We start from the raw sequence: 57,671 nt of genomic DNA, 5'->3' as shown, positions 1-57,671 counted from the left end.
TAAATACAAAACATGTAAACGAGGTAACTCCGGAACAGATTGCCCAGGCTAAAGTAAGTATGTTACAAACTAATTTCTACCGGGTAAACTATCAATTACTTCCTTCATTAGTGAAAAAAGCAGGAGTTGTTGATTCGAGATACAAATTCTATTAGTAAAACAAACAAACTCGCCATAAAAAAACCTGCCTGAATCCAGGCAGGTTTTTTTATGGCAAATTACATGATATGATTACTCACTATACGATTAATTTTTATTTGGAACTACTCTTTTATCGCTTTTAATCTATCATAATCAATCCGGCTCACCATTCGTTTTCTTTTCGAATTAAAGGCCGGATTAATTACACTTCTGGTACTGTCAAAATCTGCCGTCCTGATATTCGTCAAATCCAAAATCGTATGAATCAAATCATCCGTCATATAAGGCTTTTGAACCGAAGAAGCGATTTGTTTTACCTTTTGAGATTCCATCTCTTTAAAAAGAGGAGAGCACCAAATCAAAAAAGGGATCTCAGCCATATACTTACTGGGATCGGTCTCCGTATGACCCGAGAAATCACGACGTTCAAACAACTCCTCACCATGATCGGAAATATAGATGACCACGGCCTCCCTCTCCCTGAAACGTTCTAATATTTCATAAACGACATGGTCATTATACAGGATCGTATTCAAATAAGTCGCCATCACCTCTTTTTCCTCTTCCTCTTCCAGCCAAGTAACATCATCGGTCTTAAACCGATCGTACTCTTCCGGATAACGATGCCGGTAATTACCATGGGAACCCATCAGATGGATGACCCAAAAATTCCGATCCGGATTTCCCCTTAGCTGATGGTCTATAATAGGTAGAAGCTCCTCGTCAAAATCCCCGTAACAATGCTCGAACGAACTCCTCGTATGATTAAAAATAGTTATATCGCTACGCTTGGCTATTACCGCAGGTAAATTCCCATAAGCCCCAAAAGATTCCTGATTAGATATCCATAAGGTTTCATATCCCGCTTTTTTCATTACATCAACTAACAAATTATATTTATCCCATGCCTTAACAGATTCATAATGAAAGAAAGAGAATAAAGACTGAATACATAGAATTGTAGAAACATAAGGACTGACAACGTCTTGAAACAAATAAATCTCTCCCCGGTCTTTCAACTTCTGTAACAAAGGAGTAGTCGGATACACCGAATCATAAACCCCCATATATTTTCTTCCTAAAGATTCCCCCAAAATAAGGACGACATCTTCTATCCCGGATTCGTTCCGGGTAATTACCGGATTACTATTCACCTGCTTCATTATCTTTTCACAAGCCTTCATTTCATCACATACCATCTGCTTGGAAACCCATAAACGCTGAACCGGAATCATGGTCTTAAACAAAGGTGTTTTATGCTGACGATAGACAATAGCCAGAATCCCGGCCAATAAAAGCAAAGTAATTAACTTACCCATCCGGGATAAAGAGCGGGAAGAGACTCTTTTCAAGGAATATTTCGATATCCAATAGGCTATAACAAGAACAATTATCCCACCGATCAGCCACTTCACTCCCCCATACATCTGAAAAAACTCGTTTGCCTCTTCCGGATTAGTAGACAATAACGGCAAAACGACTGAAGGTACGAATCCGCTTTTATAATAATAAAGCGTAAAGCATTCGCACACGAAGAAAACACCGAAAAAAAGAATAACAATACCCGTATACACTCTCTTCACCCAAACAGGAGAGATCAATTCCCTAAAAACACCCAATAGATACGAAATAAGAAAGGCATTGATAAAACCATGTACCCATTTGGTATATATGGAAATCCCAATCTCCCGTTCTGCATTCATCCATGCCCCTGTGGCAAAATTAAACAACAGAAGTACTATTATAAAATAGAAATTACGAATAAAAATTCCCCCTATTGGTTTCCAAACAAAACCGAATTTTTTCATTATTTCCTGTTTTTCAAATTCCTATCGTCATCTTATCCACCTTATCTTCTCTCTAATTCTCTCTGTTTCCGAAAAAACACTACTTTTGTAAAAAAGTTCACGCAGACAATCATGACGCAACAAGGTACAAAAATAAAAAAAGTATTGATTATTACTTACTATTGGCCTCCTTCCGGTGGACCGGGTGTTCAGCGTTGGTTGAAATTCTCAAAATATCTGCCGGCATCGGAGGTTATACCTGTCGTCTTAACCGTTGATCCCGACAAAGCGGAATATCCCATACAAGACCCGACCCTATTGAAAGATGTCGCTTCTAATATATTGGTATACAACACGACGGCAAAAGGATTATATTCGCTATATAAAAAATTCACACGTACTAAAACAGCTCCTTATAGTGGTTTCGTTAACGAGGGGAAACCCAATTTTAAACAAAAAATAGCTCGTTTTATCAGAGGAAATTTTTTTTTACCCGATGCCCGAAAAGGATGGAATAAATACGCTTATGCTAAAGCCGTAGAGCTTATCGAGCAACACAACATCCGAACGGTCATCACGACCGGTCCTCCGATGTCGACACATCTGATCGGTCTGAAATTAAAGAAAAACAAAAACATAAAATGGATCGCCGATTTCAGGGATCCGTGGACGGATATCTACTATTACCATGACCTATACCCAACCCGGCTGGCTCAAGCTATTGACAAGGCCTACGAAAGGGAGGTCTTGGAAAAAAGCGATATCGTATTAACCGCTAACTTTATCAAAGAGAAAATCGTCCGTAAAAGTCCTAAAATCATACCGGACAAAATCCATGTATTAACCAACGGTTTTGACGAAGAAGACTTTAAAACAGAGGAAATAAATAAAAAAGAGGAGTTCACGATTACTTATGCCGGAACATTAGCCTCCTCTTACCCTATTCAATCTTTCATCGATGCGGTTGCCGAACTCTATCCCGAAAAAAAGATCGTTTTACAATTCGTGGGCAAGGTAAGCGAAGAACACAAAGCATATATTTCTTCAAAAAACAATATAAAAGCCGTATTCACCGGATTCATTTCCCATGAAAGAGCTGTAAAAGAGCTGATCGAATCCCAACTTTTATTGTTAATCTTTCATGATACGAATCAAAACGAGGGACATATGCCGGGGAAACTGTTTGAATACCTTGCCGCACAAACACCGATTCTCTGTTTAGAGGATCGGAAGAGTATGGCAGGGAAAATCATCCGGGAGTGTCGTTCCGGAACAACTCTCTCTTTCCATGATAAAGAGGGCATCAAGAAATTCATATCGATGGCATACCCACAACCGGAATTTCAGGGAGACTTGGAAAAGATTTCTCAATATTCAAGACAAACACTAACTGCTCGATTAAGCCAATTCATTGATTAATATGCAACTCAAGAAGATTATATTCATGTTTCGCAAATTCCTTCGGGATCTGAACGGTAATAAACACCTGAAGATAAACAAAGAGAATACAACTCCTCTGTTGTCCGGTTATTATTTCAAATTCGAAGAGAATCTTTCCAAACTGAACCGGCTCATTCACTCGTTTGATGAAAAAGGAGTACCTATCAATACCAGTTATATCGATGTCGAGCAACAACAGCTACATTATTACCCGATTACTATCGGGCAATACGGGTTAGCCGTCTTTCACTCCTGGCTCACGACCCGGCAAAAGGAGAAGAAACAACTTTTTCTGAATATTGCCGATTGGTTCCAAGCCCATGCCATAACGGACAATGAACTCGGAGTCTATTGGCTCACCGAGGTTCCTAAGCCTGAATTTCAGGTATTTGAACCTTGGAAATCGGCTTTTGCCCAAAGCCGGGGTATCTCGATTCTTCTAAGAGCATGGCAAATTACCGGAGAAGAAAAATACCTTACGACAGCCTCCAAAGCATTAATACCTTTCACGAAAGATATTTCAGAGGGAGGCGTTGCCGTAGACCGGAACATTCAGGAAACATTTTATGAAGAATACGTAGCAGCCCGTCCTACCCGGGTATTAGACGGACACGGCTTTTCATTATTCGGTTTATACGATTTTGTACGGGCGACGGGCGACGGGCGATTGATGGAATACAATCGTTTGGCTCTTCGCCTTTTTAACGAAGGAGTAGAGGGGTTAATTCGGCAGCTTCCTTTGTTTGACATGGGATTTTGGCTACGTTTCAATCGTTGTGAGATACCCGGTTACCCGAAAGACGATCCCTGCACCATCAGTTATCTTCGCTTGGTTCTTTTGCAATTGGAAGTTCTCTATCAAATCACGAAACGAAAAGAGCTACTGGAATACCGGAATAAATTCAGAAAGTACGACTCTTTCACCCACATCTTGAAAATGTATCGGTTTAAATTCAGAGCCTTAAAAAAATTAAATCGGCTCTAATCTTTGCGTTCACCGATATTTACCGCAAAAGAGATAAACTATTTGTACAAGCTCCCGAAAAATAGTAACTTTGTAGATGAAGACTACAAAATCGTTTTATCGGAATAAGGGTAATTATGTGCGGGATAGCCGGGATATTTGAAAAAGAAAAAGACAATCGACCGTTGATGTCGAAAATGCTGGATGCAATCGCTCATCGAGGTCCGGATGCCAAATCCATCTATACCCATCAAAATTTTACCTTAGGACATCGTCGCCTCTCTATCATCGATCTATGCACGGGAGATCAACCCGTCTTTAACGAAGATCAGTCCGTCTGCGTTATTTTCAACGGAGAGATATACAATTTCGAAGAATTAAAGGAGGAATTAAAATCCAAAGGACATCGGTTTCGTACCCATACGGATACGGAAGTATTGGTACACCTCTACGAAGAGTTCGGGACAGGTTTCTTTAATCGGTTAAACGGGATATTCGCTTTTGCTCTATTAGATAAGAACCACAATCGACTCCTCCTTGTCAGAGATCATTTTGGAGTAAAGCCTCTCCATTACTATCTGAAAGACGGAGTTTTGATATTCGGCTCGGAACAGAAATCCATTATTCTCCATCCGAAATACGAACGGGAACTCAATCTGAAGGCATTGCATATCCATTTGAATTTAAGATATACCCAAGGAGACGAAACTTTATTCAAAGGTATAAAACGGCTTCCGGCAGCCCATTTCGCCCTATTCGAGAACGGACTTTTTACGGTCAAACGATACTGGGAAATGCCAGTAGGAACAGATCGTTCCATCACGGAAGAAGAGGCCAAAGCACAAATCAATGTTTTAATCAAAGCTGCCGTAAAGCGACAACTGGTCAGTGACGTCCCCGTGGGAGTTTACTTATCCGGAGGACTGGATTCTTCTACAATCGTACAAAAAATGCATGAATTAGGAGTTCCGGAGATAAACACGTTCACCCTCGGCTTCAATGAACCCACGGATGAATTTCCGGACGCTCAACAGATAGCGGATTACTTTCACACGAAACACCATACCCTGAGTCTCTCCATGAATCCCATGCAACAGATGCCGAAAGTCATCTGGCATGCCGAGGAGCCTAAGATCAATTTGCTTCAAGGTTACAATATGTCGGCTTTTATACATCCGAAAGTAAAAGTTATTTTAGGAGGATTGGGTGGAGACGAACTTTTTGCCGGATACGATATTCATAAATTCATCTATCCGTTCAATCGCTGGCATCATTATACCCCGCATTGGATGCAACGCTTGTTACGATGGAAATCGGACTTTATCTTTAAACTTCAGAATAATGCTCACTCCTTACGTTACGACGAATACCGACGGGGAGTACAAATGCTGCTTGCCATTGGAAACATCGAGCGTTTTTATCTGATTATTCGAAATGTATGGGATTACGATACTCCTTTTTATAAAAACATTTACAACGAATCGTTCCTAAAGCAGCGACAAATGGAGAGTATTCGGGTTCATCAGGAGTTCGACAACCTATTCTATCGGGTTCGACACGAAAAAGCCCTGGACCAAGTTCTCTATGCCGAATTTCAAACCAAAATGGTCAATGACTATCTATTGACCGACGATCGAATGTCTATGGCTCATTCGGTAGAAGAGCGAGTTCCTTTGCTTGACAAAGAGCTGGTCGAATTCGCCTTCCGGTTGCCCGTAGAATTAAAAATAAAGAATAACCAGACAAAATATCTTTTCCGAAAAGCATTAGAGCCTTACCTGCCGCCCAAAATTATCACGAAGAAAAAATGGGGATTTACAGTCAATCCGTATCTCCAATTCAAAAAAGACTTAAAAGAGACCGCAGAAAAGATACTGACAAAAAAATACATCGATCAACAGGGAATATTTAATTACGATTACATCAAACGTATCTTGGACTATCCGGCCCATCCAAAACTTCGATGGCACTATAATTACATCTGGATTCTGGTCGGATTAGCCATATGGGAAGATCAATTCATACACCGTCGCACGGATGATCATATCGAATCTTATTACAAGTAAAAATACCGGAAACCTATAGATCAGGCATAAACATGGAAGAAAAAAGCGCCAATACGACATATTCCGTCATCATAGCCGTATATAACCGGCTGGATGAGGTCAAAGAATTGCTTGATAGTGCCGAAGCCTTAGAAGGAGACCGTTCTCTTTTCGAACTTCTGTTTGTAGACGACGGTTCAAAAGACGGCTTTAAAGATTTCATCCGGCAATATTCTTCTCCCAGCGGTTTACAGATACGAGCCATTTTCCAACAAAACCAAGGGCCCGGAGCTGCCCGTAATTTCGGCATGAGTCAGGCCAAAGGGGATTATTTCATTTTTGTAGATTCAGACTGTATGTTCCCCCCGCATTGGTTGACGGAAATCGAAAAAACACAACGAATACAATCCTACGATGCTTTCGGAGGACCGGATACTTGCCATCCTTCGTTTTCCCCCCTGTTGAAAGCCATCAACTATTCGATGACCTCATTTATCGGTACCGGAGGGACTCGCGGCAGTAAAAGGCATATCGGAAAATTCTACCCCCGCAGTTTCAACATGGGTATATCCCGGAAAATATACGAAACAATCGGAGGCATGGGAGGACTACGTCACGGACAGGACATGGACTACTCCATGAGGATATACAATGCGGGATTTAAAGTCGGGTTGATTCCCGGGGCTTTTGTCTATCATAAACGCCGTACCAGCATTCCTAAATTCTTCAGGCAGATATTCAACTGGGGTGTCGCCCGGATTAACCTGACCCGCAGGCATCCGCACACATTGAAAGCCGTACATCTATTGCCCACATTACTACTTGTCGGGCTGGTCCTTATCGGGATTCTTTCTTTTTTACTACCCGCACACGCTTCTCTGATTTGGGCCGTTATCGGATGCGGATTCATCGGTATCTGCCTGCTTGCCTTTTTACAATCTTATTGTAAATACAAGAGCTGTAAAACGGCTTTGCTCTCTATATTAACCCTGAACATTCAAGTGTTCGCTTACGGGGCAGGTCTAATTTGGGGGTTATGGAATACCCTGAAAGGAAAAGAAGTAAAAGGTTTCTCCAAAAATTATTACGGTAAAAATAAATAACCCATGAAACGACTATTATTTTTCACCCAAAGTTTCCCTTATAGTTACAAAGAACCTTTTATCGAGAATGAAATCGGTTACCTGTCAGAAGCTTTCGACGAGATTACAATCCTTCCTTGGATAGGCGAGGGAGAGATCACGCGTAAAGTTCCGTCCAATTGCAGGGTATTAAAACCCATGCTCAGGAACGACCGGGATACGATCTTGTCGGGCATCTTTTGTTGGGCCCCGGTTTTTTATTTTATTCGCCGATTCTTTTCGGACAAAGCCTATACCAGTCTAAGCAAAGCTATAAAATACATCTCGGTATCTATCTTTTGCCGAGCTATCCTCTCTAATAAAGATTTTAAAAAAGTTAACGACGAATTTAAAGACGAAACCGTTTATTTTTATTGGGGTATCGGTACGGCCTATGTGCTTCCCTTCATTAAAAATACCCGTAAAAAGATCGTCCGTTTTCACGGAGCGGATATATATTTAGAGAGAAGATCCAATCGATATCTTCCATTCCGCAAAGAAGTTTACACGCATCTGACACAAGCCGTCTATATCTCCAAACAAGGTTTGGATTACGCCTTGGAACGATACGGGAAATATCATTTTAATGCCTGTTATAGCTATTTAGGTACACTGGACCATGGGGTTAAAAAATCTTTCCCGCCAGATGCAACCATCCATCTTCTGAGCTGCTCCAACGTAATTCCTGTCAAACGGGTAGCGCTAATTCTGGAAGCCCTACAAACCATTCAGGAACAAAAAATCGAATGGACCCATATCGGAGACGGTAATCTATGGGAAGAATTAAAAGAAAAAAGCCGACATCTCCCTGAAAACATAAAGGTAAACTTCACCGGTAGATGGAGTAATAAGCAAGTCATCGAATATTATCAAACACGACCTATCGATATCTTTATCAACGTCAGTTCCAGCGAAGGATTACCCGTGGCAATCATGGAGGCCATCTCCTTTGATATTCCGATCATTGCAACAAATGTAGGAGGAACACGTGAAATCGTTACTTCGGAAACCGGTATGCTGATCGCTCCCGATTCTTCTCCCGAATTCATCGCTACCCAAATCCGTGAAGTATACAAGATCAAGGATACGTTTCACCCCCGCGAATTATGGTTGGAAAAATTCTCCGCAAAGAAGAACTATCCCGATTTCATTCAACACGTTTTATTACCGGTTCCTAATAAATAAGCATACCGTTTACTCAACTCCTCCATATGCTTTTCTATCCCGTATTTTTCCTTGATATGAAGAGCCGCTTTCTGCGCTTTTTCCCGGTATTCTTCGGGATGAGCATAGAAATCCAGAAAAAAGGACAACAACCGCTCTACCTCTTTTGTTTTATATAACACAGCTAATCTTCCCTCTTCCGTCACTTCCCGCATCACCTCCCAATCGTTTACAAAAACAGGGATTCCGGCAGCAATAGCCTCTATGACGGCAATACCGAAGGTATCGTGTTCCGTAGAGTAGATAAAAGCGTCCCATTGTGCCAAAAGAGAAGGGACATCCGACCTTGTCCCCAAAAAACAGACTTCTTCCTGTAGACCTTCGGTCTCACAGAAACGGACACATTCGTCATACAGATGAGGATAACGGGAATCTTTTCTACCTGCAAACAGAAATCGAAAAGGAATACCCGTTTTTTTCAACAAAACCAGAAACCGACAAATCGTTATCTGGTCTCTTCCGGGAACAAAATTACCGACACTCCCGATTAATAATCCGGGTGATTCAAAAGTTTCCCCTCTCCCCCGTTGTTCGAATTTAGCGAAATCGATCCCGTTGTAAACGACCTGACTCCGGTTCGGGGGAAAATGATATTTTTTTTCGTAATACGACTTTTGTACTTCACTCACGAAAATATTCAAATCCGCATGCCGGATCATCCATTTCATAAAAAAACGCCCCTTCGCCGTCTGATGATAATCATAACCGTGAAACGTTTGAATTATCTTTATCCCGCATCCTCTTGTGGCTAACCAAGCATAACAAGCTTCCAACGAATGTTGGGCATGAACAATATCTACTTTTTCCCGGCAAAGCAACCTTCTCAAACGAAGGATGTAAGATAAATCCATCCCTCTTCGGGGTGTCATCTTAAACAAGGGAACTCCCGTGGCTTTAAATGCATCCGAAATACCCCCCTCTTCCCGGTAAATACAGACGATTTGATAAGAAGCCGTGTTCGCCCGGGATAAAATATCCAACAAGAGAGTCTCCATACCTCCCCGATTTAACGCTCCAAGGAAATAAGCCACTTTCATACTTTCTTATTTTTATGTTTCCGCTTTAAAAACAAAAGATATCCTAAAGGATAACAACACAAGGTCCTTATTTTATTCGACGAATCTTCCAGAATACGCCTCTTTTTACCGGCCAGAGCGTAGCTGACATAATTGATCGTGTTTACCCACCTCTCTTTCAAGGTCTCGGCATACATTGCCTTCTGGTTACTATATAAAGCACACCCGATCGGATTATCCTTTCTTAACCTCGCGTGGTTACGAGTATAACCATCCTCCAGATAGTTACATACAATAATAATCTGAGGCAAAACCGACAGCTGAAATTGCCGGTCTATCTGATTATACACGTAGGCCTCAGAGATAAATTTCTCACCTTCGATTTCGGGAAACAAGAACGAACGAAGAATCTCCGTTCTATATACCAATGTCGAATCTCCCCGAAAACCGTATTTATACAAATCCTTCAATGTCGAATTTCGCTCATAAGGAAACCTTCCGTCCAACAGGGTCTCTTCGGTATTTTTCCCCCGGTAGCCCACGATCCCGGCAATCGTCGCCTCTCTCCCCTTCTCCTTCCAAAAGGATAAAATTTTCTCTACCCCGTCATCTACCAAATAATCATCTGAATCCACACACACAAATAATTCGGTCTCCGCACTCTTTACCCCCCTATTATGGGCCCTCATCTTTCCGCCGTTTTCCTGGTAAATATATTTTATGGAAATACTTCCTTCCGATTGCCAGGTTTTTATAAGCTCTTCCGTTTCGTCTTCCGACCCGTCGTCCACGACCAACCATTCAAAGTTTTTATTACTCTGACGGCATAAACTCTCGTATAATCGTCCTAAAGTATAAGCCCGGTTATAAGTTGGGGTAAAAACAGTCAATTTTTTCATCATCTCTTCCTCCATTTCAGCCATTTAAAAATTAGATCATCCGCTAACTGATTTACTTCGGGAGAAAGATGTAGAAAATAAATAAGCACACCTCCTGCGATACACATAACCGTACTCCGGAATATTCCGTCCGACCAAGGGTTGTCTATTTCCGGTAAGACGACATTCAACCCGAATAATAACAAGAAAACCCCTAATAATCTAAGCGTATTCCACGTATAAGGATTCCCCTTCACTTTCGCAAATACAAGCCATTGTTGAACCGTATGGGAAAGAACACAGGTCAATAATGTCGCTACGGCAGCCCCAGTCATTCCCAATATCGGTATCAGCCAACTGTTCGTGAGAATAGTGATAGCCGTAATAAAAAAAGTAAAATAAAGACCCCAATAATAGTATTTGGAGAAACTAATCAACGTATAGCCAAACCCTAAAAACATCACGATCAAACGAGAAAGACCGATAAAGAAAACGACCCATTTGCCGGCCCGATAATCCGCTCCGTTAGGAATAATATCGAATATATTGTCAATATTGATCCATAAAAGTAAAAAGAGAAATCCTCCGATTAATAACTGATGAAGCGAAACCTTTTTATACAGGGCATTCGCCTTTTCGAAATCACCGGCTCTCAACGCTTCCGCCGCTACCGGAGAAGAAATAGCCGTAATCGAACGGGAAGGAATATCGATAATGGCAACCATATAAAAGGCAATGGTATAGATCCCACCGTAATTCAACCCCATCTCCGCACTCACCATAAAAAGATCCAATTTACTGGTGATGCTTCCCCCGATAACCCCTACCATTAGAAAAGCGGTATACTTCAAAATATCTTTACGAAGATCTTTGTTTATAAAAGAAAAATCATGCTTTAAAGAGACGGAGCCTATTCGAGAAGCATACCATAGATTTAAAAACATTGCAATCCCATACACGGCAATATAGGTAACGACCAACCCGGTCATGCCCGTCACATGAATAGCATATAAGATGTAAACACCGATCAACAACAAGCGGATCACCACTTCCCGAATCAATTTGGGAACAGCGATTCTCATCAACAAATTAGAGTAGGTTTCGAATACCCCGAGGTAAACGATAAAAAACATCAAGGGAAACAACCAGTTATAGTAATCCACGAAAAGAGCCGAGTTCTGCTCAAAATAGGCAGAGACAGGCTGTTTCAGGAACCATGCCACAGGAACAAAAAGGCAACACCCGATTAAAGGCAGAATTACAAGATAGAAAAAGAAACCGTTATTCCGCCCGTCTTTACTTTTAAAAGAAGGAAAAAAGCGAATAGCGGAAGAGGTTGTCCCCAACTGAACGAAAGTTCCCAATAAGGTTGCAGCTTCAAATAATACCCGGGTTAAACCGATCTCTTCAGAAGTTAAAAAACGAGTCACGATAAACATCGTGGAAAGGAAACCGATAAAAGCCCCCACGTAATTTACAACTGTGCCTTTTATGCTTTGCCGGATAATAACCCCCATGAACCTTTGTACTTATAGATTTATCGCGCAAATAGTAAACAAAAATAGGAATTATTTATCGATAATGGGGGTTTGACGATTATATTTTTTATTTTTGTCCCTGTTTCATCATAAGTTAAAGAATTTATCCATGAAAAAAATCAACTTCAAACCGCTATACCCGCATTTCATTGCCTTAATTCTTTTTATCATCATTTCTTATGCCTATTTTCCTGCTCTCTTTGAAGGTAAAATCGTGCATCAATCGGATATCTCTTCCTGGAGAGGTGCCGCCAACGAAATTTTGGAATTCCAAAAAAAGACCGGGGAGGAGACGTTATGGACCAACTCCATGTTCAGCGGTATGCCCACGACGATGATCCTGACTAAATATAAAGGGAACTACCTCGAATACATATACAAACAATTGTTTATCGGTGCACGTCCGGCAAGTTACCTCATCATCGCACTCTTTAGTTTTTATTTGCTGATGTTGGCCTTTGGCGTAAACGCTTGGTTAGCGATTGCAGGCGCTCTGGCTTTCGGCTTTTGTTCCTACAATTTCCAGATCCTGCTGGTAGGACATAATGCTAAAATGATGGCCATCGCTTTTATGCCGCTCGTCCTGGCGGGAGTCGTCTACGCTTTCCGAAAGAAACGATTATTAGGCGCCCTCTTATTCGGTTTGGCCCTCTCGTTCGAAATCACGGCAAACCATCCTCAAATTACCTTCTATCTGGCATTCGTCATTATCGCCTATGGCATCGGACAACTCTATATCGCTATCAAAAACAAAACATTACCTGCTTTCCTTAAAACAGCCCTCCTATTGGTGGTAGCGGCCGGTTTGGCCGCAGGGACCAATGTCAATCACCTATGGCCTACCTGGGAATATGGAAAATATACCATGCGAGGAGGCTCTGAGTTAACCTCCGACAATCCGTCCGACAAAACAAAGGGTTTGGATAAAGAGTACGCCACGGCCTGGAGTTACGGGATAGACGAAACATTAAATTTACTGATTCCCAACTTTAAAGGAGGCAGTTCACAGGGAGGATTAGGAACCAATTCGGAAACCTACAAATACTTAAAACAACAGGGAGTAAAGGAAGTCGATCAAGTTATTCGGCAATTAGGAACTTACTGGGGACAACAACCCTTCACGGCCGGTCCGATGTACATGGGAGCCATCGCTGTCTTTCTTTTCGTGCTGGGAATCGTTTTGATCAAAGGTCCGATGAAATGGTGGATCGTAGGAGTTACTTTATTGGCCCTGTTTTTGGGCTGGGGACGAAATTTTATGTTCTTCTCCAATATCTTCTACGATTATGTACCTCTATACAATAAATTCAGGGTACCGTCCATGATCCTGATCATTTTACAACTTACGATCCCCTTGTTGGGCATTTATACCCTAAACCAAATATTTAATCAAAAGTTTGACAAGAAAACTTTGGTCAAAGGATTAAAAATTGCTATCGGTATTACCGGAGGTATTTGTGCCGTTTTTGCCCTGATTCCCGGCTTGGCCGGTAATTTTACGGCACCCGTAGACCAACAGTATTATGACTGGCTACGGGCATTGGTGATTCAAGACAGAATATCCATGCTGCGGGCCGACGCTTTCCGCTCTTTAATCTTTATTCTCTTGGCAGGAGCCGTGATCTGGGCGGGAGTTATCCAAAAATTAAAATTTTCTCAAATGGCCATCATCCTCAGTCTTTTGATACTGACGGATATGTGGACCATCGACAAACGTTACCTGAACAATAACCATTTTGTTACTCAAAAAGAATTTAATAATCAATTCCGGGCTCGTCCGGTCGATTTGGAAATCTTAAAAGATAAAAATCCGAATTATCGGGTATTGGATCTGGCTGTAAACGTGTTCAATGATTCCCACTCCAGCTATTTTCACAAAACCATCGGCGGCTATAGTGCGGCAAAATTACAACGCTATCAGGATATAATCGATTATTTCATTATTCCCGAGATTCAATCTTTCCAAAAAGATGTAAATGCGACACAGACTCTTGCGGGAATGGAAGAGAGTCTGAAAAAGCAAAAGGTGTTGAATATGCTTAACACGAAATACATTATCCTGAACGCCAACACCTCTATTGAAAATCGATCTGCCCTCGGGAATGCTTGGTTTGTACAGGATTATAAACTGGTAAACACGCCAAAAGAGGAATTGGTTACGTTACAGGCAATAGATCCGGCTGAAGTAGCTGTTATCAACGAAGAATTTAAATCGATTATTCAAGATAAAGGCTTCAACTACGACGAAAACGGAGAGATCGTATTAACACAATATGCTCCCAACCGACTGGAATACAAGAGCAAAGCCGCCAATGAACAACTAACATTATTTAGTGAGGTCTATTACCCCAAAGGTTGGAAAGCTTATATCGACGGACAAGAAACCGACCTTTTCAGAGCCAATTACATTCTGAGAGGCATGATTATCCCGGCAGGGGAACATACTATTGTACTCGAATATAAACCGGAATCTTATTATATGGGAGCTAAAATTTCAGCTATATGTTCCGGCATATTATTACTATTATTGCTCGCGTATATTGCCGTGGGTATAAAAAAGATCCTAATATCTCCTAAAACCACCATGAATTAAAAAGACAAAACATAAATAAGAATATTCTGGTACGTTTTTTGCTCAAAAATGTCCCATAATGTTAATACATCTATAAATAATTCACTTTATAATCTCAAATACGTAAAGTATTGCTTAACCAGAAAAATAAATTATGAGAAATTACTTTATCCTTCTTTTTTTTACAGGTATACTGATATTAAATGCCTGTACGAAAGTAGATAAACTTAGTGATGAAGCCAATATTACTTCACTTGCCGTTACCGGAATAAGCCCTCAAGGCATCCAAATCGATCAGAACAATATAACCATCGAGAATAATATTGTTTCCATACCTTTGAAGTACGGAAGAAAATTATTCCCGTTAACTTTATCTACTGAAATAAAATTTTCATCAACAACCGACGGAACGATGAGCACCAACGCTCAACCGTTGAATTTGAAAGAATTTACGTTCAACGATGTGTATACACCACAAACTTTTTATCTGATTTCAGAAAGTGGTGTTCCTCATTTAGCCCAGATCATACTTATAGATCAACCGAACGCCGAAATTTCCGATTTTAAAATCACCAATTTCCCGGAAGATAAAGTGAGTGCAAGAATCCGAAATAATTACGTACGAATCGTCTTTAAGGACGCCATTGAAGAGTGGCCAATCGATATCGAGGCACAAATCTCCCATATCGGAGAGTGGAAGGAGGGTTCCGATATTACTTCTTTCCATTTCGAAAAACCGGGAGATGTAAAACATTTGACACTAATAGCCGACAATGGAGACGAAAGAGTATGGAATATCCAGATTGTACCGCCTATTGAAAATTCAGATTTCGAATTATGGATCAACGAGGGAACCATAGATGTAAATATCGATCCGATCCCGGGGAAGGGTTTCGGTTGGGCTACCGCCAATAACATGTTTGTACAAGGGACTTTACCCGTTTCGAATAACGGGGGAAAAGCCGCCCAAATCTCCACCGATATCCAAAGTATAGGTTTTATCGGAGACCTCGTTACAGCCGGAACTCTGTTTACCGGTTATTTTAAGATGAATATATCCAAACTGGACGATCCGAGAGCAATGACCTACTTCGGTATCCCGTTTATTAATCGACCGGCCTCTCTCTCCATAGATGCAAAATATAAACCGGGAAACACGTTACAGCAATCCGTTAAAAATAAAGACGGCAAATATGTTTTGACAGAAGCAAAAGGAGTCGACGAAGGGCGTATCTGGGTCAAATTATTACATTGGAACGGAAAAGGGGAATTAGAGTATCACGATAGAGATATACCGGACCTGACCGTCATAGGAGAAGGAGATTTTGTCCTTAAGGGATCGGATCTCTCCTTACGCGATTGGAAGAACATAGTCATACCTATCAAATATACTTCCGACCTGGAACCTACCCACATCAGTATCGTCATGACTTCCAGTAACAAAGGGGACTTTTTCCTCGGAGCCAAAGGAAGTACATTAACTGTTGATAACCTCACGTTCAAATACTAATCTACCATGATGAAATATATTTTTTTACCCGTCTTGATTATTCTTTGTTCCCTGACTCTTTTTGCACGAAAAACGGAACAAACGCTTCCATCCGCTCAACAGGATAGTATCGATCGTAAAAATGTTGAATACCGGTTCGCCTTAGGAGTTCAATTGGGAACCGATATCGGGGGAGCTATTCCTTTTCCTTTCAGTAATGTCCCTGATCCGTTTAATCCCTATCCGAAACTTTCCCCTTCTTTAGGTGCAAAATTCACCTTCCCGGTAGATCGTTACTGGACCATCGGAGCCGAAATCACCTATAAAAAGGTTGCCATCGATGCCGATGCCAGGATAGAAAATCAACGTTTCAACGATGCCAAAAACGATGTCATTGCCCGTTTTACAGGATCGGCTGAAATGAATATGGACTTCACCATGATGGAAGTACCCCTCTATTTTAAATACACGTTCCGGAACCAAAAAGACCGAATTCTTGCAGGAGGCTATTTTGCCTGGATCATTAAAGGAAAGTTCAACGTTACCGTAAATAAAGGTTTTATGATGGACGATAACGGAGTCTACACGGGAGCCATCGATGACGAACCGTTAAAAATTAACTTTAGCGATATCTTGGATACATGGGATGCGGGACTGATCGCAGGATACGAACGCAAATTATTCTCCAGGGTAGAAATCGGATTACGAGTATCATGGGGGTTTAAAGATATCTTCAAGCCAAGTAATCAATATTTCGATTACAAAATGCTCCAGATACGAGGAACCCTGGTCGTAAGTTATAACTTGTTTGATATAAAACCGCCCCGCTTGAATCCTTTCCGGCATAAAAACATATAATAAATTATAGATTTAGAGATTCTGTGATTAAGTGATTGAAAATAACCCACGGGGACGGGTGCAATGTGCTATTCTAATTGTAGATTAAAAGGATTCTGGGATTAAGAGATTTGGTGATTCCGGGATTGGAGAGAAATTTACGATTTCGGATTTTAGATTGATGATTTAAAAATGGCAAAATCAGGAACTCTATCTAATCTGTAAACTATAAATAAAAAAGGGAAAAGATAAAACGAAAGGGCATAAATAGTGAGCGGCGAGTGTACGTGTTCGATTTTCGGAACGACCGGACGACGGATTGTCCGAGCGTAGCGAGTCCCGGAGGGCAGTGAATGAAAAGCATTACACGACCGACGGAAACGTCCCCGCCCCGGAGGGTTAGCCCGTAACGATTGTAGATTAAAAAACAAAGAAATTTGGAGATTAGGGGATTAAAAGATTCTATGATTTTGGATTTAGAGATTAAGTGTGATTAAAAGAATTTGCGATTTATGATTTAAAGACAGCAAAATTGGAATTGAAGCAAATATCAATTTACAATCTACAATTTAAAATTTACAATCAGACGGATTTAGTCATTGGGATTTCGAATTATAGATTGACAATTCAAAGAGGGTGGGAGCAGAAGTTCAATCGCAAATCAAAATTAATTTCAGGCTCTTACTCTCTCCAATTAATTTACAATTGTCAATTAATCAGCTTCTATCAGTTTATACAACTTATCTCCTCTACGCAGAAACGATTCGACAGGCATAGAAAAAAGAGTACCTTTATCGACTTGTTGAATCGGTTGCAAATCAACCCGAAGTTCGGGAACATGCATTTGCACGACCCCGGTTGTCGGTCCCATAATTAAAACCTCGTCTCCGACTTGCAAATCATAGGATTCCAACTTAAATTCACCCACGTGCAGTTTTGTAAAATAATTGGTCACTTTCCCAATGCAAACCTTTTTTTTCGTGGCTTTTGAACCGTATACCTCACTCCACTCTCCCAGGCGTTGTCCCAAATAATAACCATCCCAGAACCCCCTGTTAAACACGGTGGAGAGCCGTTTTTTCCAATACCCGATTTTTTCAACGGAATAACTTCCATCCACATAAGCATCCAACGCTTCATTGTAACACTCGCATACCGTTTTCACGTATTCGGCAGAGCGTGCCCGTCCCTCAATTTTAAACACCCGCACCCCGGCATCTATCAGTTTATTAATAAAACCTATCGTACACAAATCTTTGGGCGACATAATATATTTCCCGTCCACTTCCAACTCGACCTCGCTATCCGTATCTTTCACGGTATACGAACGACGGCATATCTGGTAACAAGCTCCCCGGTTGGCAGAAGCGTTCATCTCGTGCAAGCTCAAATAACACTTACCGGAAACAGCCATACACAATGCCCCATGGGCAAACATTTCGATTTGCATGAGCTCTCCCTTGGGGCCTCTTAAATCCTGTGCTACAATTTGGCGATGAATGGTCATAACCTGATCCAGATCCAATTCCCGGGCCAACACGACCACATCGGCAAATTGAGAATAAAATTTTACCGCCTCAAAATTAGTAATATTACATTGAGTACTGATATGCACCTCTACACCGATAGAACGGGCATAAAGAATAGCAGCCATATCCGAAGCAATGATAGCCGTCAGACCGGACGATTTCACACAATCGATAATCTGGCGCATCTTCTCCAATTCGTTATTATAAATAATCGTATTGACGGTTAAATAAGTCTTTACCTCCCTTTCCCTGCACTTTTCAACGATATACTTTAAATCCTCCAGCGTGAAATTGGCCGAAGAACGGGAACGCATATTTAATCCTTCCACGCCGAAATAAACGGAATTCGCTCCTGCCTGCAAGGCTGCTTCCAAAGACTCATAAGAACCCACGGGAGCCATTATTTCAAAATCTGTTCTTTTCATACGATACATTTAGAACGGCAAAAGTACACTTGTTCAGCGAAAATAAAAACTGAAATTGAAAATTAGTGTATTAGAGAAGCGAAACAATTGAATCTATCTTTTAAAGAAATCGTATATTCCCGTAAAACGAGAAAAAACAATCCTATGACACATCCGAAATCTCCCACACTCGTTCAGGCCGTTATCCCTATTCTCTTTTTAATAGGGCTGTTATTTTTAAATGTTCTTTATTTTGAAGACCCATTGGGAGGAGCCAATCAAATCGCACTTATGATTGCAGCGACCCTTAGTGGCCTGATCGCCTGGAAGAATCACGTGGACTGGAAGCACATACAAAGTAAAATTCTCAGTACCATCAATTCGGCCATGCCGGCTATTCTTATCCTCCTCCTGATAGGAGCCTTGAGTGGAACCTGGATGCTAAGCGGAATTATTCCCACGATGATCTACTATGGAATAGACCTGATGTCTCCCTCTTATTTTCTTGTCGCTTCCGTCGTCATATCCGGTATTGTTTCTCTGGCAACCGGAAGTTCATGGTCCACGATTGCAACCGTGGGTGTCGCAATCATTGGAATAGGGCATGCTTTCGGTATGAATTCCGGTATTGTTGCCGGAGCGATTATTTCCGGTGCTTATTTCGGGGATAAAATGTCCCCCCTTTCCGACACTACCAATCTGGCTCCGGCAATTGCCGGAACCGATCTGTTTACTCATATCCGCTACATGATTTACACGACCGTACCGACTTTAATCATTACCTTAATTATTTTTGTTATCATCGGGCTAACCCACACCAATGAAATAGATTTGACCGGCACGGAAACAATTAAGACCGGCATAACCGAAACTTTCCGGATTACTCCCTGGCTATTACTGGTTCCCCTTCTATTAGCATTCATCATCATTAAAAAAGTTCCTCCTATTCCGGCTATGTTAACAGGTATTGCTTTAGGTATTCTATTTACTTTCATTTTTCAAACCGAACTACTTGATAACTTGACAAAAGGAGAGGCGTTCTCCAACAAATACCAAATTATCTTACAAGTCATTTCCAGTAAAATGGAATTATCAACAGGGTCTCCCGGCATCGACCGTTTACTCTCCACCCGAGGAATGGAAGGAATGCTCGGTACAGTATGGTTAATCCTGATGGCCATGGTCTTCAGCGGAGTGATGGAAGCCGGAGGATCCTTGAAAAGGATAAGCGAAGCCATGGTTACTTTTATCAGGAATGACACTTCGCTTGTGACAACGACCATCGGTTCTTGTATCCTTTTCAACATCTCGGCTTGCGATCAATACCTGTCGATTGTCGTACCGGGAAAAATGATGCAAAAGATTTATAAAGAACACGGGCTTAAACCCGAAGTTTTAAGCCGGGCATTGGAAGATTCAGCTACCGTTACCTCCGTCCTGATTCCATGGAACACTTGCGGAGCAACTCAATCACGTGTACTGGGAGTTGCTACTTTCGACTATCTTCCCTATTGTTTCTTCAATTTAATCAGCCCACTCATGAATATCTTTATTACCGCCATTCATTACAAAATCCGGAAAATATCAAAATAATAAACTACTAATACAAAGTATATTACAATCAAAACACTCCTCATATAAAAAAATAATTACATTTTTAATTTGAAAACTAAAATATTAGTTCTATATTTGTTTACATAAAAAATAATATAACACTATGAGAGAATTAACAAGAGCAGAAGAACAAGTCATGCAGATTCTTTGGGATCTGAACAAAGCCTTTGTCAAAGAGATTGTAGAGAAATTTTCCAATCCCAAACCGGCTTATAATACGGTCTCTACCATCATCCGGATTTTGCAGGAGAAAGGATTTGTAGATCATGAAACTTTTGGAAAAAGTCACCGGTATTTTCCTCTTGTGGACAAAGAGACATATACCCGAAAATTTCTCAAGAATTTTGTCGGAAATTATTTTGAAAACTCTTACTCACAAATGGTTTCCTTTCTCACCCGATCGGAAAATATCGATTTGAAAGAGTTGGAAGAGATCCTACAAAAAGTAAAAGAGGCTCAACAGACCGAACAAAAAAAGTAAAATCATGATACCCTCCTTACCTTATATCATAAAATCGACAATCGTACTGATTGTTTTATTGGGATATTATCAGCTGGTATTGCAAAAACAAACTTTTTACAATACAAACCGTTTTTACCTGCTCGGAATCCTGCTTATGGCTCAACTTATTCCGTTTATTCAAATAACAATTCCATTCCACTCTTTTCTGGAGAGTCCGGGGATCACAAACAGCCCGTTCGCCTCTATTTTTTTAACGGATACCAATGTAACTGAAACTCCCGTTTCAACTCCAAATTACTGGATCTGGATCTATCTTTCGGGAGTAACCATTGTGTCTATTAAATTTATTTTAGCCACTTTACAATTAAGGCATTTAGCAAATACGAATCCATCCCGAAAAATACGAGGGATACGAATTGTTTTCCTTCCCCAATCCTATCCGAACTTTTCGTTTTTCAATTTACTCTTTGTAAATCAATCCGTGCAAGATACAGAAATCCGGCAAAAGGTCTTCGCTCACGAAAAGATACACATACAACAAATGCACAGTTTGGATTTGTTATTTATCCATCTCTTTTGCCTATTCAATTGGTTTAACCCTTTAGCATGGTTACTGAAAAAAGCCATCATCCAAAATCATGAATTCATTGCCGATCACCGGGTGATTCAAAAATACCAAACGGGAAGCTATATGCAACTTATTTTAGATCAATCACTTAAATCTCATTTTTCTTTTACGAATTATTTTGCATGTTCTAACCTAAAAAAAAGAATAATTATGATGACCAAACAACAAACAAAAAGGTACAAAATATTGAATTACGTACCTGCCACTTTACTCTGTGGAGTTCTTTTTATTACCTTCTCCTGTCAAAACAATGAATCCTCTCAGGAGCAAGATATTATAAAAACTCTATCACTAAATTCAAACAACGCTACCGCGGATACGACAGATACTTTTATCACGGTAGAAGACATGCCCACTTTCCCTGAAGGAGATATTACAAAGTGGATTAACCAAAAGATAAAATACCCTGCTGAAGCCCAGAAAAAAGGGATAGAAGGTAAGGTAATCATTCAGTTTGTAGTAGCGAAAGACGGTAGTGTCAAAGAGATAAAAGTCGTTCGGGGAGTAGACGAAATCTTAAATGCAGAAGCCGTTAGAGTTATCGAGTCCATGCCTAAATGGAAACCGGGAAAACAGAGAGGAGAGCCGGTAAAAGTCTCTTTCACCGTGCCGATTAGTTTCCAAATGAAGAAGTAAATAAACTCAAAGGAAAACAAAATTTCAGACGGACTCCTTCCTTCTTTCTTGGCTATTAAAAAAATATATCACAAAGGAAAACTCGAAAAGAATAGATTGAAATAAAGTTTTTTATACCTTTGCAATAAATAGGCAAAATAACATTAAATCACAATTTATATGAACGAGGAAGTACAATTTTATCTTGACGAAGCCAAAGAAAGAATGGAAGCTGCTCTGAATCACTTAGAAACAGAATTAAGTAAAATCAGAGCGGGAAGAGCTAACCCGAAAATCTTACAAGATGTCATGGTAGATTACTACGGAAGTCTTACCCCGTTAAATCAAGTTGCCAACATTTCCAGCCCGGACCCTCGGACAATTTCCGTACAACCGTGGGAAAAGAGTATGATCGCTCCCATTGAAAAAGCCATCATGGCAGCCAACTTAGGGTTAAATCCGGACAACAACGGAGAGATCATACGAATCAATGTTCCGTCTTTAACGGAAGAGCGTCGTCGCGATCTGGTAAAGCAAAGCAAAGGAGAAACGGAAACCGCCAAAGTCAGTATACGGAATGCACGCCGCGATGCCATCGAACAGGTAAAGAAGATGGTCAAAGACGGACTTCCGGAGGACGAAGCCAAAGATGCCGAAGCAATAGCTCAGAAACTAACCGATGAATACGGTAAAAAAGTGGACGAATATTTTGCCCGGAAAGAGAAAGATATCATGACTATCTGATTCGGCACCCCGACAGGTTTTATGCCCGAAAAGGAAATATTTATACTCAAATTAAAGGGGCCGCCCGGCATGCGGCGGGCGGCCCCTTTAATTTTATAACGATATATTTTGCCCCGATATCCAATTGTTGTGCAGATGAACGAACTCGTAAAAATCATCATACCCGTCTACAAAACAGACCTGAATCGTACAGAGATTATCTCATTAAATCAAGTGGTTAACGTATTAAAAGAGTATCCTAAAGTCATCATCAAGCCGGATAGTCTGGATATAACGGAAGTGTTAGACCTGTATCCCGACACCTTCGAAGTTGAAAGTTTCGACGATCACTATTTTGCCGGTATAGCAGGCTATAATCGCTTAATGCTTTCATGCGAATTTTACGAACGATTCCTGCAAGTAAAATACATTTTAATTTATCAATTGGATGCTTTTGTTTTCAGGGATGAACTTACCCAATGGTGTCAACGGGGTTACGACTACATCGGGGCTCCCTGGTTATGTAAATTGAAATACCGAAAGTTCCCCCTGAATCTTTTTTTAAAACTTCGGGGAGCCATCTACTCCCTTACAGGTATAAAACACAGGCAACAATGTTTTTTCAAAGTCGGAAACGGAGGTTTTTCTTTACGTAAAGTAGATACATGTTATCGCAAAACAATAGAGATGCAATCACGTATTCATACCTATCTCTCCCGTGTCGGCGAAAGCAGTCAATTTAACGAAGATGTCTTCTGGGCTTTGGAAGCGACGAAAAACAAAGATTTCTCGATACCGACCTGGCAAGAAGCAATACATTTTTCGTTTGATCTGTTCCCGAGAATCTGTTTTCAATTTGCACAAAAGGAACTCCCTTTCGGTTGCCACCGTTGGAACAAAGAGTTGAATTTTTGGAAAGATCACATCAATTTTCCCGATTAAGCAATAATCCGACACGATCCGCAATCATTTGTGGTGTTATATTCCGAATATAATCTTCCTCGTTGATCATATTGTTTTCCACCTTTAAGGCAATGCCGAAATCGACCTTGGGAATAATCGTCGAAGTAGGACTTGTAGAGAGCCCCAGAAGAGCCACAAACTTAGTATGAACAGCCGCGGCAATATGCATGGCAGAAGAATCGATAGTAACCAACACGTCCAGATTGGCTATTGTAGTAATAAATTCCCCCACGGAAGTTTTTCCGGTCAGGTCAACGACACTATCCAATTTCACCCGTTTCAAATAGGAAGCGTGAGTCATCGCATCGTTACGGTCTCCTATCAAAACAAGATTATAGCCGTTCAATAGTTTTAATAACTCAAGCGATAAGTTTTCCGGATATCTTCTAAATTTTTTATTTATACCTCCCAAGTACAAACCTATTACCCGTTTATCGTTCGGGAAATGAAACGTCTCTCCCTGTTTATAGAATAATTTTAAGGGTGGAAGATAGACATATTTATTGTTGAAATATTTATTCACGAGCATGGCATATCGATTGATATAATGCACGTTACGATTCAATGGCATCTTAAAATCCAATAAAAAACCTCTTCCTTCATTCTTGCATCCTATAACACATTTCACGAGAGCCAATTTAAATATAAAAACAGAGATAAATGTATTCGTGAATAAGATGCCCAAATCGTATTTTCCCTGATGAATCCGTTTGATAAAAGTCAGGTAATTTTTTCTTCCTTTCTCAAAACAAATAAAATCATCAATTCGGGGATCATGTTCAAATATATCTTTAATAAAAGAAAGGCCTAACAAGGTTATCCGCGAATCCGGATACTCCTGTTTTAACAAGTCTATCGCAGGAAGTGTATTTATTGAATCCCCAATAAAGTTAGGCATTCTAATAATAATATTTTTCATAAACAATTCTTTATCCCTTCTTTTTCACAAATACCCTTTTTAAAGGATATACTAATCCATACAGAAATAGTTTCACAAAGTTAATATATAAATAGGGGCAACTCCAATAATGTTTAAAAATAATGCGAAAAGTTCCTTTCGTTTCAAAACAGTACATCTCCCTATCTTTGATATAGATACGTTTAAGCCAAAGATAAAGATGCCTTTTAAAAAGTTTACGTTTCTCTTGTTTAAATACGTTGGAGGACAAAGCCCCGCTCCGGAGATACTCTTGATAAATACCCAAATAGTTCTCCACAAAAATCTTAAAAAAATTATATCCTCCTTTTTTACTGGGCGGAAGGGTTTCGTAAAGGTTTTCCCGATAGACCACGGTAGGACTCTTTTCATTCACGATTCTCAACGTCCAATCCATTTGGCTCAGCTGTAAGGATCTGCAACGTTCCTTGTCGGGCAGGGCATCAAAACGTTCTTTCCACGTACCGAAATGCCCAATCCAAGTCGACCAGAAAGAGACTTTCTCCACAAAATCATTCAGGGAATAACATATCGCCTCGTTAAACTCCGGTCTTGAAACCCGCGTATAAAAGAATAAATTCTCTCCGGACTCTTTGTGTTTTTCTATCCTTTCCAGCAAATAACCGAGTGTACCCGCTTTCAATATGGAATAATCATTCAATAACTTCACGTATTTTCCCGTTCCCAAAGACAAAACCAACTCAAAATTGGCATCGCGAATATTCTCCGGATTTCTGTGGTACACAACATTCGTGTACAAAGAGGAGTACTTTTTCACGATTTCAGGAGTGGCATCCGTAGAACAATTATCCGAAACGACTACCTCAACCCGTTCGTCAAACTCCTTATCGCGTACAATGTGAGAAAGTACCGTATCCAATATTTCACACCTGTTATAAGTAGGAATACAAAGAGATAATAATTTTTCCATCTCGATTCGTGTCTAAAAAAACAATAATAACTCCTCTATATCCGTCAATACATTCGTACAACTCCTTTTTAAATCGGTCGAAATCAAAAAAGAGGAGCAACCGAAATCCTGGGCCATCCGGATATCAGATTCATACGAGTCTCCTATCAAGGCTATCTCCCGAGGGTTTAACCGAAATCTCCCGGACACCATAGACAGCATATAGGTGTTAGGTTTACCTATCACCACATCCACCTCCCGTTCACAAGCCACCTCCATCGCACGTACAACAGCCCCGCACCCCGGATATCTTATGCCCCCGCCGACGGGATAATTCTTATCCAAATTACAAGCGATTAACTTAGCTACCGGATTCCGGTCTATCATTTCCAGAGCCTCTGCCAGCCTGCTGTAATCGATACTTACATCCAGTCCTAAAACGACAGCCTCCACTTCGTAATTTTCCCTTTCGGAGTATTCGACCACATTACACACTTTTCCCAGCTCACGTTTCAATCCGGCAGTCCCCAAACAATAAACATTCTTATATCCTTCTCTGCATACAAAATCAACGGTTACTGTCAAAGAAGAAAAAATCTCCTCTTCTTCAGCCTCATAGCCTAACCGTACTAATTTATTTTTTAACTCGATTTCGTTCTTGGAAGAATTATTGGTAAGGTATAATAAGCGATACCCTTTGTTTTTCAATTTTTTCAAAACTTCCGGAGCTCCTTCAATAGCCTTATCCCCATTATACAAAGTTCCATCCAGATCAAAAGCGAGTGTTGTTACACTTAATTCATTTTCACCTTTAATAATTCCCACCGGCTTCTTCGATTAATTTTTTATAACGAGCCTCAAGCATTACGATGCGATTAGCATCTTCTTCATATATACTTTGATAGAAGTGACGTTTATTTTTCAACCACATCAATTCAAAGCCTACGGCTTTCAATATTCCCTTATCCGACTCTTTTCCCAAGGCTTCCGGACAAGCAAAAATAACCTTACGAGTTTCATATCCATGAAGAGTTCCCTGGGGTAAACGATTAAAAAACGGTATGGATGCCGCAGATACCCCTCCGCCTATAACACACTCCATCCCGGCTTTTTCAGCCCTTTTACATAAATCATTGGCAATTTTGAAAATCTCTTCCGAGTTAATATCTTCCCGGGTCATACCCATGGATCCGGTCATATCTACCCGGCCCAATACGATACCTTTCAAATCTCCGATATTGGGTAATTCAAGCATTCTATCAAAATTCTTATACCCGTCGATCGTTTCGATATTCACCAGAAAATCCACATCATTCCACTCCTCGTCAGGGAAAACCAAGCGAGTAGCATGAAGAAACTTCTTCAAGGCATAGGGAGTCTCGATCATGGGAGCCACAATACGCTTTACCCCAATAGCACGAGCGTCATACATATCCTTAATCGCCTCTCCTCCTCCGATTTTTATCGTCAGATCCAATCCGGCTTTGGTTACTACTTCTTTTAAACGCAGAGCCTCTTCCATACGTGTCCCTTCTGCCTCAAACTCTGCCTTAATGCCAATCACATGATAATTTTCTTTTAAGTCGATCAATGTTTCGACCATCTTATGTTCAAGAGCATTCATAATTATTCATTTAATGGTTTTATAATCATATTTTCTAAAAATTCCTCCCGAGAAAGAAAAGGATACAAGTCTTCCAACGGTTTAGAAACCATACGTCCGTCCTCTCTCCTCTCGGACGAGGTTTTCGGTATAAACTTATAATCATCCAACAGATCGACAACACACACCATCGGCATATTGTCTCTCAATAATTCGGGTAATACCCGCTCCATCTCCTCATGAGAAGATATGGAAAGCGTTTTTATACCAAAAGCGGTTCCGAGTTTAACAAAATCAGGAAAACCGACCCCACTATCCCCATTGCAACCGATATATTGTCCTGCAAAAAAATTATCCTGAGTCTGTTTGATAGATATATATCCGTGGTTATCCAGTATAATTAATTTAATCGGCAATTTATAATAGGCCATCGTCGCCATCTCCTGTAAGTTCATCATCAGACTGCCGTCCCCGGCCAAGCATATGATCTGCCGCTCGGGATGAGCTACTGCTGCCCCTATTGCAGCGGGCAAATCGTATCCCATGGAGGCACAACCGGAATTCCATATGTATTGCTGTCCTTTCTTTACTTCTCCCGCCTGAAAAAGCACTACACACGCGGTACCGTTTCCGGCAACAACAGTCGATTTATCAGATAAACGACGAGTCAATTCTCTCATAAAATAGTAAGGCTGAACTCTCTCTCCGATATGCCCGTACTCTTCCAATACCGTGGGGTAACGTTTTTTCCTTACCTGGCACCAAGCCAACCAGTCCGGCCAGGAACGCCGGAGAGCATACGTCTGTAATCGGTCTATAAACCATCCGGCATCGGCACATATTCCCATATCCACCCGAACCGTCGGTTTACAAAGTTCTTCGGGATCGATATCCACAACCACATGTCTGCCCGCACGCACGTAATACTCCCAATTATAACTTACCTGACGGATATTGTTTCTGGAACCGATTGTTATGACCAAATCAGCATTTTGAAGAGCGAAATTACCGGCCCTCGAACCCAACGTTCCGATCCGACCGATGTAGTTAGGATCCTCCTCTTCCAGAATATCCATCCCGTTAAATGTCGTGAGAACGGGTATCCGGAATTTTTCCGCCAAAATCCGGAAACGTTCCGCAGCCTTAGCTATTTTTATACCGTGTCCGGCCACAAACACCGGACGCTCGGCCTTCTCCAACCACTCAAAAAAGAGAGTAAGATCCGGCTCTTCTCTTTCTACCGAAGAAGGACAATACCCTTTTTGAATCTTTTCGTCCATAATCATCCCTTGAATATCCATGGGTACATCTAACCAGACCGGACCGGGACGCCCAGAGAGAGCCTTATCCACCGCTTCATCCACGGCACTCTTCACCTCATCCAAAGAAGTTATCTGTTTGGCAAACTTCGTGAGCGGTTTTACCACTTCGATGATATCCACTTCCTGATCCCCTAATTGACGAAGTTTTAACTCAGGGTAACGGGTAATGGTTGTCTGTTGTTTCACCTGACCGGAAATATATAAAACGGGAACAGAATCCGTCCATTGTCCCATAAGCCCGGTCAACGTATTTAATCCGCCGGGACCCGTCGTCACATTAACCACGGCCAGCTTACCCGTAGAACGGGCATAAGCTTCAGCCGCAATAGCACAGGCTTGTTCATGATGATTACAGGTATATTTCAACCCTTCACAACGCCCAATAGCATCATTCAAGTGCATCGCACCACCTCCCGTAATCATAAACACGTGTTCTACCTGGTATTTTTCAACCAATCGCTTAAAGATATAATCACTTACTCTCATCATTTATCCACTAACAATAAATCTTTGTTTATATGGGCTTTATTTTCGACGTACCAACGATATAACAGCGTAACGGCTTGCTCTAAAGGCATAAATTCCAAACCGGGAATCTCTTCCAGCAATCGGGCATTAGAACCGCTATATTCCGAGCCCTTCCCCTCTCTGGCAACAACGACAGGTAAATCTTTCCCCGAAATATGTCTCACCATCAGAGCCAAATCATAAAGAGAAACCGAAGAAACCGGAGTAACATTATAAGCCTTGTACTTGGGTTCTGCTTCTATAAAATGTTCCAATACAACCATCAAATCCTCTACGAAAATATAATCGAAATTCCGGTCTTGCTTTATCGTGATCGGCAAATCAAATAATGTCTTACAAATGGCATTCGAAATAAAACGAATGGCATAATCTTCATACTTTCCAAAGATTCCAAAAATACGTAAATCGTATATATTCGAACTTTTTTCAATGCACTTCCCACAGACGTATTTGGAAAAACCATGCTCATCCGCCGGAATATATTGTCCGTACTCCTCTTCCCTCATCTTGGGACGATAATGCCTCATATCATAAATAGCACCGGAACCTAATACAATCATTTTTTCATACTCCTTCCCGTGCCGTTCCAGATTAAAAAACATCCGGGTATTGTTATAAAACAACCCTTCCCGGGAAGCCGCATTCCGGTGTCCCGGCTGACCGGCGGCATGAATTACTACATCTACCGAATGACGACGAAAATAGTCGTCCACCTCCTCTTCATGTATAAGATTCAATTCCTTACTCGAAGGTGTCAACAAACGATACCGTTCAGAAAGGAAACTCTCCTTTATATTCTTTCCGATAAAACCATTCGAACCTGTTAATAGAATCGTTTTACTCGTGTTCATGACAGAACGCTTTAATTTCCTTTATCATATAATCGAGCATAGGCTTTTTCATTCCGGGATAAACTCCTATCCATAAAGAGTTCATCATCACCAAATCCGTATTTTTCAACTCTCCGATAACCCGGAAACCCTCTCCGCTCTTACGCATCTCGTCAAAACAAGGATGTTTGATCAAATTCCCGGCAAACAACATCCGGGTTTGAATACGATGCTTTTCAAGATGGTGAACCAGATCGTTTCGGGTAAAACCGGCATCTTCTTTCACAAAAATCAAAAAACCGAACCAACTGGGATCTGAATTCCCGGTAGGTTCCGCAAAAATCAACCGATCCTCCAAGCCTCTCAACCCCTCCCTCAGGTAATTCCAATTTTGTTTCCTGGCCTCCACGATAGCCGGGATCTTTTTCAATTGCGCACATCCTATTGCAGCCTGCATATCCGTGACTTTCAGATTATAGCCGAAATGCGAATAGACGTACTTATGGTCATAGCCGAGGGGTAACTCCCCGAACTGCTGGGTAAAACGTATACCGCAGGTATTATCTTTTCCCGAATCACACCAACAATCCCTTCCCCAATCCCGGAACGAATTTACAATCCGATGCAGTAACAAATTATTGGTATACACGGCACCACCTTCTCCCATCGTGATGTGGTGAGGCGGATAAAAACTGGAAGTACCAATATCTCCTATGGTTCCCGTGTATCTCCACTCTCCGTTCATCCGGTATTGGGAACCCAAAGCATCGCAATTATCTTCGATCAGCCACAGTTGATGGCGGTCACAAAAATCTTTTACCGCTTTCAAGTCAAAAGGATTACCCAACGTATGAGCCACCATCACCGCTTTCGTTTTCGGTGAACAGGCCTGCTCGAGCAACGTCACATCTATATTATACGTGGGCAAAACGATATCCACGAAAACAGGTACAGCCCCATAAATGATAAAAGGGGTTACCGTCGTCGGAAAACCGGCTGCAACCGTTATCACCTCATCTCCCCTTTTGATCTGCCTCTCCTTTAATTTCGGAGAAGTCAAGGTCATAAAAGCCAACAAATTGGCAGAAGATCCGGAATTGGTTAAAGAGCAATATTTCACACCCAGGAATTGGGCAAATTCCCGTTCGAATTCCGAAGCGTAACGTCCGGTCGTCAACCAGAAATCCAGGGAGGCATTCACTAAATTCTCCAATTCATCCTGATCGAAATAACGTCCCCCGTAACCGATCCTGTCCCCTTCCTTAAATTCAGTCTCTTTCTCCTTAAACTCCTCTAAGTAGTATTCCCCTACGAGCTTCAAAATTTGTTCTCTTTTCGTGTTCATGATCTTTCAAAAAAAAATTTTATCTGCTTTTCCGTGTACTCCCGAATATTTTCAGGATATTCATACCAGTTTTTATACCATCCTAATGTCCACTCCAGCGCTTCGGAGGCATTCAGTCGGGGATGCCAATTCAATTCTTTATTAGCCAACGATATATCTAATTTCAACATATTCGCCTCATGCAACACCCGCGTATCCCGTCGTACGACATACTCCCCTCTTCCCCAAATCTCAACGGCTAACTTTGTCATCTCTTCCACCGTTAGGGTGTCGTGAGACCAAGGTCCGAAATTATAAGCTTTGGAGATATCCCCGTATCTCTCGGAGGCCACGGCTCCCAATAACAAATAACCGTACAACGGTTCTAAAACGTGTTGCCACGGACGAACAGCCTCCGGATTTCTTAAAACAATCTCTTTATTTTCCTGAAGAGCCCGAATAATATCCGGAATCAAACGATCTTTGGCCCAATCGCCTCCACCGATAACATTACCTGCCCGGGCAACGACCAAGGCCTTTTGATGCTCTTCGTACCTCTCGATGTTAAAAAACGAATTCCGATAAGAGTCTATTACCAACTCGGCACAAGCCTTACTCGCACTATATGGATCATACCCTCCCAATCTGTCATTCTCCCGGTATGCATAAGGCCATTCGTAATTATAATAAACCTTATCCGTGGTAATTAAAACGACCGTACACTTGTGTTGCCATTTCCTCAAGGCATCCAACAAATGAGCTGTTCCGATACTATTCACGGCAAACGTCTCTACCGGAAATTCATAAGAGAGACAAACAAGAGGTTGAGCTGCCAGATGAAAGATAAAATCAGGTTCAAACGATATGATTTCCAGGGACAAACGCTTAGCATCCATTAAATTTCCGATCACGGAAGTAGTAATCTCCTCTATCCGCAAAACATCATACAGATTAGGAGATGTTTCCGGAGCCAAAGCATACCCCTTCACCCGAGCTCCCAACATAGAAAGCATCTTGACCAACCAGGCCCCTTTAAAGCCGGTATGGCCCGTTACCAAAACCTTTTTCCCGTTATAAGGGTTTTCTTTCCAATCCATACATCAACCATTACATTACCAAACTTTCCAAACAGCCTCTCCCGAATCCCACATCTTATTCAGATCTTCTTTATCTTTTAGCGTATCCATCGGCTTCCAAAAACCGGCATGCTTAAAAGCCATCATTTGATGTTCTCGTGCGATTTGCTCCATAGGCTCCCTCTCCCAGGTAATATGATCCCCCTCTATAAAATCAAATACACCCGGCTCGCAGACGAAATACCCTCCGTTAATCCAGGCACCGTCTCCCTTAGGCTTCTCGATAAAGGACTTCACACTATTCTCCTTCTCCAGCGTAATAGCGCCAAAACGCCCTGTCGGTTGAATGGTCGTCACAGTACATAATTTCTTATGACTTTCATGAAAACGAAGCAAATCACCGATGTTCACGTCCGACACGCCATCTCCATAAGTCAGCATAAACGTTTCATTGCCGATGTATTTTTGAATCCGTTTGATACGACCTCCTGTCATCGTGTTCAACCCCGTATCGATCAACGTTACCTTCCAAGGCTCTACATCCGTATCCAGTATCTCCAAAGAATTCCGCTGCAGATCGATCATCAAATTGGATCGATACATACAATAATTTGCAAAAAACTCCTTGATTATATGGCCTTTATAGCCTAAACAAATAATAAATTCATTAATACCGTAATGGGAATAAGTCTTCATGATATGCCACAAAATAGGCATTCCTCCGATTTCAACCATAGGTTTAGGCTTGATCCCCGTCTCTTCGCTCAACCGGGTTCCTAATCCCCCTGCCAATATAACTGCTTTCATCTATTTTATAAATTTAGAAAACCAAATTTTGTTCAAAGATAACGCTTAATAATCAGAATTACCTTCATTCTGTTAAACAAAAAAATGACAATTGACGATAGAAGATGAAGAGATTCGACGGTTGAATGATGATAACGATTCATTTCCAATCACCGAACTCTATACCACCGAATACAAATCCTTTAATCATGGGGGATTTTTTTCAAATCCTCGGGAGTATCGATTCCGATAGATTCGTGATGAGTGATACTTACGGCGATCTTATAACCGCATTCCAACCAACGTAACTGTTCCAAGGATTCGGCTTTTTCCAGTACACCCTGAGGGATTCGGGTGATACATTCCAATATTGCCGGACGATAGGCATACATACCCACGTGTTTATAATAAGGGGTCTGTGCCAACCACTCTTCTTGCTCTACCCCCCGGCAATACGGGATAGGGCAGCGACTGAAATAAAGAGCCGTATGTTGTTGAGAAAAAACGACTTTTACCTTATTAGGGTCGAATATCTCCTCATTTTTTTCAAAGGGCTTAGCCAAGGTCGCAATCTGGATCTCCGGCTCCTCGAACCGGGATATCAAGACCTCAATCTGTTCCGGCAGGATAAAAGGTTCATCTCCCTGGACATTCACAATAACCTCGAAATCCTGTTGTAAAAGCCCTTTCACTTTCTGATAAGCCTCATAACAACGATCGGTCCCGCTCCTATGAGTTGTTGCCGTCATCACGGCCCGACCTCCGAATCCGATCACGGTATTATAAATTCGTTCATCGTCTGTAGCCACATAAACATGTTCCGATACGGCCGTCGCTTTTTCATACACATGTTGTATCATCGGTTTCCCTGCTATTTCTACCAAAGGCTTCCCCGGAAACCGGGTAGACGCATACCTTGCAGGAATCAATATTAAACTGGGATTGAGAATCATTATGCTATTCTAATTTGAGATTATTACTCTCGGCGTGAAGTCGTCGTAAATGATCGGAATTGGATAATATTTTTAATTTCAGATTTTGCGGATAATTGGGATGTTTTTCCAAAAAATGAGTGACGACGGAATAAACATACTTACTCGTGTGTCCGGATAAACCGGCTTCCAACCAATCAGAAGGGAAAAAGATATCTCCCGTTTCCTGTATCTCCTGTAATTTTTCTAACACTTTAGGTATATATTCTTCAGACTCCTGACGACGTAAGGGATGATTTAGCCATCTCAGGCTCTCTCCCGCCCAAACTTCATTTACTCTATTCTTCTCTAATAACAAAGCGTTAAAAACACTATCCCGAACCTGTTTTTTCCCCGATACGGAAGGTAATACATAGGTAAAACGATTTAACAGATCCTTATTCTTTACCGTCCTGAGGATATACTTCTTCATATTCTGGTACTGATTGGAATCTCTCAACACCATGTTATAAGCTATCGAGATCCTGTCCTCATCCGTAATCGTCATTCCGCTCGTCTCTTCCGTACCGTACAATATTTTCGCTATATATCCTTTGGCCTCCGATGAGGTATATATACTCAACAATGTTTTAAAATAGGTTTTCTTATTTACTCCCGTTTGTTCTTTTGACAACATATCCATGCAGAAACGCTCCAGATCTTCCTGTAACAACTGACGGCTGCCTTCATCCAAATAAGTATTATAGACAATAGTTAGAAACGAAAGCGTCCGATTAATAACCAGATTGTTCGTTTCCGCGGGCAGATGTTTGATACAAAAACGAACAAATAATTCCCCCTTTAACTTTTTATTCAAAACTCCTTCATACAACAATTGCCAGCTGACAGCCCGATGTAATGGCTCTGCCAGTTCACTCAAATACTCATTCAGGGCATGAATGGAATACTCCGTGGGTAAGAAACAACCGTATCCCAAAACATCTCCATCCGGCAATACCACTTTCGTATTGTGATAACGCGTTAACGTATCCTTTAAAAAGAGAATATTCTCCCGCAAACGTCTGTTACTTTCCCAAATAACCGATATCCGTTGAGGCCATATCCGGCTTTTCCCAGATTCATCGATCATTTCGACTCCATTTTCACCAAATTCGATCAAAGGCGCACCTGCCTCTTTTACCCATATTTCATTCCACGCCTGCAAATCGACTCCGGATGTCTCTTCGAGAAGAGTAATTAAATCGTTCCAATCTGCATTGGAATAAGCCCATCTTCTCAGGTAATGGCGCAATCCCCTTCGCAATTCCCCATCCGAGATCAGATTCTCCAACATATTCATCACAATAGGCGCTTTATGGTAGATAATATCTCCGTATAAAGTCCCTGCATCTTTCAGATTATCCAATTTTTGCAAAATGGGATGGGTACCCTGAGTTCGATCCGTGCGTAAAGCGGCTTCATAGTGACTTAAATAAAAATTCAGCTTATGATCGACCGTCGGGTACAGGCCGGATAATATTTTGCCCGCCATAAAATTAGCAAAAACCTCTTTCAACCACACATCGTCGAACCACTTCATCGTCACCAGATCACCAAACCACATATGGGCCGTTTCATGGGCAATGACCTCACTACGCCTCAACCGTGCGGTCATATCGGCATCCGGATCGAGAAACAATCGAGAAGCATGGTAATAAGTAGCCCCGGGATGTTCCATTCCTCCGAATTGAAAAGCCGGAATTGCGACCACATTATATACGTCGAAGGGATAAGGTCGTCCCGTGTATTTCTCCATCCAATTCAATGAATAAGCTACTTCCCGGGCAATCTCGGACAGACTGCCGTTAATTTTAGAAGTATCCGTCTCCCGGTAATAAATACCGATCCAACGCCTATCGACATACCATTCCGCGTAATCAAAAACTCCCGCCACGAAAGCAAACAAATAGGTACTCAACGGCTTTGTTTCCTCAAACTCATACAGTTTATAGTCATCAAACTGTTCCATTCGCAACAAATCTCCGTTAGCAACCGCCCTCCATGTCGAAGGAATTTTTAATTTCAATTTAAACCGCCCTTTAATATCCGGTTGGTCGAAGCAGGGCATCAATGTCCGGCAACGATCCGGAACCAATAAGGTGTAAAGAAAATCATCATTACGATTCAGAGAGGTCTCTCCAGCCCTAAATTTAATATTTAGAGAGTTTCGCCCCTCCCTCAGATTTTTTTCTTCGATAACAATATGTTCATTCTTAAATGTATACGGAATCTTTTCTCCGCCGGAAGTAATCGAGATAATGCTTTCTTTATCCGCTTTAAAATCCAAAACAACAGGAGCCAACCGCAATAATTCAAAAGAGATTTCCGAATTAGCAATAATGGCAGCTTCTTTATCGGAGGGGATGGTAAAATATAAGTTGTAACTTACTCCCCCGATATTCGATTTTCGCTCTTGCGCCAGTTCTTTTGATACTCCTTTTTCAATACCACTATTTCCTCTCTCGCAAGCGGCAAATAATAAACAGAATTGTATAACGGCTAAGAAACAACGCACGTCTTCATTTATTTCTGGTGAACTTCTCTTTCTATACGACACTCTCCGTTAAAAACAGCTCCGGATTCGATCATTATATAAGCGGCTTTTATCGTTCCCACAAAGGTCGATTTAGCTCTCAAGGATACAGTTCCAAGCGAAAGTATATTCCCCTGCACATTGCCTAAGATGTCTACACTCGGTGAATTTATCTCTCCCTCTACCTTTGCCGTCGGTCCAATAACCAAACGACCCGTGGTATTAATCTTACCTTTAATGGTTCCATCGACACGTATATCGTTTTTCGCATGAAGATCCCCTTCGATAGAAGTTCCCTCACTTAACAAATTTAACGCAACCTGCTGTTGTACTTCTTTTCCCATAAAAGTCCTTTAGATTATATTTTTAACCAAACACAACTCGTTAATACCTATTTTATCTCCCACGATTCGCAAACGGCCGGTTTCAACCCGTCCTTCGATACGCCCTTCTTCACGCATCGTCAGATCCTTCGTATTTACACTTCCCTTCACCCAACCATCCGCATCCAGCACCTTACAATTGACATCACCTTCTACGACAGCACCTCTTTTAACCGTCAACACTCCTCCACAATCCACATTACCTGCAACGACACCTTCCAGAAACAAATCATTCGGTACCCTTATATCCCCCTGGATAACGGATGTACTAAGAATAACCGTTCTCTTCGCATTATGTTGATGCACATTTTTCGCCATATCGCAAGAAAATAAGTGATCAAATATACAACAAGTAATCTAAAATAAAAAATCAATTTCCAAAATCATAATGAATTTTAGATTTCTATACTCCACCGGGGGTTAAAAAAATGCTATCCGGTACGGATAGCATTTTATTCTATATTTGTTAATTTTTCTCACAGCATCGCAAATAAAATTTTCATCCTCCCGCTCCTTAACCGTCAATCTAAAATTTAAAATCTACAATGAGTCCATTTATTTTTTCCTGTCATATCCCCATTTGAGATAAACCGCTCCCCAGGTAAATCCTGCCCCGAAAGCAGCTAAAATCAGATTATCTCCTTTTTTAAGTTGATCTTCCCACTCGTAAAGACAAAGAGGAATCGTTGCCGAGGTCGTATTCCCGTATTTATGAATATTTACCATGACCTTCGAGCGATCCAGACCCATACGTTCTCCCGTGGCCGCAATGATTCGCAAATTAGCCTGATGGGGAACAAGCCAAGCTACATCATCGGAAGTCAGATTGTTTTTTTTCATGATTTCCACCGACACGTCGGCCATATTAGAGACAGCATGTTTAAACACAGGTTGCCCCTCCTGATATATGTAATGCTCCCTGGCCATAATCGTCTCTATCGTAGGAGGTTTTAACGAGCCACCGGCTTTCATATGCAAATGCACTCTTCCCATTCCGTCAGAACGTAAAATGTGATCTATTACCCCTATGTTTTCAAAGGTCGGCTCTAATAAAACGGCAGCAGCACCATCACCAAAAATAGGACAAGTAGCACGATCCGTGTAGTCGGCAATGGCAGACATCTTTTCCGCTCCCACCAAAACGACTTTCTTGTAACGGCCGCTTTCGACGAATTGTGACGCCGTAGTCAATCCATACAGAAATCCGGAACATCCGGCATTTAAATCAAAACTAAACGCATTCTTTATCCCTACCATATCGGAAATCACATTTCCATTTGCCGGGAAATGCATATCCGCCGTAACGGTACAACAAATCAAGAGGTCTACCTCTTCAGGTGTAAGCCCCGTCTTACGAAACAGATCTTCAACAGCTTTCGCTCCAAGGTATGCACTTCCTTTATCCTTATCCCGTAAAATACGTCTCTCTTTGATACCAATCCGGGTCATAATCCACTCATCCGTGGTGTCCACCATACGACTCAACTCTTCGTTAGTCAAAATATAGTCGGGACAATACGCACCGACCCCTGTAATTACAGCCTTTGGCCTCTCCATAAAGTTTTTTTTTGATAATTTTCGTTCACTCGCAACAAATACCCCTATACAACCATAGCCCCCTTATACAGGGGGCTGTATTATTTAAGGCAACTTATCGTCACATCAAAATTATGCAACAACAGCTTTCTCAATAGCCAATTTACCCCTGTAATATCCGCATTCCGGACATACAGTATGATACTGTACTGCAGCACCACAATTTGAACACTTTGCTATTGCAGGAACTGTCGCCTTGTCGTGTGTTCTTCTCTTATTCCTTCTCTGCTTAGAGGTTCGGTGTTTAGGATGTGCCATTTTTCTCTATTTTTAATTTAGTTATTAATTAATTTCTTCAATTCATCCCATCGGGGATCACTCTTTTTATTCTCGTTTATTACCAAATTGTCCAGTACTTTTTCCATCTCTTCATTACACTCTCCATCCGGATGTACAACCCGAAGAGGGTAATTCAACATGTACATTTCGTATAGCGGCGCACTCAAATCCAAAAAATCTTCCTCCTGAGACAACACGATAAAATCATCCTCATTCCCTTCTTCACGTTCACCGTATTTCACATAAAGATTTAACTCTCCGTGAACAAGCAATTCCATCTCTTCCAAACAACGATCACATATTGCCTTCACCTTCCCCTCAATCCTCATCTTCACCTCCATCAAAAGGGACGATTTCACAATATCGACATAAGCTCTCACCTCTCCTATCGTCCCTTTTGTTGGCTCAAAACAATCGAAAAAAGAGTCGTCCAACACAAATTCGAAGGAGTGTTTCCCCTCTCCCAGGCCCCTATGAGCAATCTTATATTCTTTCAACCTATCCACTACTATACGAAACAAAAACGGCGCAAATGTACAAAAAATAATTCATCTGCGACAACTATTCTTCTCTTTTTTATTTTCATCTATCATTCAGGCAAACACAACAATCTTGTACCTCGATTATATGCCTATCCCTTTCTATATTTTTCTGCCTCTTCTTCAAACATACTGACATAACTGAAATAACGGGTCTCACTAATTTTTCCCTCTTCGACTGCCCCCAATACCGCACAACCGGGTTCGTGAATGTGGGTACAATTGTAATAACGACAATCTTTGGCATACTTAAATATCTCCGGAAAATAATGAGATATTTCATTTTTCCCTATATGAATAAGACCAAAAGCCCGAATTCCCGGTGTATCTACAATATATCCTCCAAAACTCAACCCAAACATCTCGGCAAATGTTGTGGTGTGCTTACCGGTATCGTGTATTTCGGATATCTTCGCGGTTTTCAGAGTCAAATCCGGTTCTATCCGGTTGATCAAAGAGGACTTTCCTACCCCCGACTGTCCCGAAAACACGGAAACTTTATTTTGAAGCAGTTGTTTCACCTCTTCCACTCCTTCTCCCGTTTCCGCAGAAACGGCCAAACAAGTATATCCCACGTTTCGATAAACATCCATCAAAGCCCGCAAAAGCCATCGATCTTCCTCGTCATACAAATCTATTTTATTAAAAATCAACACGGCAGGAATATTGTACGCCTCTACGGAAGCTAAAAAACGATCGATAAATACGGTAGAGACCTCCGGATGCTTCAGGGTCACAACCAGTATCGCTTGGTCTACATTTGCGGCAATAATATGAGCTTGCTTGGAGAGATTCGTCGATTTCCGGATAATATAATTTTTGCGATCCAATATGTCATAAATAACTCCTTCCCCCGCCTGCCGTTCAACCTCCACCAGATCTCCGACCGCCACCGGATTGGTCGTCTTTATGCCTTTCATCCTAAATTTCCCTTTTATCCGGCACGACCAGATATCCCCATCTTCCATACGTACGGAATACCAGCTCCCGGTCGACTTTATAACAACACCCCTCATCTTAAATTAGCCATTTTAATTTAAACATTGGTCATGATAAAACTCGTTCTCAAACAAGTACATCAAACCGATATAGAGCATTCAAAAAGACATTTCTGCAACGGACATTTTCGAGACCCTTATTTTCAATTTCTATCTTTCTTTTCATTTTTAACTTCACAAAGATAATCTATTTCACTAATTTTGTCGCATACAATATGCATAAAAACCAAAATCTCCTTAAGATGAAATTAGTTTTTGCCACCAACAATGTTCACAAATTAGAAGAAATAAAGCAAATGTTAGGGGATTTGTACACCCTCGTTTCTTTGAAAGAAATTCAATGTTTTGACGAAATCCCGGAAGAGCAGGACACTCTCGAAGGCAACGCATTACAAAAAGCCCGCTATATTCACGAAAGATACGGGATAGACTGCTTTGCCGACGACACAGGACTCGAAATCGAAGCTCTCGACCAGGCCCCCGGAGTTTATTCCGCCCGCTACGCCGGAACGGCCCATGACTCCGAAGCCAACATGAAAAAAGTACTGTCCCAAATGAACGGCATAACGAACCGGAAAGCCCGATTCAGAACTGTTATCGCCCTAATCATAAACCAAAAAGAGTATCTTTTCGAAGGAGTCGTGAACGGCTGTATCCTGACCTCGCCTATAGGAGATAGCGGCTTTGGCTACGATCCCATTTTTCAACCGGAAGGTTTCACTCAAAGCTTCGCCGAAATGAACCTCTCGGATAAGAACAAAATCAGCCATAGGGGACGAGCCGTAGAAAAACTCTGTACCTTTCTAAAAAGCCGAGAGGACATACATGGAAGTAACTAACGCCATTATATTAAAAAGCACTCCTTATACGGAAAATCAACGCATAATCTCCGTTTTCTCCGCGGAACGGGGATATCTTTCGTTGATCACCCCCGTCAACACGTTTAAACGCCGGGACAATCACTCCATCCAATGCATGCAGATTGTTGAAATAGAGTATATTTTCAACGAAAAAAATAACCTTCACAAATTAACAACAATCGTCAATGCCCGCAACACGACAGCGATTTATCTTCATGTCTATAAAATGAATATCGCTTTACTATGGGGTGAGATTTTAAACCTAACCTTACGAAACGAGGGAAAAAACGAAACCCTGTACGAATACTTGGAAAACTCCATCGAATATTTAAGCTCAACACAACAGGACATCGCCAACTTTAACTTATTCTTCCTTTTTCATCTGGCCTCTCTACTCGGATTCACGATCAATTCATCAACCTATCACCCCGGTTACATCCTCAATCTCAACGACGGAAATTTCTACCCGACGGTCGAGCACGATTCTTATTCGACAGGCCCGCATGCGGCACAAGCCATTTACAATCTATGTAATGCTTCCTTGAGGGAAATCGGAAAGATCCCATTAAACCGCCAAAGCAGAAGTATTATTTTAGATATTTTCCTACTTTTCCTCGGCTTCCATCTGAACATCAATTTCAACATCAAAAGCATCAAAGTCATTCGTGAAATCTTCTCATAAGATTTGACATTGCTCATCATTAGTTAATATTTTCTTAAAAAATAAACTTTTTAAGGGGGAAAATGTCTTACAATAAATGATATTTTTCACTTTTTATTAACACACTTTTTGAATTACAAAAAATAAATTTAACCAATCAATTAAATCGCTATATTATGCGTATAAAAATTGACGATCTTAATAGAATCTATTCGAGTAACAAAAGGGCTTTTAGTAATTTGAATGTAAACATTGAACCGGGGAAATCTTACCTTTCAGTATCTAATGATATTGAAAATATTATTTTTATGTGCACACGATTTCCATTTCAACGTTGCTCTTTCGAAAAGATTCTTTTTGACAATGAAACCATTGCCAAAGGAGATAAAGCAATACAGTTTTTTGAGGAAAGTCCTCTCGGGGGAACTCAAAAAACGGATGGAGAGCCGGGATTTCAACAAACGACGGAAAAAAGAGAAGACGCGATTTTTTTCGACTTGAAGCATGTCCCCGTTTATTACATACACGATCTGCCGAAAAAACAGGATCGAAGTAATAGCAAATGCGAATTATTTCACGAAGAACACAAAACTAAAAAACAATGAATTTACATAATATACATACCGTTTCCCGTTACGAAGCCAAACTCTTACGAAGAAGTTGGTTGTTTCGTATTTTCGCCATCCTTTCCATATTGGTAATTACGTTTTTCCACTTAACCACGCAGGCCAATCTTTTCTGGTACCAATGGAACATGGTGGCCATGTCTTCTTCCTTTCCTTTCGTTAATATTTATATTTTCAATATTGCACAATCGGTGATTGCCATTTTCTTGGCGGGAAGTTTCTTAAAAAGAGATCAAAAACTGGATACGGCGGAAGTCATCTACGTCCGTCCGATGAGTAACGCAGATTATGTTATCGGAAAAAGCTGGGGAATCATTAAAGTTTTTGTCTCTTTAAACATCATCGCTTTATTATTGGCTGCCTTCATCAACCTCTACGTTAGTGAATCTCCATTTAATTTATTCCCTTACTTTTTCTATCTTCTAACGCTGTCCATCCCGTCTCTCGTATTTATCCTGGGGCTCTCGTTCATGGTCATGTGTTTCGTGAAAAATCAGGCGGTAACTTTCGTTATTTTGTTAGGCTATATCGGCGTAACCCTATTTTATCTTGGGAATATCGAACATGGGGCATTCGATTTCTTTGCCCTTACGCTTCCTAATATTTTCTCCGACATTTCGGGACATCCCATTCTATCGGATTATTTGTTGCAAAGAAGTTCATTTCTACTTTTAGGTATAGGCTTACTCACTTTCACGATTGCGTTGGTAAAACGTCTTCCGCATCACCCTAAAAAGAGAATGATATTAAACTCCTTGGGAATCATCATCCTATTATTGGGTATCGGAGCAAATTTTTCCTATCTGTGGCAATTCCGGCATAACGATACGCTACGAAGCCGTTATATCGAAAAATACCAGGCCTATAATTCCTATGATAAAGTAAATCTTCTGTCGGAAGAATTAATATATTCTCAAAAAGGAAATCAGATCTTCGTGGACGCTCACTTAACCGTTCAAAACAGAAATCACCGGAAAATCAATTCCGTCCTGATCTACTTGAATCCAACCCTTCAAGTGACCGAGGTTACCCACGAAGGCAGTAAGCTCCCGTTTAAAAGAGACGAACAAATTCTTCTCATCGACAAGGAGTTGACTCCTTATCAAACATTAAATTTACAAATCCGGTACGAGGGGAAGGTAAGTGAAAATATTTGTTATCTGGAGGTACAAGATGAGGAGTACTACGACACCCAAACCGGCAGTAGCATCCTCCGGTTCGGAAAGAGATACGCCTTTGTACAAAACGATTTTACCCTGTTGACTCCCGAAGTTTTATGGTATCCGGTCACCTATCCGCCGATGAACCCGGAAGCCCCTTATAATATTCAGAAGAATTTCGCCCATTTTTCATTGAAGGTCATTCCTTCCGGCAATCAAACGGTACTTTCTCAGGGAACACCCTCTCAATCCGGAGATACGGTTATCTTCCATAACACGCATAGGTTATCCTCTGTTAGTTTGGCTATCGGAGATTACGAGAAAAAATCCATCACGGTGGATTCCGTTCTGTTTGAAATATATCATTTTAAAGGACATGATTACTTTTCAAAAGAATTTACGAATTTGAAAGATACCTTAGGCAGTATTATCTTAGACATCAAAAACCAATACGAAAGCCAAAAAAACAGGGTTTATCCGTTTGAAAAACTGATCCTGACAGAAACTCCGGTATCATTTGCCTCCTACGTTCGAAATTGGAAAGGGTATAGCGAGTTTATCCAACCGGAGATTGCCTTTATCCCCGAAAGAGGAACGACACTCCCCAGCGGAAACTTTAAGCTTGCCAAAAAAATGCAACGGCAAAGAGGAAGAGGCCCGAACCGGGGAACGATAGACGAAACGGAAGTCGAAACCAGAGTTTTCAAAGATTTTATCACTTGGTGTTTTTTGAATGAAAGCAAGTACGAAGAAGAGGGAAATCTGTTCGTAAACAGCGTATTCTCATCCGGGTGGAACAGGACATCCAAATTGAATCCTTTTGATTTTTCCGGGTTCTATTTCAATCATGCTAATTTTATCTTTTCTCACAATTTCCCCGTCATGGATATTCTTTTGAACACGATGTTCAAACAAGAAGAAAACGATCCTTGGGCAAGGTGGAGAAGGAGGTTCTCCGGTATGAACGACGCACAGAAAGCATCTGCATTTTTAAAGGAAAAGAGCTTCGAACAAGCCGTTCTGGATCGTTCACTCTCTCCGGAAGTATTTTACGAGATGCTCAAACTCAAGGGAAATTACCTGCGTAATTACCTCACCTCTCAGATATCTCTGGCCGATTATAATAAATTCATGACCCAATTCATGAAAGATTACCAATTCAAAGAGATCAATTTCACGGTATTGAATAACTCTTTTATGAGAAAATTCAACATCAACCTGATGGATTTTATTCCTCAATGGTATACGATCAATCAAACCCCGCTATTTATTGTAAAAGGGATCAACGCGGATAAAACCGTCATTGACGACTACACGAAATACATCGTTCGATTTAAAGTTCACAACCCGACAGAAGTAGAAGGAATACTTTCCGTAAATATCGAAGAAGGAGAATGGGGTAGAAGAGGAAGAGGTCGGCAACAGGAAAAACCGTTACGACACTATGTCATTCCGGCCAGATCCTATAAAGAGATTAAAATTCTGTGCGAGGAAAGACCTCGCGACATCACGATAAATACCAATATCGCCCAAAATATTCCAAGCGATATCGTATACAATTTTTCCAAAATAGATACGGAGACCAAAGATACGGCTACCGGCATGTTTAACACGGATGCTACCCTTTTTGAATACAATCCCAAGGATATCATCGTAGACAACGAGAATAAAAATTTCTACCTGATCGAATCCAACCAAAAAACCACCCTGCAATCCCTATTTAAGAAATCGCAAGAAGATAAATATAAAAACCTGAACTTCTGGATGCCCCCCACCCGTTGGACCGCCACTGTGGGAAGTAATTTCTACGGAGATTATATCAACAGCGGCTATTATAAGAAAGCCGGTAACGGAAATAATAAAGTCGAATGGGTAGCCCAGATAGAGGCCCCCGGTTTTTATGAAGTTTTTGTTTACAACGCGAGAGTTGTATGGGGATGGGGACGTGAAGAATCAAACATGCAATATTACACCGTAAAACACGACGACGGAGAAGAAGAGGTTTCTATCGAGACCAATAAAAATTCACAAGACTGGATTTCATTGGGTAGTTTCCATTTTTCTCCCGGAGAGGCCAAAGTCATCCTAAGCGACAAAGGATCGAATCCCAACCAAGTGATTTACGCGGATGCTGTTCGATGGGTATTTCAAAACAAAGAAAAATAACAAATAATCCAGCACTTTTATGAAAAAAATCACAACACTACTCCTACTGACAATCGGCTTAACCGGATGGTTCCCTCAACGGGCATCCGCCCAGGAAGTTCAGGTCCTGACCCTGGAAAAAGCCCTTGAAATTGCTTATAGAAACAGTCCGACCTTAATTAAAAGCAAAATCACATTGGAACAAAACGAATTAAGCCTTGTCCGACAAAAAGCTATGCTTAAATCGAAATTCACTCTGAATCTATCCCCTTTCAGTTATAGGAGACAGAATAATTATTCCGATTACGAATCCAAAAACTATACTTCCAGAACAATGACCTCTCAGGGTAGTTTAAGAATAGATCAACCCATTATATGGACAGGTGGTAGTATTTCTTTAAGTGAAGGTTTAAATTGGCAAGATGCAAGTAATCAATCGCAGGGAGGAAACAGTACTTCTTTTTACAATGAACTCGCTCTTACTCTTACACAACCCATTTTCAAATACAATGAATTGAAAATGCAGCTGAAAGAAATAGAATATCAGGTTGAAGAGTCTAAAATTTCCAATGCGATAACGCAATTAAATATTGAAACCTCTGTAACTAACGATTTTTATAGTGTATACAAAAGCTATAAAAGCTTGCTCAACCAACAAGAAAACTATAAACAAGTAAAAGCTACTTATGAAATGACTAAAGCTCAGGTTGAACAGGATAAACGTCCCAAAGTAGATTTATTAGAAGCGGAAGTAAACTTGGACAATGCCGAAATGAGTTTAGCAAATGCTCAAATTGAGTACGAGAGTACAAAAGACAACTTTAAAAAATTATTGGGTCTCTCTTTGGACGAAGATATCTCCGTTCTTCCTCAAACAGAATTCGACTCCGTACACGTGGATATGAATTTAGCCATAAAATATGCCTTGGAACAACGAATGGAAATACGCCAACATAATATCGCTATTGAAAAAGGTCTATTGGAGCTCATAAAAACGAAAGCACAAGATAAATTCAGCGGAGAGATATCCGCTACCGTCGGATTATGGAATAACAGCAGTAATTTTACGGGAGCTTTCCAAGACCTTCAGGATAAGCAAGACATTAATCTCAATGTTTCCATACCTATTTTCGATTGGGGAGCCCGTAAAGCGAGTATTAGAAGTACGGAATTATCTAACGAAAGCAACGAAATTGATCTTACTGAAGAGAGAAAAGGAATTATCATAGCAATCCGTCAAATTTGCAGAAGTCTTCCCCAATTGTATAAAGAGATCTTTATCGCTAAAAAAAGCTTAGAAAATACTGAAATTCTCTATGACATCAAATACCAAAAATATCAATCAGGAGAGGTTAGTAATAAGGACTTACAAGACTATCAAAAGAATGTAACTAATGCAAAAGAAACATATACGAATACGATTATTCAATATAAACAAAAATTGTTGGAGTTAAAAATAAACACCTTATGGGATTTTGAAACCAATACTTCTTATTTGCCTGTAAATCTTCTCAAATAATCTACTAACCTTAAAAACATAGAAATCATGATCAATAAAAATATGAAATACATCGGCTTTATACTTTTAGCTTTTGCTTTAAACGGATGCAATAACCAGAGAATGGGTTCGGGAAGTGAAAACCCCACCCCGGTATGGTTATCGGAAGTAGGTAAACGTACGATCCGGCAACTGACCACCACCACCGGAACGGCCAAGGCAAGCCAAAAGGCAGAAGTCAAATCCGAAGTCACGGGAAAATATATCTTACAAACCAATCCCAAAACCGGACGTCCCTATAAATTAGGTGATATTGTCGAAAAAGGAGCTGTCATCATCCGCCTGGAAAACAAAGATCAAGAAATTTCTGTCTCTTTGGAAACCAAAGAAATGGATCTTAAAATAAAAGAAAAAGAGGTTGCGGGCAATGAAATTTTATTAGAAAAAGGAGGTGTTACAGAAAAAGATCTATTAACATCCAAAAGTGGCTTGGTTTCTGCCCGATTAGGAGTGGAAAAAGCCAAGATGGATCTCGATAAGCTGAATATCAGAGCCCCCTTTAAAGGAGTCATTGTCAATCTTCCCTATTATACGCCCAATGTAGACGTTGCTTCCAATGAGGTGTTATTAGGTATTATGGATTACAGCAAGATGTACATGGAGATCGAACTTCCGGAAAGTACTATCGAAAAGGTCAAAGTAGGTCAGAAAGTTTTGGTTACCAATTACAATATCAAATCGGATACCCTGTCGGGACACGTAACCCAACTCTCTCCGGCTATCAACGAAGAGACCCGTACCTTCTCCGGTTTTATCACCATCGATAACCCCGACCTAAAACTCCGTCCGGGAATGTTCGCGAAAGGAGATATCATTACCCTGCAAAAAGACTCGGTAATCGCTATCCCGAAAGAATTAATCAGCTCGCGGAGAATGAGTTCCGTATATACCGTGGAACGGAATATGGCCGAAGAAAAAATGATTAGAACCGGGATCAGCGACGATCGGTTTATTGAAGTCGAAAGCGGTTTGAATGCCGGGGACAAGATTGTCACCAAAGGATATGAATACCTGAGAAACAGAAGTAGAGTAAAAATCATGAAATAATTTTTAGAGTTTAGCATTTTAAGCATGCAAAGATCATGACGCAGTATGTAATCTAAAATCTAAAATCTAAAATTCATCTATATGAACAGCATTACAAAATTTGCAGTAAAATACCCGGTAAGCATACTTATGCTTACTTTAGCGGTATGCCTGCTCGGAACAATATCCTATAATAAATTGGGAACGGACTTGTTTCCGGATTTAAAGAACCCGGCCCTATATGTCGAGATAAAGTGCGGTCAACGGCCGCCGGAAGAAGTGGAAAAACTATTCGCCTCCAAGGCGGAATCTCAGATTGCCCGATCGGAAGGAGTCAGTAACGTATACAGTATTTCCAAAGTCGGAAATGCCAAAATTACCGTCGAATATGCCTGGAACCAAGACATGGATGCCGCCTTCCTGGATCTGCAACGAAACCTGTCTTCCCTATCTTCCCAGGAAGGAGTCGATGAACTGAATGTTACGCGCTACGATGCCAACGCCACTCCCATATTGACCATTGCCTTAACACATAACGAAATCAACGATATGAACGAGCTCCGGAAGATAGCGGAGAACTATATGCGCAATGAATTAGTGAGGGTGGAAGGTATTGCCGATATCCAGCTTAACGGACAAGAGACAGCCATTGTAGAGATCAGTACCGACAGCTATATGTTGGCCGCTTTCAATTTGGACGCAAATACCATTGCCAGTAAAATCGAAGGATTAAATTCCAATGTTTCGGGTGGAACTATCGAAGAGGGAGATATTACCTATACCGTAAAAGGCGTTAACCTCATCAAAACCATCGAAGACATTGAAAACATCATCGTTGCTTTTAAGGAAACAACATCCTCCGGCAGTAGTAGCGGAGAAAGCTCGGGAACATCAAGTAGCTCTTCCAATAAAGCCAAAGCACCGATCTTCCTGAAAGATGTAGCCACCGTTACGATCCAGAACCAAAAACCGGAAAATATCGCCCGGTATAATGGGGAACGTTGTCTCGGCATCAGTATTTTCAAAGAGAATAAATACAATACCGTCAATGCCGTCGATAATCTTTTAGCCAAACTACAGGAGTTTCAAAAAACCATGCCGGCTTATAACTTCCATATCATCAGTAACCAGGGAGATTTCATCGGAAGTTCCATCAACGAAGTGAAAGACTCCGCTCTTCTGGGAATTTTATTAGCCGTTATAATCCTATATGTCTTCTTAAGACGTATAAACATGACCTTAATCGTGAGTGTCTCCATTCCGATTTCCATTATCGCCACATTCAACCTAATGTATTTCAATGGACTATCCATCAACATCATGACATTGGGAGGACTCGCGCTGGGAGCCGGAATGTTAGTGGACAACGCCATTGTGGTCATGGAAAATATTTTCCGGAACCTGGATGAAAACAAACTCTCTCCGGCACAGGCTGCTATTACGGGAACCTCCGAAGTGGCCGGAGCCATTACGGCTTCAACTCTGACAACAATCGTGGTTTTTCTACCTATCGTCTATTTACAGGGAGCTGCAGGAGAACTTTTTAAAGAACAAGCCTGGACCGTCAGTTTTTCACTTCTCTCCTCGCTATTTGTCTCTATTCTTTTTATTCCCATGTTGGCTTCCAAATTTGTGAAAAAGAGTCAGGACATAAAAAGTCATGCTATCTCCATCAAAGGATTCGGAAACTTTGTGGGCCGAATATTGAAAAGAAAGTATACGGTCATTTTAGTTGCCTTTATCCTTATGATCGTCTCTTACCTTATGTTACCCTTTATCGGAATGGAATTTATGCCGAAAGCCGATTCCAAGGAGTTTACCATTACCCTTTCCATGGAACCCGGATTGCGCCTTAAAAGTACGGATGCAGCAACAGGGGGTATCGAAGAAACGATAAAAGCTTTAGGGGGAGACGATATTGAATGGATATACTCCATCGTAGGCCCTTCAAACATCAACGATCCCAACGGGGAAAAGTTGGAAGGAGAACATCAGGCTCAAATTAAGGTAAAGCTGAAAAAAGATTCCAAATTGAATGCCGACTACTTCATTTCCAACATCAGCGAAACCTATCCACTTCAGGATGGAATGGAAATTTCCTATCAGCAGGGAGAATCCACGCTACAAAGCATATTAGGTACGGAAGGTGCTCCCTTAGTCGTAGAGGTAAAAGGTGAAGAGTTGGAGACCATTGATGAATTGTGTAAGGAGATCAAACAGAAAATAACAGGTATTGCTGGCTTATACGACATCAAAACCTCCATGGAAAACGGAGCCCCTGAGGTCAATATCCAAATAGACCGTATAAAAAGCGGTATATACGGGATCAACATCAGTGATGTCACCGATCAGATAAAAAATAAATTACAGGGAAAAGAGGCCGGAAGTTTCGACAATAAAGGTGAGAGTATCGATATTAACATTAAGGTTCCGGAAGTCTCTTTAGCCGAACTGGGAAGTATCGAAATCAGTCAAAGCGACAAAAAATACCGATTGGATGAGATTGCCGATATATCAATCGTAACGGCTCCCAAGGAGATCACCCGGAATAACCAGAGCCGTATCGGAAAAGTAACGGCCATGATAGAGAAAGGCCATACATTGGGCCACATAGCCCCTCAGGTAAAAGCCCGAATAGCGGAGGTGGAATTCCCGGCAAAATACACGGCAAAAATTACCGGAGAGGAGGAGATGCGTCAGGAGTCATTCGGAGGTTTGGGATTTGCTCTATTCTTATCCATTCTTCTGGTTTATATGGTTATGGCTGCCCAATTCGAATCATTAAGGCACCCGTTCACCATCCTGTTAACCATTCCTCTCGCGGGAGTAGGATGTATCTGGGCTTTCCTGCTCACGGGAGATACGCTCAATATGATGGCCTTTATCGGTATCATTATGTTAGCAGGTATAGCCGTAAACAGCTCCATCATCTTAGTAGATGCTATCAACCGTCTGAAAGCCGAAGGCCACCCGTTGGAAGAAGCGATCATGATGGCGGCTCAATTCAGAATACGTCCTATTATTATGACCAGTGCCACCACTATTTTAGCCTTATTGCCCATGTGTTTCGGTTTCGGGGAAGGAGCTTCCCTGCGCTCACCGATGGCCCTTGCGGTGATCGGAGGACTGGCGACCTCCACCGTCATGACACTGATTGTCATCCCGTGCGTGTATTATATTATTGATAAGAAAAAGAAAGTGGAATGAACACGATCATAAAAAGAAGGGTTCTTATATCGATGTTATTCATCGGATTAGTTCTCATGGGTTTGTTTTCGAAAAAATACATCCCCATGGAATTATATCCCAATGCCGATCTTCCGGTATTGTATGTGAATATCAACGCCCAGAATGAACTCGATCTGGATTACGTTGAAAAATATGCGGTTATTCCGGTGGAAGGAGCTATCCGCTCCCAGCAAGGGATTGAAAAAATCGAATCGCAATACTACTCGAGAGGTGCTGATATTAAGGTTTCTTTGAACCAGGATGTGGATTTAAAATATGCCTTCCTGCAAATGGAGCAAAAAATAAAATCCATCAAATCGACCGTTCCGGAAACCTTTAAGCTATCCGTCAGTAAAAGTTACTCGGGGGCTTCCAATGACCAATTTATGAATTTGCTGATCCTCGGGGAAGGGGATATCGATTATGTCCGCAATATCACGGACGAGGAAATTGTTCCCTACCTGAGCAGCGTGGAGGGAATGGCCTCCGCACAAGCCAGGGGAGGACGACAAAAAACCATCGAGATCATTGTCGATCCGGACAAATGCAAGGCTTTAAATATTACCAAATCCACCATCAGTGGCCTGATTGGAAGTAATCAAACGGAAAAGAATTTTGTCGGTCTTACCTACGACGGGAACAAACGTTATTTTGCCAATATAACGGCAGAATACTTCAACACGGAAGACCTCGGTAATATCGTTGTAGCCAAAGGACCGATTTTGCTAAAAGACATAGCGGAAATCCGGTTCGGAGTAAAAGAAGAAGAGTCCTACTCCAGAACGGAGGGAAAAGAGGTGGTTTCCTGTATTCTTTCCAAATCCCCGACGGTTAATGTTATCGAACTCTCGAAAAGGACCCGCACAGAGATCGACCGCTTGAACGAGGAACTCAAATCCAAGGGAATTTCCATTAAGATCGACTCAGATGTGGCCGAAGTCATGAATAAAAATATCAATTCCATTATTGATTTAGCCATCAGCGGGGCATTTCTGGCGGTCATAATACTATTCCTGTTTTTACGGAAAATAAAAATTGTCAGTATCGTGGCTTTTGCCATCCCGATCTCCGTATTCTCCTCTTTTTATTTCTTCTATCTCTCCGGCATCACGATTAATACTCTGACACTTACAGGACTTGCTCTGGCGGTCGGGATGCTACTGGACAATTCCATCGTGGTCATGGAAAATATTTATCGGCTAAAAGCCACAGGAATGCCCACGGAAGAAGCCTGCGTACGAGGAACCACCGAGGTATGGAAAGCCATTCTGGCAGCTACGGTGACCACCATTACCGTATTTCTTCCCTTCCTGTTTGCCAATGACTACATCATAAAAATGATCGGAGAACATATCGGAATTTCCATTGTTACGACTTTAATCATTTCTCTGGTCGTGGCTCTATTGCTTATTCCGATGGCCATTAACTACCTTTTAAGAAAAGAGACAGGCAATGTTAATTTCAGTAACATTTCTATACACAACCGTTTGGTGCAAATGTACATTGCCATTTTAAAAATGGCGCTACGAAAACCCACGGAGGTTATTTTATTCTCCCTTGTCGCTCTTTTTATCACGGTAGTCCTCTCTAACACGTTAACCCTGAATACTCTGAAAGAGATTCAAAACGACAGTTTCGACGTACAGATCAACACCCCTTCCGGCTCGACGTTGGAAAAAACGGATGAACTGATCCGGCGTTTCGAAGATGAACTGCCCAGTATTCCGGAAATAAAAACCTTTTCTTCCAGAGTCGAAAAGGAAAGAGCCAGCCTAACGATCAAACTAAAAGATGAATTTGAAAAGATAAACGGCAAAAATCTTCCAAAACTCAAAGCTGAGATCTCAGAATTGGCCAAAAAAGTAAATATTACGGATATCAGTTTAAATGCAAACGAGAGCCGCAATAATTTCAGCGGTGGCAGCAGTCTACTCGGGAACCTTGACTTGTTGAAGTACATGGGAAGAGGAAATCAGACGGAAAAGATTATCGTCAAAGGAGAGGATTTCGAAAAAATGACCAGCTACGCCAACCTGATCGACTACCAATTAAAAGAGTTGGAGGATGTAATATCCTATTCCTATATAAACGTCTCCCCCGGAAATCCGGAGGCCCGTATTTATTTCGATCCATTCCTGATGGAGGTGAACGAAGTCAAACCTTCCGAGGTAGGACAAGAATTAACCAGCCTTCAACCGGAAAGTCCGGTATCGAATGCAAAATTCAAAACGAAAGATCAGGAATACGATATCACGATCAGGGACATCGATTACGACAAAGAAAAAGAAAAAAAACAACAATATCCCTCTTTGGAAGATCTGCGTAACTTAGATGTGACCACCAATAAAAAAGCCCTGATACAATTAAATAACTTCAGCCGGATTCGGTTAGAACAGGGTCAGGGAAGAGTCAACCGAATCAATCAGGAAAAACAACTGGAAATAACGTACACGTTTAAATCCGACATCAACGAATCCAAAGATTTGCTGGAAGCTTCCCGTTTACAGATTGACGAATTGGTACAAGGGACAGATGTCCCGAGCGGCGTTTTCGTAGAGGTCGTACACGAAGAAAAACAACCGGAAGACTATACCTTCCTGATCATTGCGGCCTTCGTCCTTATCTATATGATCCTTGCAGCCGTATTCGAGTCTCTTTCCGCTCCCATCGTGTTGATGTTCACCATCCCGTTGGCAGCTATCGGTTCGTTGTTGTTCTTACTGTTTACCAATAATTCCGTATCGAACAATGCCCAAGTGTATATCGGTTTTATTATCCTGATCGGTATTGTGGTAAACAACAGTATCATCCTGATCGACTACACCTCCATGCTGCGTAGAAACGGGTTCCGCAAACAACGGGCCATCATTACTGCCGGACTCTCCCGCTTGCGTCCCATATTGATCACAGCCATAACTACCATTGTGGCCATGATCCCGTTAGCCATGGGAAAAGACGAAGCTGCAGCCGGATTGGGAGCCCCCTTTGCCATTACCGTTATCGGAGGTTTGACCATGAGTACCCTATTGACTCTCGTGATCATTCCGACACTCTATTCCGGATTGGAAGATGCCCTGAAAAGGTTACGTACGCAAAGCCTCTTTATGAAGCTCTTGCAACTGTCGCTATTTGTTATCTGTGTCACTTGCACCTTCCTCTTCTCGTCCGAAATATTGAATCGTATTTTCTACCTGATTATTTCTATCGTACTGGTTCCGGGAATTACCTGGTTCCTCGAAAGCAGTTTGCGCAGGGCAAAAAGCACTATTATTCCGGCACACGAGGAGTTAGTGATTACCATCCGTAACTTAGTGAAAATATACGGAAGACCTTCCCGTTTCACCCGGGAGTGGACCTCAGGACTAAAGGTAAAGGAGCGTCTGGGATTGAAAAATTACTACTATTCCTGGAAAGACCTGCAAGCCTTAGTTTGGCTGCTTCCCACTATAGCCTTCCTATTCTATTTTACCTTTATCTATCAGGTACTGTTTTTCTGGGCCATCGTCTTCGCTTTATGCTCCTGGTTCATGATCTTAAGTCTTATGAAAGTTTTCTATGAATTGAGCATTAACAGGGAATGGCATCTTACAAAAAAGATTCTGGAATACACGGTTATGGCCATCTATTACATCGGCCCGCTAATTATCCTGAACTGGGGAAGCAACAAATTCGACAATAGCGGAGGTGCTGTCTTTATAGGACTATTCTGGTACTTAGCCATTGGCGCCCGTTTCCTTTCCAATAAGATTAACAAGGAAAATATAAACATCGACTTGATCGACGGACGTTTCCGGATGTTGCGTAAAACGATCTTCCGGATGGCAGCTCAAACCCCGATTATCGGAGCCAAAAAGAAACCGTTTAAGGCATTAAGCTCCGTCTCCCTCGAAATACACACCGGAATGTTCGGACTATTAGGGCCGAACGGAGCCGGAAAGACCACGCTGATGCGTATCATCTGCGGTATTTTCGAGCAGAGTTACGGAAAGATTTTCATCAACGGTATCGATACCCAAAAGAAGCGGGAAGAGCTACAAGGACTGATCGGCTATTTACCGCAGGAATTCGGGACATACGAGAACCTGACCGCTTGGGAATTTTTGGAGTACCAATCCCTTTTAAAGGGCATTTACGACAAACGAACCCGGTTCAATCGGATTAGCGAAGTACTCTCAGCCGTCCATATGTATGAAAACAAAGACAAAAAAATCGGAGGCTTCTCCGGAGGTATGAAACAGCGAATCGGTATTGCCCAAACACTACTGAATTTACCGCGAATCCTCGTTGTCGACGAACCTACGGCAGGTTTGGACCCCAGAGAGAGAATTCGCTTCCGTAACCTGTTGGTGGAGCTTTCCCGGAACCGGATCGTGATTTTCTCGACCCACATCATCGAAGATATTGCCAGTTCCTGTAACCAGGTAGGCGTTATCAATAAAGGAGTACTGAAATACCTGGGGACACCGAGCGATATGGCCAATATAGCAAAAGACGTAACCTGGAGTTTCGAGCTTCCGGCCCGCGATTTCACAAAATTGCCGTCCGACCTGTTGATCGTACACCACATCCGGCAGGGAGATGTCATCCGGGTACGCTGTCTGAGCGAAGAAAAACCGGCAGAAAATGCGGAAAGGATACTTCCGGCATTAGAAGACTCTTACCTGTGGTTATTACGAACGGTTAAGATTCAAAACAAAGAAGAGATTATTACTTAATACGGGACCATACTTAGTCTTCAACCTGAGTTGAAGACTAAGTTATAGCCCTCTTAAAAGGAGGAATATAAAATGAGCGTTATCAATTCAAAACCACACATTCTGATACAGATTTGGACAACGATTCAAAAACTGGTCCAATACAACATTAAAATTATTTTTGGAAACAAGTTTCTCTATTTCATGTTGGCCGCTCTGTTTTTTTTCATCATCATTGTCACCGTAAAACTTTTCGGGGATGACGAAATCACTCAGGCAACGGCCTATTCCATGTTGATGATGCCTTGTATCCTGCTCGTTTTCTATCCCATGTGTTTCGGGATTCAAAACGATCAGGATGCCAAAATCGTAGAGATCATATTCGGTATTCCGAACTATAGTTATAAAGTATGGCTGTTCCGCCTGCTTATCGCCTATGTCATCTGTTTCCTGATCACCCTTCTGTTATCCGCTCTCACCTGGTGGGTAATCGTGGATGTTCCCATATTCAAATTGACATTTCAAACAATGGTGCCCGCTGTCTTTATCGGAACACTATCCTTTACCTTAAGTACGCTCATCAAAAACGGAAACGGAACCTCCGTGGTGATCATCATCATCGGACTCATTCTTAACCTCGTGGACGGACAGTTAGGTAACAGTCAATGGAACATATTTATCAACCCGTTCAATGTCCCGCTGGACAAAAATCCGGAAATCTTCTTTAACACGGTAACCCACAACCGGGTAATCATGTTAGTGGCCTCCGCCCTCTTTATCATCTTTGGCCTAAACAACACCCGGAACCGGGAAAAATTCATATAAAAAACAGGAGTTCGAAAAATTTTCGAACTCCTGTTTTTTTAATCTCCCAATTACAAAATCACTGAATCTGTCTAATTGTAGATTGTAAATTGATATCTGCTTCAATTCCAAATTTTGCTGTCTTTAAATCCGAAATTACAGAATCTTTTAATCTCCAATTTTTTTGTTTTTTAATCTAAAATCTACAATCACTGCGGGCTAACCCTCCGGGGCGGGGACGTTTCCGTCGGTCGTGTAAAAGCTTTTCGTTCACTGTCCTCCGGGACTCGCTACGCTCGGACA

General features: G+C 41.3%; 45 protein-coding genes (1 of these 45 running past the window's edge). 23 read left to right on the top strand and 22 right to left on the bottom strand.

Features of this window, described 5'->3' with window-relative positions; all coding sequences use genetic code 11:
* Positions 1-155 carry the final stretch of a SurA N-terminal domain-containing protein gene (locus QZR76_RS03085; RefSeq protein ID WP_294140300.1) on the top strand. It extends 1,978 nt beyond the left edge of the window, so only the last 155 of its 2,133 coding nucleotides appear in the window; its start codon lies beyond the left edge, outside the window; it ends in the stop codon at positions 153-155.
* 108 nt (positions 156-263) lie between these two features.
* Here QZR76_RS03085 and QZR76_RS03080 read toward each other — a convergent pair whose 3' ends face one another.
* Positions 264-1,949 (bottom strand): phosphoethanolamine transferase, encoded by a 1,686-nt coding sequence (locus QZR76_RS03080; RefSeq protein ID WP_294140298.1) that lies wholly within the window; start codon positions 1,947-1,949, stop codon positions 264-266.
* A 111-nt stretch (positions 1,950-2,060) separates the two neighbouring features.
* Here QZR76_RS03080 and QZR76_RS03075 point away from each other — a divergent pair, with 111 nt between their 5' ends.
* The 5 genes from QZR76_RS03075 (at position 2,061) to QZR76_RS03055 (ending at position 8,683) form a co-directional block, all read left to right on the top strand.
* The gene (locus QZR76_RS03075; protein WP_294140296.1) at positions 2,061-3,347 is read left to right on the top strand and encodes a glycosyltransferase; all 1,287 of its coding nucleotides are present in this window, start codon (positions 2,061-2,063) and stop codon (positions 3,345-3,347) included.
* A 25-nt stretch (positions 3,348-3,372) separates the two neighbouring features.
* On the top strand, positions 3,373-4,353 hold the full coding sequence (locus tag QZR76_RS03070; RefSeq protein WP_294140295.1) for a D-glucuronyl C5-epimerase family protein: 981 nt from the start codon (positions 3,373-3,375) through the stop codon (positions 4,351-4,353).
* 116 nt (positions 4,354-4,469) lie between these two features.
* Positions 4,470-6,398, top strand: coding sequence for an asparagine synthase (glutamine-hydrolyzing) (asnB, locus tag QZR76_RS03065; RefSeq protein WP_294140294.1), 1,929 nt, complete (start codon positions 4,470-4,472; stop codon positions 6,396-6,398).
* A 32-nt stretch (positions 6,399-6,430) separates the two neighbouring features.
* The gene (locus QZR76_RS03060; protein ID WP_294140293.1) at positions 6,431-7,480 is read left to right on the top strand and encodes a glycosyltransferase; all 1,050 of its coding nucleotides are present in this window, start codon (positions 6,431-6,433) and stop codon (positions 7,478-7,480) included.
* A 3-nt stretch (positions 7,481-7,483) separates the two neighbouring features.
* The gene (locus QZR76_RS03055; protein ID WP_294140291.1) at positions 7,484-8,683 is read left to right on the top strand and encodes a glycosyltransferase; all 1,200 of its coding nucleotides are present in this window, start codon (positions 7,484-7,486) and stop codon (positions 8,681-8,683) included.
* Here QZR76_RS03055 and QZR76_RS03050 read toward each other — a convergent pair.
* Genes QZR76_RS03050 through QZR76_RS03040 form a run of 3 tightly spaced genes read right to left on the bottom strand, consistent with a single transcriptional unit; the run spans position 8,650 to position 12,133 of the window.
* Positions 8,650-9,759, bottom strand: coding sequence for a glycosyltransferase family 4 protein (locus QZR76_RS03050; protein WP_294140289.1), 1,110 nt, complete (start codon positions 9,757-9,759; stop codon positions 8,650-8,652). The genes QZR76_RS03055 and QZR76_RS03050 overlap by 34 nt on opposite strands.
* The gene (locus QZR76_RS03045) at positions 9,756-10,640 is read right to left on the bottom strand and encodes a glycosyltransferase family 2 protein (protein ID WP_294140288.1); all 885 of its coding nucleotides are present in this window, start codon (positions 10,638-10,640) and stop codon (positions 9,756-9,758) included. The genes QZR76_RS03050 and QZR76_RS03045 overlap by 4 nt, the downstream gene beginning before the upstream one ends.
* Positions 10,637-12,133, bottom strand: a complete 1,497-nt coding sequence (locus QZR76_RS03040; RefSeq protein ID WP_294140286.1) for a lipopolysaccharide biosynthesis protein — start codon at positions 12,131-12,133, stop codon at positions 10,637-10,639. Before QZR76_RS03040 ends, QZR76_RS03045 begins: the two co-directional genes overlap by 4 nt.
* A gap of 130 nt (positions 12,134-12,263) precedes the next feature.
* Between QZR76_RS03040 and QZR76_RS03035 the strand changes: the two genes are divergently transcribed.
* From QZR76_RS03035 to QZR76_RS03025, 3 genes are all read left to right on the top strand, one after another.
* Positions 12,264-14,747 carry a YfhO family protein gene (locus QZR76_RS03035; RefSeq protein ID WP_294140284.1) on the top strand — a complete coding sequence of 828 codons (2,484 nt, stop codon included), beginning with the start codon at positions 12,264-12,266 and terminating at the stop codon, positions 14,745-14,747.
* A gap of 133 nt (positions 14,748-14,880) precedes the next feature.
* Positions 14,881-16,236, top strand: a complete 1,356-nt coding sequence (locus QZR76_RS03030) for a PCMD domain-containing protein (RefSeq protein WP_294140283.1) — start codon at positions 14,881-14,883, stop codon at positions 16,234-16,236.
* Positions 16,237-16,242: 6 nt separating this feature from the next.
* The gene (locus QZR76_RS03025; RefSeq protein WP_294140282.1) at positions 16,243-17,073 is read left to right on the top strand and encodes a porin family protein; all 831 of its coding nucleotides are present in this window, start codon (positions 16,243-16,245) and stop codon (positions 17,071-17,073) included.
* Positions 17,074-17,764: 691 nt separating this feature from the next.
* Here QZR76_RS03025 and QZR76_RS03020 read toward each other — a convergent pair.
* A complete protein-coding gene (locus QZR76_RS03020; protein ID WP_294140280.1) occupies positions 17,765-19,006 on the bottom strand; it encodes a peptidase U32 family protein in 1,242 nt (413 codons plus the stop codon).
* Between the two features lie 144 nt (positions 19,007-19,150).
* On the opposite strand from QZR76_RS03020, the gene nhaC reads away from it, so the two are divergent.
* From nhaC to QZR76_RS02995, 5 genes are all read left to right on the top strand, one after another.
* Positions 19,151-20,578, top strand: a complete 1,428-nt coding sequence (nhaC, locus tag QZR76_RS03015) for a Na+/H+ antiporter NhaC (protein ID WP_294140279.1) — start codon at positions 19,151-19,153, stop codon at positions 20,576-20,578.
* Between the two features lie 124 nt (positions 20,579-20,702).
* Positions 20,703-21,080: a BlaI/MecI/CopY family transcriptional regulator gene (locus QZR76_RS03010; RefSeq protein WP_294140276.1), complete on the top strand. Its 378-nt coding sequence runs from the start codon at positions 20,703-20,705 to the stop codon at positions 21,078-21,080.
* Between the two features lie 4 nt (positions 21,081-21,084).
* On the top strand, positions 21,085-22,326 hold the full coding sequence (locus QZR76_RS03005; protein ID WP_294140275.1) for a M56 family metallopeptidase: 1,242 nt from the start codon (positions 21,085-21,087) through the stop codon (positions 22,324-22,326).
* Between the two features lie 159 nt (positions 22,327-22,485).
* The gene (gene frr, locus QZR76_RS03000) at positions 22,486-23,049 is read left to right on the top strand and encodes a ribosome recycling factor (RefSeq protein ID WP_294140274.1); all 564 of its coding nucleotides are present in this window, start codon (positions 22,486-22,488) and stop codon (positions 23,047-23,049) included.
* A 135-nt stretch (positions 23,050-23,184) separates the two neighbouring features.
* The gene (locus tag QZR76_RS02995) at positions 23,185-23,970 is read left to right on the top strand and encodes a DUF5672 family protein (protein WP_294140273.1); all 786 of its coding nucleotides are present in this window, start codon (positions 23,185-23,187) and stop codon (positions 23,968-23,970) included.
* Here the strand turns inward: QZR76_RS02995 and QZR76_RS02990 are convergent.
* The 17 genes from QZR76_RS02990 to rsgA form a co-directional block, all read right to left on the bottom strand.
* Positions 23,954-24,910: a glycosyltransferase family 9 protein gene (locus QZR76_RS02990; RefSeq protein ID WP_294140272.1), complete on the bottom strand. Its 957-nt coding sequence runs from the start codon at positions 24,908-24,910 to the stop codon at positions 23,954-23,956. The two genes, QZR76_RS02995 and QZR76_RS02990, sit on opposite strands and share 17 nt — an antisense overlap.
* Positions 24,911-24,920: 10 nt before the next feature.
* Entirely contained in the window at positions 24,921-25,859 is a 939-nt protein-coding gene (locus QZR76_RS02985) for a glycosyltransferase family 2 protein (RefSeq protein ID WP_294140269.1), read from the bottom strand.
* A 12-nt stretch (positions 25,860-25,871) separates the two neighbouring features.
* Positions 25,872-26,663: an HAD-IIA family hydrolase gene (locus tag QZR76_RS02980; protein ID WP_294140268.1), complete on the bottom strand. Its 792-nt coding sequence runs from the start codon at positions 26,661-26,663 to the stop codon at positions 25,872-25,874.
* Positions 26,650-27,462, bottom strand: a complete 813-nt coding sequence (locus QZR76_RS02975) for an aldolase/citrate lyase family protein (RefSeq protein ID WP_294140266.1) — start codon at positions 27,460-27,462, stop codon at positions 26,650-26,652. Before QZR76_RS02975 ends, QZR76_RS02980 begins: the two co-directional genes overlap by 14 nt.
* A 2-nt stretch (positions 27,463-27,464) precedes the next feature.
* Positions 27,465-29,252: a thiamine pyrophosphate-binding protein gene (locus tag QZR76_RS02970; protein ID WP_294140264.1), complete on the bottom strand. Its 1,788-nt coding sequence runs from the start codon at positions 29,250-29,252 to the stop codon at positions 27,465-27,467.
* Entirely contained in the window at positions 29,249-30,142 is an 894-nt protein-coding gene (locus QZR76_RS02965) for an NAD(P)-dependent oxidoreductase (protein ID WP_294140263.1), read from the bottom strand. Before QZR76_RS02965 ends, QZR76_RS02970 begins: the two co-directional genes overlap by 4 nt.
* Positions 30,129-31,466 (bottom strand): lipopolysaccharide biosynthesis protein RfbH, encoded by a 1,338-nt coding sequence (gene rfbH, locus QZR76_RS02960; protein ID WP_294140261.1) that lies wholly within the window; start codon positions 31,464-31,466, stop codon positions 30,129-30,131. The genes QZR76_RS02965 and rfbH overlap by 14 nt, the downstream gene beginning before the upstream one ends.
* Positions 31,463-32,542, bottom strand: coding sequence for a CDP-glucose 4,6-dehydratase (gene rfbG, locus QZR76_RS02955; RefSeq protein WP_294140258.1), 1,080 nt, complete (start codon positions 32,540-32,542; stop codon positions 31,463-31,465). Before rfbG ends, rfbH begins: the two co-directional genes overlap by 4 nt.
* 15 nt (positions 32,543-32,557) lie before the next feature.
* Positions 32,558-33,328 carry a glucose-1-phosphate cytidylyltransferase gene (gene rfbF, locus QZR76_RS02950; protein WP_294140256.1) on the bottom strand — a complete coding sequence of 257 codons (771 nt, stop codon included), beginning with the start codon at positions 33,326-33,328 and terminating at the stop codon, positions 32,558-32,560.
* A 182-nt stretch (positions 33,329-33,510) separates the two neighbouring features.
* Positions 33,511-34,260, bottom strand: coding sequence for a 3-deoxy-manno-octulosonate cytidylyltransferase (gene kdsB / locus QZR76_RS02945; RefSeq protein WP_294140254.1), 750 nt, complete (start codon positions 34,258-34,260; stop codon positions 33,511-33,513).
* A gap of 4 nt (positions 34,261-34,264) precedes the next feature.
* A complete protein-coding gene (locus QZR76_RS02940) occupies positions 34,265-36,793 on the bottom strand; it encodes a M1 family aminopeptidase (RefSeq protein WP_294140252.1) in 2,529 nt (842 codons plus the stop codon).
* 8 nt (positions 36,794-36,801) lie between these two features.
* Positions 36,802-37,155, bottom strand: a complete 354-nt coding sequence (locus QZR76_RS02935; RefSeq protein WP_041503302.1) for a polymer-forming cytoskeletal protein — start codon at positions 37,153-37,155, stop codon at positions 36,802-36,804.
* Between the two features lie 9 nt (positions 37,156-37,164).
* Positions 37,165-37,512, bottom strand: a complete 348-nt coding sequence (locus QZR76_RS02930; protein ID WP_294140250.1) for a polymer-forming cytoskeletal protein — start codon at positions 37,510-37,512, stop codon at positions 37,165-37,167.
* A 237-nt stretch (positions 37,513-37,749) separates the two neighbouring features.
* A complete protein-coding gene (locus QZR76_RS02925) occupies positions 37,750-38,751 on the bottom strand; it encodes a beta-ketoacyl-ACP synthase III (protein ID WP_294140248.1) in 1,002 nt (333 codons plus the stop codon).
* A 111-nt stretch (positions 38,752-38,862) separates the two neighbouring features.
* Positions 38,863-39,048 carry a 50S ribosomal protein L32 gene (gene rpmF, locus QZR76_RS02920; RefSeq protein ID WP_041505225.1) on the bottom strand — a complete coding sequence of 62 codons (186 nt, stop codon included), beginning with the start codon at positions 39,046-39,048 and terminating at the stop codon, positions 38,863-38,865.
* A gap of 17 nt (positions 39,049-39,065) precedes the next feature.
* On the bottom strand, positions 39,066-39,590 hold the full coding sequence (locus QZR76_RS02915) for a DUF177 domain-containing protein (RefSeq protein ID WP_294140246.1): 525 nt from the start codon (positions 39,588-39,590) through the stop codon (positions 39,066-39,068).
* A 110-nt stretch (positions 39,591-39,700) separates the two neighbouring features.
* A complete protein-coding gene (gene rsgA, locus QZR76_RS02910) occupies positions 39,701-40,624 on the bottom strand; it encodes a ribosome small subunit-dependent GTPase A (protein WP_294140245.1) in 924 nt (307 codons plus the stop codon).
* Between the two features lie 224 nt (positions 40,625-40,848).
* On the opposite strand from rsgA, the gene QZR76_RS02905 reads away from it, so the two are divergent.
* The 9 genes from QZR76_RS02905 (at position 40,849) to QZR76_RS02865 (ending at position 57,389) form a co-directional block, all read left to right on the top strand.
* Entirely contained in the window at positions 40,849-41,445 is a 597-nt protein-coding gene (locus QZR76_RS02905; protein ID WP_294140243.1) for a non-canonical purine NTP diphosphatase, read from the top strand.
* Positions 41,432-42,148 (top strand): DNA repair protein RecO, encoded by a 717-nt coding sequence (gene recO, locus QZR76_RS02900; protein WP_294140241.1) that lies wholly within the window; start codon positions 41,432-41,434, stop codon positions 42,146-42,148. The genes QZR76_RS02905 and recO overlap by 14 nt, the downstream gene beginning before the upstream one ends.
* Before the next feature lie 287 nt (positions 42,149-42,435).
* Entirely contained in the window at positions 42,436-42,732 is a 297-nt protein-coding gene (locus QZR76_RS02895) for a hypothetical protein (RefSeq protein WP_294140240.1), read from the top strand.
* Positions 42,729-46,079 (top strand): hypothetical protein, encoded by a 3,351-nt coding sequence (locus tag QZR76_RS02890; protein ID WP_294140237.1) that lies wholly within the window; start codon positions 42,729-42,731, stop codon positions 46,077-46,079. Before QZR76_RS02895 ends, QZR76_RS02890 begins: the two co-directional genes overlap by 4 nt.
* 19 nt (positions 46,080-46,098) lie before the next feature.
* A complete protein-coding gene (locus tag QZR76_RS02885; protein WP_294140235.1) occupies positions 46,099-47,577 on the top strand; it encodes a TolC family protein in 1,479 nt (492 codons plus the stop codon).
* Positions 47,578-47,604: 27 nt separating this feature from the next.
* The gene (locus QZR76_RS02880) at positions 47,605-48,663 is read left to right on the top strand and encodes an efflux RND transporter periplasmic adaptor subunit (RefSeq protein WP_294140233.1); all 1,059 of its coding nucleotides are present in this window, start codon (positions 47,605-47,607) and stop codon (positions 48,661-48,663) included.
* Positions 48,664-48,744: 81 nt separating this feature from the next.
* Positions 48,745-51,849, top strand: coding sequence for an efflux RND transporter permease subunit (locus QZR76_RS02875; RefSeq protein ID WP_294140231.1), 3,105 nt, complete (start codon positions 48,745-48,747; stop codon positions 51,847-51,849).
* Entirely contained in the window at positions 51,846-56,585 is a 4,740-nt protein-coding gene (locus tag QZR76_RS02870) for an efflux RND transporter permease subunit (protein WP_294140229.1), read from the top strand. The genes QZR76_RS02875 and QZR76_RS02870 overlap by 4 nt, the downstream gene beginning before the upstream one ends.
* Before the next feature lie 72 nt (positions 56,586-56,657).
* Positions 56,658-57,389, top strand: a complete 732-nt coding sequence (locus QZR76_RS02865) for a hypothetical protein (protein ID WP_294140227.1) — start codon at positions 56,658-56,660, stop codon at positions 57,387-57,389.
* Positions 57,390-57,671: the final 282 nt, after the last annotated feature.

Origin of the sequence: uncultured Sanguibacteroides sp. (assembly GCF_900543425.1) — a bacterium.
In the GTDB taxonomy this organism is placed as follows: Bacteria; Bacteroidota; Bacteroidia; order Bacteroidales; family Marinifilaceae; genus Gabonibacter.
Note: the sequence above shows the minus strand (reverse complement) of the source record. Positions and strands in the feature narration are given on the sequence as shown.

Excerpts from the sequence above, each read along its gene's own strand:
- QZR76_RS02970 (WP_294140264.1), bottom strand. The coding sequence starts at position 29,252 with ATGATGAGAGTAAGTGATTATATCTTTAAGCGATTGGTTGAAAAATAC.
- QZR76_RS02880 (WP_294140233.1), top strand. The coding sequence starts at position 47,605 with ATGATCAATAAAAATATGAAATACATCGGCTTTATACTTTTAGCTTTT.
- QZR76_RS02925 (WP_294140248.1), bottom strand. The coding sequence starts at position 38,751 with ATGGAGAGGCCAAAGGCTGTAATTACAGGGGTCGGTGCGTATTGTCCC.
- QZR76_RS02890 (WP_294140237.1), top strand. The coding sequence starts at position 42,729 with ATGAATTTACATAATATACATACCGTTTCCCGTTACGAAGCCAAACTC.
- nhaC (WP_294140279.1), top strand. The coding sequence starts at position 19,151 with ATGACACATCCGAAATCTCCCACACTCGTTCAGGCCGTTATCCCTATT.
- QZR76_RS02875 (WP_294140231.1), top strand. The coding sequence starts at position 48,745 with ATGAACAGCATTACAAAATTTGCAGTAAAATACCCGGTAAGCATACTT.
- asnB (WP_294140294.1), top strand. The coding sequence starts at position 4,470 with ATGTGCGGGATAGCCGGGATATTTGAAAAAGAAAAAGACAATCGACCG.
- QZR76_RS02930 (WP_294140250.1), bottom strand. The coding sequence starts at position 37,512 with ATGGCGAAAAATGTGCATCAACATAATGCGAAGAGAACGGTTATTCTT.
- QZR76_RS02870 (WP_294140229.1), top strand. The coding sequence starts at position 51,846 with ATGAACACGATCATAAAAAGAAGGGTTCTTATATCGATGTTATTCATC.
- rfbF (WP_294140256.1), bottom strand. The coding sequence starts at position 33,328 with ATGAAAGCAGTTATATTGGCAGGGGGATTAGGAACCCGGTTGAGCGAA.
- QZR76_RS03050 (WP_294140289.1), bottom strand. The coding sequence starts at position 9,759 with ATGAAAGTGGCTTATTTCCTTGGAGCGTTAAATCGGGGAGGTATGGAG.
- rsgA (WP_294140245.1), bottom strand. The coding sequence starts at position 40,624 with ATGAGGGGTGTTGTTATAAAGTCGACCGGGAGCTGGTATTCCGTACGT.
- QZR76_RS02905 (WP_294140243.1), top strand. The coding sequence starts at position 40,849 with ATGAAATTAGTTTTTGCCACCAACAATGTTCACAAATTAGAAGAAATA.
- rfbG (WP_294140258.1), bottom strand. The coding sequence starts at position 32,542 with ATGGATTGGAAAGAAAACCCTTATAACGGGAAAAAGGTTTTGGTAACG.
- QZR76_RS03025 (WP_294140282.1), top strand. The coding sequence starts at position 16,243 with ATGATGAAATATATTTTTTTACCCGTCTTGATTATTCTTTGTTCCCTG.
- QZR76_RS03055 (WP_294140291.1), top strand. The coding sequence starts at position 7,484 with ATGAAACGACTATTATTTTTCACCCAAAGTTTCCCTTATAGTTACAAA.
- QZR76_RS02865 (WP_294140227.1), top strand. The coding sequence starts at position 56,658 with ATGAGCGTTATCAATTCAAAACCACACATTCTGATACAGATTTGGACA.
- rpmF (WP_041505225.1), bottom strand. The coding sequence starts at position 39,048 with ATGGCACATCCTAAACACCGAACCTCTAAGCAGAGAAGGAATAAGAGA.
- QZR76_RS02965 (WP_294140263.1), bottom strand. The coding sequence starts at position 30,142 with ATGAACACGAGTAAAACGATTCTATTAACAGGTTCGAATGGTTTTATC.
- QZR76_RS03080 (WP_294140298.1), bottom strand. The coding sequence starts at position 1,949 with ATGAAAAAATTCGGTTTTGTTTGGAAACCAATAGGGGGAATTTTTATT.
- QZR76_RS02990 (WP_294140272.1), bottom strand. The coding sequence starts at position 24,910 with ATGAAAAATATTATTATTAGAATGCCTAACTTTATTGGGGATTCAATA.
- QZR76_RS03045 (WP_294140288.1), bottom strand. The coding sequence starts at position 10,640 with ATGATGAAAAAATTGACTGTTTTTACCCCAACTTATAACCGGGCTTAT.
- QZR76_RS03070 (WP_294140295.1), top strand. The coding sequence starts at position 3,373 with ATGTTTCGCAAATTCCTTCGGGATCTGAACGGTAATAAACACCTGAAG.
- QZR76_RS03035 (WP_294140284.1), top strand. The coding sequence starts at position 12,264 with ATGAAAAAAATCAACTTCAAACCGCTATACCCGCATTTCATTGCCTTA.
- QZR76_RS03020 (WP_294140280.1), bottom strand. The coding sequence starts at position 19,006 with ATGAAAAGAACAGATTTTGAAATAATGGCTCCCGTGGGTTCTTATGAG.
- QZR76_RS02895 (WP_294140240.1), top strand. The coding sequence starts at position 42,436 with ATGTGCACACGATTTCCATTTCAACGTTGCTCTTTCGAAAAGATTCTT.
- QZR76_RS03030 (WP_294140283.1), top strand. The coding sequence starts at position 14,881 with ATGAGAAATTACTTTATCCTTCTTTTTTTTACAGGTATACTGATATTA.
- rfbH (WP_294140261.1), bottom strand. The coding sequence starts at position 31,466 with ATGAACACGAAAAGAGAACAAATTTTGAAGCTCGTAGGGGAATACTAC.
- kdsB (WP_294140254.1), bottom strand. The coding sequence starts at position 34,260 with ATGATTCTCAATCCCAGTTTAATATTGATTCCTGCAAGGTATGCGTCT.
- QZR76_RS03040 (WP_294140286.1), bottom strand. The coding sequence starts at position 12,133 with ATGGGGGTTATTATCCGGCAAAGCATAAAAGGCACAGTTGTAAATTAC.
- QZR76_RS03005 (WP_294140275.1), top strand. The coding sequence starts at position 21,085 with ATGATACCCTCCTTACCTTATATCATAAAATCGACAATCGTACTGATT.
- QZR76_RS02975 (WP_294140266.1), bottom strand. The coding sequence starts at position 27,462 with ATGAATGCTCTTGAACATAAGATGGTCGAAACATTGATCGACTTAAAA.
- QZR76_RS03060 (WP_294140293.1), top strand. The coding sequence starts at position 6,431 with ATGGAAGAAAAAAGCGCCAATACGACATATTCCGTCATCATAGCCGTA.
- QZR76_RS02985 (WP_294140269.1), bottom strand. The coding sequence starts at position 25,859 with ATGGAAAAATTATTATCTCTTTGTATTCCTACTTATAACAGGTGTGAA.
- QZR76_RS02935 (WP_041503302.1), bottom strand. The coding sequence starts at position 37,155 with ATGGGAAAAGAAGTACAACAGCAGGTTGCGTTAAATTTGTTAAGTGAG.
- QZR76_RS02995 (WP_294140273.1), top strand. The coding sequence starts at position 23,185 with ATGAACGAACTCGTAAAAATCATCATACCCGTCTACAAAACAGACCTG.
- QZR76_RS02885 (WP_294140235.1), top strand. The coding sequence starts at position 46,099 with ATGAAAAAAATCACAACACTACTCCTACTGACAATCGGCTTAACCGGA.
- QZR76_RS03010 (WP_294140276.1), top strand. The coding sequence starts at position 20,703 with ATGAGAGAATTAACAAGAGCAGAAGAACAAGTCATGCAGATTCTTTGG.
- recO (WP_294140241.1), top strand. The coding sequence starts at position 41,432 with ATGGAAGTAACTAACGCCATTATATTAAAAAGCACTCCTTATACGGAA.
- QZR76_RS03075 (WP_294140296.1), top strand. The coding sequence starts at position 2,061 with ATGACGCAACAAGGTACAAAAATAAAAAAAGTATTGATTATTACTTAC.
- frr (WP_294140274.1), top strand. The coding sequence starts at position 22,486 with ATGAACGAGGAAGTACAATTTTATCTTGACGAAGCCAAAGAAAGAATG.